This is a genomic window from Mycobacterium sp. SMC-2 (genome assembly GCF_025263485.1).
Classification (GTDB): Bacteria; Actinomycetota; Actinomycetes; order Mycobacteriales; family Mycobacteriaceae; genus Mycobacterium.
In genome coordinates this window covers 1,602,912-1,659,523 of sequence record NZ_CP079863.1, presented here as the reverse complement: position 1 = coordinate 1,659,523, position 56,612 = coordinate 1,602,912, and the positions used below count along the sequence as shown (strand labels likewise).

Genomic DNA, 56,612 nt, shown 5'->3' with positions numbered 1-56,612 from the left:
AACGCGGCGATGGCCTCGCGCAGCTCCTGCACCGCGGCCGGCGGCGACGCGGCAAGCTGAACCCGGGCGATCAGCCCGGCGACCCGCGGGTCCTCGGCCGCGCGGTGGATGGCGGCGACGGCGTCGCGCAACGCCATCGGCCTGCCCCCGGTGAAAATCGCCAGCGGGTCGAACCCGATCGCCTCCGGCGGCGCCGAACGCAGGTCGAGTTCGAGCACACAGCCGTTGGGTACGCCGTGGTGGCGGGCGGTGTCGACCCGCCCGGCCAGCGCGCGGACGTCGTCGACCCCGGGGATCGAGGGCAGGAAGGCGAACATGTCTGCAGCGTACCGACACCGCCGCCGTACGGTGGTGGGGTGAGGTTCTCCATTGCGATCCCCCAATTGGACTACGGCCGGTTCGACGCCGAAGGGCTGCGCGAATACCTGGCTCGCGCCGAGGAGCTCGGGTTCGAGGGGGGTTGGGTACTCGAGCAGATCATCGGGGACGCGCCGCTGCTGGCGCCGCTGGAGCTGCTGGCCTACTGCGCGGCCTGCACCGAGCGGCTACGCCTGGGGGTCGCCGTCCTGGTGACGTCGCTACACGATCCGCTGCAGTTGGCTTCTTCCGTCACCGCCGTCGACCGGCTCAGCCACGGCCGGCTGGACCTCGGCGTCGGAACCGGCGGGGGCTTCCGCAGATTCGCCGCGTTCGGCATCGAAAAGTCCACGTACATCTCGTACTTCACCGAGGGGCTGAAGTTGATGAAGGCGGCCTGGTCCGACGAACCCCGGGTCACCTTCCACGGCCGGTTCCGCGACGTCGACGGCCTGCCGATTGCGCCCAAGCCGGTGCAGCGCCCCCACCCGCCGATCTGGTTCGGCGGCCTGGCCCCCAAGGCGCTGGCCCGGGCCGTGCGCCACGGCGACTCGTTCCTGGGCGCCGGTTCGTCGACCACCGAGGCATTCGCCGGGGCCGTCGGCGTTGTGCGCCGCGAACTCGACGAACAGCAAAAGGACCCCGCGCATTTCACCATCGGCAAACGCGTCTACCTCGTGGTCGACGACGATGCGGCGCGGGCCCGCGAGCGTGTGCTCGCGGGGCTGCGGCGGATCTACGGCAAGATGCCCGGCGTGGAAGGCGTTCCGGTGTCGGGCACACCCGACGACGTCGTGCGCGGGCTGCGTGAGGTGATCGACGCCGGCGCCGAATACCTGTTGCTCAATCCCGTCGGCGTCGACGTCGCGGAAAACCGCGAGCAGATGGAACGCCTTGCGGCGGAGGTCATTCCGCGGTTGGGCTGATCAGAGCTCGGTGGCCGAGCCGCCCGCGGCGGTGATCTTCTCGCGGGCGCTGCCGCTGAACTTGTGCGCGGTCAGGTCGACCTTGACGGTCAGCTTGCCGTCGCCGAGGACCTTGACCAACGCGTTCTTGCGAACCGCGCCCTTGGCCACCAGCTCGTCCACGCCGATCGAACCGCCCTGCGGGAACAGCCGGTTGATGTCGCCGACGTTGACGACCTCGTATTCGGTGCGGAACCGATTCTTAAATCCCTTGAGCTTGGGCAGCCGCATGTGAATCGGCATCTGCCCACCCTCGAAGGTGGCCGGCACGTTCTTGCGGGCCTTGGTGCCCTTGGTGCCGCGGCCGGCGGTCTTGCCCTTGGAGCCCTCACCGCGACCGACGCGGGTGCGGGCGGTCTTCGACCCGGGCGCCGGCTTCAGGTCGTGCAGCTTGATGGTCACTTGGCCTCCTCCACCTCAACGAGGTGGTTCACCACCGCGATCAGGCCGCGGGTCTGTGGGTTGTCCTCACGGATCACCGACTGGCGGATCCGCCGCAGGCCCAGGGTGCGCAGGCTCTCCCGCTGCTTCCAGCGGGCCCCGATCGTGCTGCGCACCTGGGTGATCTTCAGTTGAGCGCTCACGGTTGGGTCCCCGCAATCTGGGCCTCGCGGGCCGCCGCACTGGCCAGCGCGTCACTTTCCCGGCGCGCCTTCAGCATTCCGGCGGGGGCGACATCCTCGATGGGCAGTCCGCGTCGGGCGGCCACCTCCTCGGGGCGCTGCAGCAGCTTGAGCGCGGTGACGGTGGCGTGCACCACGTTGATCGCGTTGTCGCTGCCCAGTGACTTGGCCAGGATGTCGCGCACCCCAGCGCATTCCAGCACCGCACGCGCCGCGCCGCCGGCGATCACACCGGTACCCGGGCTGGCCGGGCGCAGCAGCACCACGCCCGCGGCGGCTTCACCCTGTACCGGATGCGTGATGGTGCCGCCGATCAGCGGCACACGGAAGAAGCCCTTGCGCGCCTCTTCCACGCCCTTGGCGATGGCCGCCGGAACTTCTTTGGCCTTGCCGTAGCCGACGCCGACCATGCCATTGCCGTCGCCCACGATGACCAATGCGGTGAAGCTGAAGCGCCTACCGCCCTTGACCACCTTGGAGACGCGGTTGATGGCGACGACCCGCTCCAGGTAGTTGCTCTTGTCGCCGTCGCGGTCGCGGCCACCGCGGCCGCCGCCGTCGCGCCGACCGCGGCTGTCGCGGTCACCGCGCGAATCACGGCTGTCCGGGGCGCCTTGCCCGCCGGCCGACTGTTCCGCCATTATGCGGTCCTTCCAGTCTTGTTCCAGGTCTCGATCATCTAGAAACTCAATCCGTTCTCGCGTGCGGCATCGGCCAGCGCCGCGATGCGTCCGCCGTAGGTGTACCCGCCGCGGTCGAAGACCACGGTGTCGATGCCGGCGGCCTTGGCGCGCTCGGCGATCAATTGCCCGACCCGCACGCTGCGGGCCTTCTTGTCGCCCTGCAGGCCCCGCACGTCGTCCTCGATCGACGACGCGGCGGCCACCGTGGTGCCGTTCTCGTCGTTGACCAGTTGCACGTGAATGTGGCGCGCGGACCGGTTGACGACGAGCCGCGGACGCTCCGGGGTGCCCGTGATCTTCTTGCGCAGCCGGGCGTGCCTACGCAGCCGGGAGACCCGGCGGGTTGCGGATACGCTCTGCCCCACCGGCTTTCGCGCGGCGGTGTCAGCTTGTTTTTGCGCCATGCCTACTTACCTGTCTTTCCGACCTTGCGGCGGATCTGCTCGCCCTCGTAGCGCACGCCCTTGCCCTTGTACGGGTCGGGACGGCGCAGGCGGCGGATGTTCGCCGAGATCTGGCCGACCTTTTGCTTGTCGATGCCGGAGATCGAGAACTTCGTCGGCGACTGGACCGCGAACGTGATGCCCTCGGGCGCCTCGATCACCACCGGATGGCTGTAGCCCAGCGCGAACTCGAGGTTGGCGCCTTTGAGCTGCACGCGGTAACCGACCCCGAAGATCTCCATCTTGGTGGTGTAACCCTCGGTCACGCCGGTGACCAGGTTGGACACCAGCGTGCGCGACAGCCCGTGCAGCGAGCGGTTGCGCCGCTCGTCGTTGGGACGGGCGACCACGATCGCGCCGTCCTCGTTGCGCTCCACCGTGATCGGCTCGGCGACCGTCAGATTCAGGCTGCCCTTGGGGCCCTTCACCGAGACGTTCTGGCCCTCGATCGTTACGTCGACTCCGGCGGGAACCGGAACCGGCTGCTTACCAATGCGCGACATGCCTACTCCCTCACCACACGTACGCGAGGACTTCGCCGCCCACGCCCTGTCTGGCTGCCTGACGATCGGTCAGCAGGCCCGAGGAGGTCGAGATGATCGCCACGCCCAGGCCGCCGAGCACCCGCGGCAGGTTGGTGGATTTCGCGTACACCCGCAGACCGGGCTTGGACACGCGCCGCAATCCGGCGATGCTGCGCTCCCGGCTCGGCCCGTACTTGAGCTGGACGATCAGCGACTTGCCCACCCGAGCGTCTTCGGTCCGGTAGTCGCTGATGTAGCCCTCGTTCTTGAGGATCTGGGCGATGTTGGCCTTGATCTTGGAGTGCGGCAACGTCACCTCGTCGTGATACGCCGAATTGGCGTTGCGCAGACGTGTCAAGAAGTCTGCGATCGGGTCCGTCATCGTCATGACAGCGTTGGTACCTTCCTCGCGGTGGTTCCCGGTCCGGGCCTGTCGCGTGCCTGTTCTGGGTTGGTCCTGGGGTCCGGGCTGTTACCAGCTGCTCTTTTGCACGCCGGGCAGCTCGCCCGCGTGCGCCATCTCGCGCAGGCAGATCCTGCACAGGCCGAATTTGCGGAAGACCGCGCGCGGGCGACCGCATCTGTTGCAGCGCGTATAGCCGCGCACCGCGAACTTCGGCTTGCGTGCGGCCTTGTTGACCAGTGCCTTCTTCGCCATCTGCTCAGTTCTCCTTGAAGGGAAAGCCGAGGGCCCGCAACAGCGCTCGTCCTTCGTCGTCGTTCGTCGCCGAGGTGACGACGTTGATGTCCATACCGCGGACCCGGTCGATCTTGTCCACGTCGATCTCGTGGAACACCGACTGCTCGGCCAGGCCGAACGTGTAGTTGCCGGCACCGTCGAACTGCTTGGGCGACAGGCCGCGGAAGTCGCGGATACGCGGCAGCGCGATCGAGGTGAGCCGGTCGAGGAACTCCCACATCCGGTCCCCGCGCAGGGTGACCCGGGCGCCGATCGGCATACCCTCACGCAGCTTGAACTGCGCGATGGACTTGCGGGCCCGGCGGATCTCCGGCCGTTGCCCGGTGATCAGCGCCAGGTCGTTGACCGCGCCGTTGATCAGCTTCGCGTCCCGCGCCGCGTCGCCCACACCCATGTTGACGACGACCTTGGTCACCGTCGGGATCTGCATGACATTCCCGTAGCCGAACTGCTGCTGCAGCGAACCACGAATCTCGTTGCGGTAGCGCTCTTTCAGGCGCGGCTGCGCCTTCACATTGGCCTCTGTTGTGGTCACCTTAGATGTCCTTGCCGTTGCGCTTGGAGATACGAACCCGCTTGCCGGTCTCCTCGTCGACCCGGTAACCGACGCGGGTGGGCTTACCGTCCGAGTCGACCACCATCACGTTGGAGGCATCGATCGGGGCCTCCTGGGTGACGATTCCACCCGATTGGGCTCCGCGCTGATTGCTCGAAACCGCGGTGTGCTTCTTGATTGAGTTCACGCCCTGGACCAGGACCCGGTTGCGCTCCGGGTAAACCTTGAGGACCTTGCCTTTGGCTCCCTTGTCCTTGCCGGCGATGACCAGGACGGTGTCGTCCTTCTTGATCTTCATCTACAGCACCTCCGGGGCCAGCGAAATGATCTTCATGAACCGCTTCTCACGCAGCTCGCGGCCGACCGGCCCGAAAATGCGCGTGCCGCGCGGGTCGTTGTCGGGCTTGATGATCACCGCGGCGTTCTCGTCGAACTTGATGTAGCTGCCGTCCGGGCGGCGGCGCTCCTTGACCGTGCGCACCACGACGGCCTTGACGACGTCTCCGCGCTTGACGTTGCCGCCGGGGATGGCGTCCTTGACGGTGGCGACGATGACATCACCGATGCCGGCGTAGCGTCGCGACGAACCGCCGAGCACCCGGATGCACAAGATCTCCTTGGCGCCGGTGTTGTCGGCGACCTTCAGCCGCGATTCCTGCTGAATCACTCGATCTCCTGACCTGGTTTCGTGTGCACGGCAGGAGGCAAGCCACAGCCCACCAAAAAACCTGACATGCGCGGTCTTTGTCACCGAAGGGCACGCGGGGCCGATTCGCACCGGCCGAGGTCTGCCCAAGGCAACCCCTAGAGTCTAGGGGATGACCAGCTCAGAGCCAAATTCGCGGCCGAGGCGGGGTCAAGGCTGATTCAGGGGAGCGCTTTCCCCGATTCTCCGGATATCGCCGAGGTGGTGCACGCCCTCGTGCATCGCCTGCCGCAGGAGCCAGCGGGCGGTGCGCTGCTCACCCGGCAACCGGGTCGCGGTGCGGTCCCAGCCGTGCTCGCCGACGCGGGCGACTTCGTCGCGAAAGCCCGCCACGGCGGCCGCCAGCTCGCCGATCGTGGCCTCGATGTCGCAGTCGTTGTACCGGAAGCGGCGGGCCCGCAGATCGTTGAACATCGGTTTCAAGGAGGGCCGGTCCTCGGTGCGGACGCGGTGCAGCCGGATGGTGAAGCTGACGTAGACGTCGCGCACGTGACAGAGGTACTCCGCGACCGACCACACGTCGGGGCCGGGCCGCACCCGCCGCGCCTCGGGCGGGATCGCCGAGACTGCCTCCCGGACGGCGTCCGGCAGGCCGGCGATGACGCCGACCGCGTCGTCGAGCCGGATGTCCGAATAACTCAAGCCGCAGGCGGCGCAGACGTGGTCTTCGTCGGCCAGCGGGGGCAGCGACGCGGGCATGGAGCAATTCTCCACCTGGAAGAGTGGTGGGGCTTCGTCGCCGGTGACGTCGCGTCAGGCAGCTGCTGTTCGCTCCGGCCCCAAAGCGTTGGGGAGAAGGACCGGATTGTTTCCTAGGCTTTTTCCGCGCCCACCAACCAGGCGGTTACGTCGTAGAAAGTAGGGCCGTCAGTAGCCGTTATTCTTTTGCACGAGACAAAACTCGACGCGCCAGGCGCCAGACTGTAGACATAACGATCGTTGAATTGCTCAGCGCCCCTATTGCGTTGAACCGCAACGGTCGCCCGGATCGGAGCATCCTTCAAGTCGTTGATCACGTGCCACGAGAAAAAGCCCCCGCATGTGTTGTCCGGCCAGCTTTGCACCGACGCCAGGTGGTTTGGGCCGACATTGTCGGCCAACGCGACCTCCGGTGCGCCGACGGCCGGAGCGCAAACGGCGAGTAACACAACACCTTTAGCGACACATCTCACGATCATGCTCCCCAAGATTAGGCACATATGGTACCGCCACAGCCTCTGAAGAGCTCATCAAATTGAGCGCTTTCATTAGCGCGCCTCCACGGAATCGCCGGCGCACGACGGTACGAGCTCTTATCGCGTTCAGACCGACGGAACTAGAAGGGTGGTGGTTCGCCGTCGCCGGGGGCGTCGGCGGGTATGGCACAACGGGCTTCGTCTCCTTCACGGCGGGCCGTGCGGGCGTCGCGGTTGTGGCGGCGTTCGGTGGCGATGCGGGTGGCGCGATTCTGGTTGCGGGTGCGGCGTCGCCGGGGCATCATCGCGGTGCGCTGGGCGCAGTAGTCGGGGTCGGGGTCGGGGTCGGCTTCGGCGGCGGCGATGGCCCCGGTGGCGCGGCACAGGCTGGGGAACAGCAGGGCGCTGCCCGGGGTGGTGACATAGGTGCGCCCGGCCGGGGAGGTCAAAATCAGCGTGCCGTCGGGCAGCTGCTGTTCGCGCCAGCCCCAAAACGTTTTCACCAAATGATGGGTGCGGCAGTAGCACTTGAGGTTGGAGGCGTGGGTGGGCCCGCCGGCGCCGTAGGGGATGGTGTGGTCGATGTCGCAGGCCACCGCCGGGCAGTCACAGCCCGGCCAGCGGCAGGTCAAATCCCGGCACCGCACGAAATCGGCCAGCGCCTGGGAAGGCACATACCCGTGCTCGGGGGGCGCGTCGGCGGGGTGGACCAACGCCACCAGCTTGGCCGAGGCGGCCAACTCGGCGACCAGCTCGGGCGGGATCAGGCCGTCGCCGCAGACCTGCGAGGCCGGGGCGGCGCCGTCGCCGTCGAGGGTGGCCTGCTCGGCGATCACATGAATCACCACCGGGCCGGCCGCCGGCCGGGCGCCGGCCGCGCAATCCGGGCGCCCGCACCGGCAGCCCAGCCGATCGGCCCCGCCGGCCAGCGCCCCCAACGCGTCGGCGCGGCGCTGCGCGCGGCTACGCGGATCATCGGCGCACACCGTGGCCGCCAGCGCGTCCAGGCGCTGATCCAGGGCGTGGGCCTCCGGGCTGAACAAGACACCCTCGATGTGGGCCAGCCCATCACCCACATCGCCGATCCACACCTCGCGGCCCGCCGCGCGCTCGCGCCGCCGGCGCACCGCATCGGCATCGGCCTTGGCCACGATCTTGTCCACTTGGGCGCCCAGCCGGCCCCGGCTCAGCGACGGCCAGCGCCCCACCTGTGCGGCCAGCGTCGCGTCCACCGCCGCCAGCACCTCGGCATCGGTGATCAGATCGGTGCGAAACACCAGCGTGGCAAACGTCTGAAAATCGATGTCCCCGGCGGCGAACACCTCCCCCACCTCGGGCAGCCGCTCGCGCAGCGCCCGCGCGTAACGCACCCGGCTGGCCGCCAACCCCTGACTGATCCCCAACTCCGCGGCCACCTCGGCGGCCACCGCCGCCTCGGTATCCACCGCCCACTCCTCGGTCTCGGCGCACCGCGAGAGCCGATGACCGAACAACCGCCCGATCGCCACCAACTGCCCGGCCGCCGCCCGATTCTCCGCCCGCCAAAACGCGCCCGCCTCCGCCAGCAAGCCCGCCGACTCGACCGTCGTCGACGGATACCGCCGCTCGAACAGCTCATCGAACTCGGCGATCACCTCCGCCGACGACCCCCTGGAACCGAACATGTGTTCGAGTATAAGGGGCATCGCCGATAAAGGTTGGCCAGCTTTTCAGCCTGTGGATAGCTCCTCCGCGGCGCCAAGGGCTCAGTCCTCTTCCGGGTGATGATCACTTTTAGCGCGCCGGAAAAAGGGTCCGTCTACTGGGCGACACAGCGGAAACCGATGTGGGTGGTCGCGGTGTCCTGTGACTGCGGTGACCGGGCGGCCGGACGGTACCGGTGGCAGTACTCGGGCGCGCACAGGTGCGAACCGCCCTTCAGCGTCTGGCTGACGACCGGATTCGCCGGGCCCGCCGGGGCGCAACAGGCTTTCGGCGGCTCGTCGAGGCGGTGGTGCGCCGAGAACTCCGTGGCGGTCCACTCCCAGACGTTGCCGATCATGTCGAGCAGACCGAACCCGTTGGGCGGGAACGTGCCCACCGGCGACGTGCCCACCCAGCCGAGAGCGCCGTCGTTGCGATAGGGGAACCGGCCCTGCCAGGTATTGGCCATCAACCGACCGTCGGGATGCTCCTCGTCCCCCCACGCGTACGTCCCGGCGATTCCGCCGCGGGCCGCATACTCCCACTCGGCCTCGGTCGGCAATCGCCGGCCTGCCCAGCGCGCGTACGCGGCGGCGTCGGGATAGGCCACCTGCACCACCGGGTGATCGGCCCGGCCGGCGAGGTCACTGTCCGGCCCGAACGGGCGCCGCCAGTTCGCGCCGGGTACCCAGGTCCACCATTGCCGCCAGTCACGCAGGTCGACCGGGCCCGGCGTGGGGCGGAAGACCATGGCGCCCGGACACAGGTCCGCCGGATCCGCACCCGGGTACAGCGCCGGGTCGATCGGTTGCTCGGCGACCGTCACATAGCCTGTGGCCGAGACGAATTCGGCGAACTGGGCGTTGGTCACCGGGTGCCGCTCCACCGCGACGGCGGCAACGGTCACCGTGTGGATCGGGGCCTCTTCGGGGTAGAAGCTGGTCGATCCCATGCGGAACGATCCGCCCGGTAGGTCGACCAACTCGGTAAGCACACTTAAGAGTATGACGACGGCCCAAGGCGGTTGCCGGGCCTCTTTCGCGCTGCAGCAAGGGCTTTACGCCGCCGCCATCAGATCAGCTCGAAGGAGGCGCACAACCCGGAGTAGGAGTCAGACCTTCTTGGGCGTCTTCTTGTCCCGATGCCGCCACCACGCAACGATGAACAGGGTCATCGCGGTGACCACGCCGATCAACACCCACAGCACGATCGCCTGGTCGACCCACGAACCGTACGGTGGGCTGCCCGGCAGGATGTTGCGCAGCGGGACAATGGCGAACAGCATCGCCCCGTACCACGTGATGAACGGCGGCACGAATGACGTTCGGCCCAGCGCCATCGGAATGGCCACCCACAGCGCCAGGATGGGCAACGCGATCAGGACCAGGCAGATGCCGATATCGAAGATCAGGGGACCCTTGGACCTCTGCAACGTGATGATCACGTTGTCCTGGACATCCGGGTTGGGCTCTTCGGGGTCGTGGACGCGGGTGACGGTGGCGTCCCAGCCGTCCAGCTTTCCGGTCGCCTCGACACGGGCGGGCACCTTTTCGCGGTTTTCGCCGGTACCGGTGAACACGTCCGCGGCGATCACCTCGGTCTTGTAGGTGTCGAACGGCCAGCTGGCGGGGTCGCCCTGCGCCTGGATGGTGGTGCTGACCTGCGCCGGCGCCTTCCCTACCGGGTACTGCAGATCGCCGAGGTCGTTGTCGGGATACAGCCGCACCGCCGCATCGGTGGTGAGCACCCCAAAGTTCTTGTCGTACAACGAATCCTTGGGATAGACGGTCACGTTCACCGTCAGGCGGTTGGCGACCGTGTCCAGCTTCTCCAGGCGCACCTGAACCACGCTGTCTTCGGACTCCACCTTGCTCAGGTCAACCGAGGGCAGCGCCGGCGCCGACTTTGCCAGCAAGTGCACGGCAATCAACGACAGGACGTAGATGACGACGAGGGCGACGACGATCCCGAAAGTCATCGCGATTTGCCGGCTCCGGTGGACGGCGGGCACTGGCGGCACGGGTGGCGCCGGTGTCCCGGCGGTCATTGTGGCATCACGCGCCAGATGCTAACAGGGCCAACGACAATGTCAGGGGATAATGACGGCGATTTGCTGCATCACCGTCGATTTGGCCGCGTCGAACCCCGGCGCTTTGCCTGGACCCTCCAGATGGACTGCCACGAGGTAGGCCCGCGTGTTCGTCCAGACGTGGGTGATGCGGTCCGCGAAGTCGTTTGCTCCGGGCCCACCGCCGGTACCGCTGAGCAGCTGGCTGCTGTAGCCGCAGAACTGGGCCGCCGTGACGGTGACTTTGACTCCCGGCTTCGTTCGTAAGTCGCTGGCGTAGCGCAAGAACGCCCCGCCCGGGTCGAGGTCCGTAGGGGTGATGCTCACCAGCACCGACATGCCGTCGGGACCCGTCGACGTCAACGCGACGTCACCGGTGCCCGGGACCGAGGTCCAGCCGTCCGGCAGCGTGACCGTGAGCACGGGTGCCGCCGGATCCGCCACCGAGGCCCTGGCCATGGATCCGCTGGCGGGCGGTGGCGGGAAGCACACCAGGGCATTGGGTGGAATGTGCTCGGGCAGCGTGGTTTCGACGCCGGGCACCGGCTCGGCCGGGTCGGACAGCCGCGTCGTCGAGGTCGTCGACGATGCGGTCCCCCCGATGACCGTGCCAGCCGTGGTCTTCTCGCACGCCACCGCCGGCGCCACCAACAAGCACAGCGCCAGGACTTCAGTCGCGCGAAAAGGCAAGCGCAATTTCGGCTTCCACGTCTACATAGGGCCGGCCGGACAGGTCGACGGTGACCTGCGCGATGGTGCCGCCGGTGAACGCGAACGGCGACTTGTAGCGGCTGCATACTCCCGAGCCGCCGTTGCGGCCGACGGTGATGCCGGCGCCCGCGATCCCGAAGGTTCCCGGATGGGTTTGCACATCGGCGAGGGTGCCGACCACTTCGTCGTCGATGAACAACGTGATGTCGCCGAGCGGGGTGTGGCTGTTCGGCACGGTTCCGGTCCGCGAATAACTCACGCCGAGCAGGTGCCTGCCCAGCGGCACCGCGCCCGACGAGGAGACCGCCTGCTGCCGCTCACCCAGGAAGTTGTAGACGTAATGCAGCCGTCCGTCCTGAATGAACAGCACGTGCCCGCCGTGCGCGCCGCCCTGCTTGAACAGCACGCCTTCCACGCCGGTGGTATCCACCGTCACGTCGGCCAGCACCGAGAACGACCTACCGCGGATCTCGGCGGCAGCGCCGATGCTCACGTCCGCGCAGTCGGGATAGTAGATGTAGCTGGACCGGTCACCGACGAGGTACGGACGGGACCGCGTCATCGTCTCCAGGATGTTGAGGTCCGAGAGCGGCAGCCCGTTGTATTTGGCGGCTTCGGAGAACCACAGCGCCTTGAGCTCTTCCAGTTTGTCCGGGTGCTCGGCGGCCAGGTCATGGCACTGGCTGCGGTCCGCCTCGATGTGGAACAGCTCCCAGCGGTCGGCGTCGAAGTGCGACCAGCCAGCCGGGGTGGCCGCGTGCACGGTGTTGGCGAACCAGCCCTCATGCCAGATCCCCCGGGTGCCTAGCATGGAGTAGAACTGGGTCCGCTTCCCGGTGTCGGCGGCCGGATCGGCAAGGGCCGCTTTGAAACTCACGCCGTCCAGTGGCTTCTGCGCGATGCCCCTGACGGTATCGGGCGGCGTCATTCCCAGCAGGTCGTAGATCGTCGGCGTGATGTCGCAGACGTTGACGTAGTTGTCGCGGATTTCCCCGTGCGCGGCAACACCATTGGGCCAGGAGATGATCGCCGTGTCGGCGATGCCGCCCTCGTGCGACGCGTACCGCTTGTACAGCTTGTACGGGGCGTTAAAGGCCATCGCCCAGCCGATGGGGTAATGGTTGTAGGTTTCCGGGCCGCCGAGATGGTCGAACAGCTTCATGCTCTCTTCGACGGTGTCGATGTAGCCGTTGAAGAACTTGCCCTCGTTCACCGATCCGTTCGGGCCGCCCTCCCCGCTGGCCCCGTTGTCGGAGATCACCACGATGATCGTGTTGTCGATCTGACCGGATTCCTCCAAATAGTCCAGGATCCGGCCGATTTGGGCGTCGGTGTAGCTCAGGAAGCCGGCAAACACCTCGGCCATGCGGGAGAACAGCTTCTTCTCGTCGTCGTTCAGCGAGTCCCACGGCCGCACAGTGTCCTGCAGCGGCCAGGGCTCACCTTGCGGCCCCTTGACGTCCGAGTACGGGTTGACCGGCGACAGCTCGGTGTCCGACGGCACGAGGCCCATCGATTTCTGGTTTTCCAGCACGATCTCGCGGTACCGCTCGTAGCCCATGTCGAAGCGGCCGGCGTAGCGGTCCGCCCATTCCTTGAACACGTGGTGCGGCGCGTGCCCGGCGCCCGGGCAGACGTAGCTGAACCACGGCTTGTCCGGCGCGATCACCTTGGCGTCACGAATGAATTCGATGGTCTTGTCGGCGATGTCCTTCGAGAGGTGATAGCCGTCTTCCGGTGTGGCGGGCGGGCTGACCGGATGGTTGTCGTACACCAGGTCGGGATACCACTGATCGGTCTCGCCGCCCAGGAAACCGTAGAACCGCTCGAAGCCGCGCGAGGTCGGCCAATGTCGTTTCGTGGACGCCAGATTGGACTCTTCGAGCGGCGTCAGGTGCCACTTGCCGACGCAGTACGTGTTGTAGCCGCGCTCGGCGAGCACCTCGGAGAGCAGCGCGGTGTCGAACGGGATGCGACCGTTGGCGTTGGGGAACGCGTCGGTGAACTCTTCGATGGTGGCCATGCCGACCGTGGTGGCGTTGCGGCCGGTGAGCAACGACGCCCGGGTCGGCGAGCAGAGCGCGGTGGTGTGGAACTGCGACAGCCGGATACCCCGCTCGGCGATGCGGGTCATCGCGGGCATCTCGACCAGGCCGCCGAAACAGTCCCACGTCGCGATGCCGGTGTCGTCCCAGACCAGATACAGGATGTTCGGCGAATTCTCGGGCGCGGTCGGCGCGGCGTACGGGCCCCAGTCCGGCTCGGAGTCGCGGATATCGAGCTCGATTTTGCCTTGAAAGTCTCGTGGGTCAGAAGACATGCGCCGAGCGTAACGCCACTGCGAAAATTCCGGCCCTCTTTCGCAGTGCGGTTACGCTCGCCGAAAGCAAGCGCCCGAGACCGTGGGGTCCCGGGCGCGTTGCGTTGCCTGAGCGGCTACTTGGCCCTCTCCAGGATTTCGACGAGCCGCCACCGCTTGGTGGCCGACATCGGACGCGTCTCCATCAGCGAGACGCGGTCGCCGATGCCCGCGGTGCCGTTCTCGTCGTGCGCCTTCACCTTCGTGGTGGTGCGGATGATCTTGCCGTACAGCGGGTGACGCACACGGTCTTCCAGCTCGACCACGATGGTCTTCTGCATCTTGTCACTCACCACGTAACCGATGCGCATCTTGCGCCGGCCACGCACCTTCGGCTTGGCCGGAGTGTGCTTGGCGCCCTTCCCTTTCGAGCCTGCGTCCTTTGTGGCCGCCTTCTTCGGGGCCGCCTTCTTCGCTTCTGCCATCACGATTCCTTACCGTCGGGTCCGCTGGCCAGGCCCAGTTCTCGTTCGCGCAGCACGGTGTAGACGCGCGCGATCTCCTGACGCACCGTGCGCAGCCGGCGGTTGTTGGACAGCTGCCCCGTCGCCATCTGGAAACGCAGGTTGAACAGCTCTTCCTTGGATTCGCGCAGCCGCTCGGTCAGCTCGGAGTCGGTGAGCTCACGCAGTTCACCAGGCGAAATTCCCACTGCCATCAGAACTGATCCTCTCGAGTAACGATGCGTGCCTTGATCGGCAACTTGTGGATTGCACGGGTGAGTGCCGCCCGGGCCACCTGCTCGTTGGGGTAGCTCAGCTCGAACAGCACGCGGCCCGGCTTGACGTTGACCACCCACCATTCCGGGGAGCCCTTACCCGAACCCATCCGGGTTTCGGCGGGCTTCTTGGTCAGCGGGCGGTCCGGGAAGATGTTGATCCACACCTTGCCGCCACGCTTGATGTGGCGGTTGATGGCGATACGGGCGGACTCGATCTGCCGGTTGGTGACGTAGGCGTGCTCGAGGGCCTGGATGCCGTAGTCACCGAAGTTCACCGCCGTGCCGCCGCTGGCGATGCCGCGCTGGCGGGGGTGGTGCTGCTTGCGGTGTTTAACCTTGCGGGGAATCAACATGATTCAGCTCTCCGTGCTCTGCGGTTCTGCAGCGGGCGGGGTCTCGGCAGCGGCGGCCTGCTCCTCGGCGCCCGCCGCGGCGCGGCCGGCCTCGGTGCTGGTCGCCGTGGTACCCGACGCACCGCTGCGCCGGGGACGCGTGCCCGACGGGCGCTCGCGGCGCGGACGGTCGGCACCCGCCGGAGCGGCCACGGCCAATTCCCGCTTTCCACCGACGATGTCGCCCTTGTAGATCCACACCTTCACACCGATCCGGCCGAAGGTGGTCTTGGCCTCGTACAGGCCGTAGTCGATATCGGCGCGCAGCGTGTGCAGCGGCACCCGGCCCTCGCGGTAGAACTCCGAGCGGCTCATCTCCGCACCGCCGAGACGACCCGAGCACTGCACCCGGATGCCCTTGACGTTGGGCTGGCGCATCGCCGACTGGATGGCCTTGCGCATGGCGCGGCGGAACGCCACCCGGTTGCTCAGCTGCTCGGCGACGCCCTGGGCCACCAGTTGCGCCTGCGACTCGGGGTTTCTGACTTCGAGGATGTTGAGCTGAACCTGCTTGCCGGTCAGCTTCTCCAGGTCCGCACGGATGCGGTCGGCCTCGGTGCCGCGGCGGCCGATGACGATGCCGGGGCGCGCGGTGTGGATGTCGACCCGCACCCGGTCGCGGGTGCGCTCGATCTCCACGTCGGCGATGCCGGCGCGCTCCAGACCGGTCGACAGCAGGCGGCGGATCGCGACGTCTTCCTTGACATAGTCCGAGTACTGCTTGTCGGCGTACCAGCGGGACTTCCAGTCCGTGGTGATGCCCAGCCGGAAGCCGTGCGGATTGATCTTCTGGCCCACTAGTCTGAGCCTCCCTTCGCCTTAGCAGCCTCAGACGTAGTTTTCTTCGCCGGAGCGGTTTTCGCCGCGGCTTTCTTCGCGGGCGCCTTCTTGGCCGCAGCCTTCTTGGCGGGTGCCTTCGCGGCGGCCTTGCTGGCCTCGGCGCGGCGGGCCCTCGTCGACTTCGCCGAGCGCTGGTCCTTGGCCGGCCGGCTCTCCACCACGACGGTGATGTGGCTGGTGCGCTTGCGGATCCGGAACGCGCGACCCTGGGCGCGCGGGCGGATGCGCTTGGCGGTCGGGCCCTCGTCGGCGTAGACCGTGGCGACCACCAGGGTGGCCGGGTCCAGCCCGTTGTTGTTCTGCGCGTTCGCCGCGGCGCTGGCGATCACCTTGGCCACCGGCTCGCTGGCCGCCTGCGGCGCCCAGCGCAGGATGTCGAGCGCGTCGGCCACCGACCGTCCGCGCACCAGGTCGATCACCCGGCGCGCCTTTGTCGGTGACACCCGCACGAACCGCGCCTTGGCGACCGCCGACGGGAATTCAGTTGTGGTCATCGCCGTTTGGCCTTCCGGTCGTCCTTGATGTGTCCCTTGAAGGTGCGCGTCGGCGCGAACTCACCAAGCTTGTGACCGACCATCGCCTCGGTGACGAACACCGGGACGTGCTTGCGCCCGTCGTGGACGGCGAAGGTGTGGCCGATGAAGTCCGGAATGATCGTCGAACGCCGGGACCAGGTCTTGATGACCTGCTTGGTGTTCTTCTCGTTCTGCGCGTCCACCTTCTTGAGCAGGTGGTCGTCGACGAACGGGCCCTTCTTCAGGCTGCGTGGCATGTGCTACTCCTGAACTTCCTACCGCGAGTGCTTCTTGCCGGTGCGCCGGCGCCGGACGATGAGTTTGTTACTTGCCTTGTTCGGGTGGCGGGTGCGGCCCTCCGGCTGGCCCCACGGGCTCACCGGGTGCCGACCACCGGAGGTCTTACCCTCACCACCACCGTGCGGGTGGTCCACCGGGTTCATGACCACACCACGGACTGAAGGGCGCTTGCCCTTCCACCGCATCCGGCCGGCCTTGCCCCAGTTGATGTTCGCCTGCTCGGCGTTGCCCACCTCGCCGACCGTGGCGCGGCAGCGCACATCGACGCGGCGGATCTCACCGCTGGGCATACGCAGCGACGCGTAGGTGCCCTCCTTGCCGAGCAACTGGATGCTCGAGCCGGCGGACCGCGCCAGCTTGGCGCCACCGCCCGGCCGCAGCTCCACGGCATGGATCACGGTACCGGCCGGGATGTTGCGCAGCGGCAGGTTGTTACCCGGCTTGATGTCGGCGTTCGCGCCCGACTCCACCACGTCGCCCTGCGAAAGACCCTGCGGCGCGATGATGTAACGCTTTTCGCCATCCAGGTAGTGCAGCAGTGCGATGTTGGCGGTCCGGTTCGGGTCGTACTCGATGTGCGCGACCTTGGCGTTGACGCCGTCCTTGTCGTTGCGACGGAAGTCGATCACCCGGTAGGCGCGCTTGTGGCCGCCACCCTTGTGGCGGGTTGTGATGCGGCCGTGGGCGTTACGGCCACCGTGGCCGTGCAGCGGGCGCACCAGCGACTTCTCCGGCTCCGACCGGGTGACCTCGGCGAAGTCGGAGACGCTGGAGCCGCGGCGGCCGGGGCTCGTCGGCTTGTACTTACGAATTGCCATGTCTAATCAGGTCTTTCTCTCGCGCGCGGCTGGGTTGGATCGCCCAACTCCTCCTCATCGCTTCGCTCTGCATCGTCATCGGGCTAGGCCGGGGCCCCGAACAGGTCGATCGGCTTGCTGCCAGGCGCCAGCGTGACGATGGCCCGCTTGGTGCCCTTGCGCTTGCCGTATCCGGTCCTGGTGCGCTTGCGCTTGCCCTGCCGGTTCGCGGTGTTCACCGACGCGACCTTGACGGAGAAGATCTTCTCGATGGCGATCTTGATCTGCGTCTTGTTCGAATCGGGGTGCACCACAAAGGTGTACACGTTCTCATCCAGGAGCCCGTAGGACTTCTCCGAGATGACCGGGGCCAGGATGATGTCGCGGGGATCGGTGACGGTCGCCATCAGGCCGAAACCTCCTCGGTGCTGGCCGTGTTGCCTGCGATGTAGGCGTTGAGCGCCTCGACGCTGAACACCACGTCGTCGGAGAGCAGCACGTCGTAGGTGTTGAGCTGGTCGGGCGTCAGGATGTGCACACCGGGCAGGTTGCGCAGGCTCTTCGCGCCGGCCTCGTCGCTGCGGCCGATCACGATCAGCACCTTCTTGCGGTCGGTGAGCGTGCCCAGGAACGCCTTGGCGCTCTTTGTCGAAGGGGTTTGGCCGGCCACGATTTCGGTGACCGCGTGGATGCGGCCGTTGCGCGCCCGGTCGGACAACGCGCCGCGCAACGCCGCGACGATCATCTTCTTGGGGGTGCGCTGGGAGTAGTCGCGTGGCTTGGGGCCGTGCACGACGCCACCGCCGGTGAACTGCGGGGCCCGCGTCGAACCCTGACGGGCACGACCGGTTCCCTTCTGCCGGTACGGCTTCCGCCCACCGCCGCTGACCTCGCCGCGGGTCTTGGACGAGTGCGTGCCCTGACGCGCCGCCGCGCGCTGCGCGGTGACCACCTGGTGCATCAGCGCGATATTGGCCGGGGCGTCGAACAATTCGGCCGGTAGCTCGACGGAGCCCTCGACCTTGCCGTCCGGCGTCTTGACGTCAATCTTGAGTGTCTGGCCTTTTGCCGCCATTACTTCTCACCTCGTTTGATCGCGCTGCGGACCACCACGAGCCCACCGGTGCGGCCGGGGACCGCACCCTTGATCAGCAGCACGCCGTTCTCGGCGTCAACCTTGTGCACCACCAGGTTCTGCACAGTCACCCGGTCGTTGCCCATCCGGCCCGCCATTCGCGTGCCCTTGAAGACACGGGCGGGAGTGGCGCAGCCACCGATGGAACCCGGCCGGCGGTGCACGGCCTGGGCGCCGTGGCTGGCGCCCTGACCGCGGAAACCGTGGCGCTTCATCGTGCCGGCGAAGCCCTTGCCCTTGGAAGTTCCCGTCACGTCGACGTAGGCGCCGTCGGCGAAGATCTCCGCCGTCAGCTCCTGCCCGACCTCGTATTCGCTTGCCGCGGCCTCGTCATCCAGCCGCAACTCGGCGAGGTGCCGGCGCGGGTTCACGCCCGCGGCGCTGTACTGACCGGTCACCGGCTTGTTCACCTTGCGCGGGCTGATCTCGCCGTAGGCCAGCTGGACGGCGCTATAGCCGTCGCGCTCGGGTGTGCGGATGCGGGTGACCACGTTGGGCCCCGCTTTGACCACCGTCACCGGGACGACCCGGTTGTTCTCGTCGAACACCTGCGTCATGCCCAGCTTGGTACCCAGAATGCCTTTTCTTGCCATGAGCTCTGGATCTCCTACTGGATGTTGACGTCGACACTGGCCGGGAGGTCGATGCGCATCAGCGCGTCGACGGTCTTCGGCGTCGGGTCGAGGATGTCGATCAGCCGCTTGTGGGTGCGCATCTCGAAGTGCTCCCGCGAGTCCTTGTACTTATGCGGAGACCGGATGACGCAATACACGTTCTTCTCAGTCGGCAGCGGCACCGGACCTACGACACTGGCGCCCGTGCGGACGACGGTCTCGACGATTTTGCGCGCCGATGCGTCGATGGCCTCATGGTCGTAGGCCTTGAGCCTGATGCGGATCTTCTGTCCCGCCACGCTTCTCCTACCCTCACTCCACTTGACGTCCGTGTCCGGACCTGGTGCTCCCGGCGCGCCGACCAGAACCGGCCCATCGGGGCCGATCGAGCGTCGCGCCGGATACTGCGCCGCTGTTTACCTGTCGTGGTCCACCGGCCCCCGCGGTCGGGTGTGTCACCCTCACGCAGCCTGGACCGCGGCGAAATTGTCGCGCTCCAAGGATGGGACCGGACGCGCCCGTTTTGGGCGCTGGTCGTATGCCCGACCAGGCGCGAACCTGGCCCAAGGCAACCTGAACAGTATGCCCTAGATCATGGCTTTGGCCAAATCCCGGGCGAGGGCCGCCGACCTGCTTTTTTGGACCTCAGGCACCCGCCGGTTCGACGCTCGCCGCGCCGGCCCGGTTGTGTGCGCGCTGAACATAGAGGAAACCGTCGACCGCCGCTAGCGCGCACTCGCGGTAATCGAAGTCGGGAAGCGTGGACAGGCGGCCCAGCACCAGGGGGCCGATGAGCAGCGCGATGGCCCGGGATCGGTCGACCTCGCCCAGCTCGGCGGCCTCCGGGCTGTCGAAGATGGCGTCGAACGGGGCCGCGTACTGCTGCGCGATGCGCTCCCGCAGCGTGGTGATCGCCGCGCTGTCCGCGGTCTGGCTGTCGCGCGGTTCCGGCAAACCCTCGAGGTCCCGGCCCAGGGCCAGCCACGACATGGCCGTCATGAGCGCGGGCGCCTGGGCCACCGACTCGGCCTGAGCCAGCACCACGGCCACCAGGCGATCTCGCAGCGAACCCTCGTCCGGCGGCGTCGGGGACGGCGGGATCAGACTGTAGAAAGCCGATGCCAGCAAGTCGTTTCCGCTCGGGAAATGGCGATACAGCGTGGCCCTCGCTACGTTGGCGGTACGGGTGACCGCATCGACGGTCACCGCGCTCGGGCCCCCGGTTCGCAGCAACGCGGCGGCGGCTTCGAGCAAACGCGCCCGCGAGCGCGCAGGGCGGGGATCGGTGGTGATTGTGACCCACCTCCCTGTTTCGAAACGAGACTATCGGTCTATCTACAAGACCATTGGTCTCGAAACTTCCCAACGCCACCGTGAGGAGGCGCATCGTGGTCGAAACCCTGGCCCGGCCTGACCAGAGTACTGACGCCACCAGCATCGGCGGTAGCCCCCGCGCGCGAAACTGGACGCTGGCCGTTGCCTGCATGGGTGTCGCGCTGGTCGTCGCGTCGATGACGGCGTTGAACACCGCGCTGGGAGACCTGGCGGTGGCCACCTCGGCCACTCAGTCGCAGCTGAACTGGATCGTCGACGGGTACACCGTCGCCCTGGCGTGCCTGCTGTTGCCCGCCGGCGCGATCGGCGACCGTTACGGCAGGCGCGGCGCCCTGCTGATCGGGCTGGTGGTCTTCTCGATCGGCTCGATGGCGCCGGCGATGCTGCACAGCCCCGCGCAGATCATCGCCGGCCGCGCGGTGGCCGGGATCGGCGCCGCCTTCGTGATGCCGGCGACGCTGTCACTGCTGACCGTGGCCTACCCGAAAGACGATCGCACCAAGGCCGTCGGAATCTGGGCCGGCACGGCCGGATCCGGCGGTGTGCTGGGCATGCTCGGTTCGGGCCTGCTGCTTCGGCTTTGGGACTGGCACGCGATCTTCTGGTCGCTGGGCGCCGCCGGGCTGGTCATCTTCGCGCTGGCGTGCACCGTGGCCTCGTCGCGCGACAGCGGCGCCCCGCGGATCGATTCGCTGGGCGCGGTGCTCATCGGCGCCGCGGTGGCGATCGCCGTCGCCGCGATCCTGGAGGCGCCGACCCGGGGATGGAGCGACCCGCTGGTCTGGGGCGGGCTCATCGCGGGTGCGGCGCTCGCCGCGGCGTTCGGTGCTGTCGAGCTGCGGCTCGCCTGGCGCGGCAGGCAGACCCTCCTGGACGTCCGGCTGTTCGCCGACCCGAATTTCGCCACCGGAGTCGGCGCGATCGTCATCCTGTTCGGCGCGACGTTCGGCTTCTTCTACATCGGCATGCAATACGTGCAACAGATCATGGGCTACTCGGCCCTGGCGACGGCGATCTCCTTCGGCCCGTTCATGGTGCCGCTGGGCATTTTCTCGGCGCTGTCGTTCTGGTACGTGCCCAAACTGGGCCTGCGGCTCGTGCTGTTCATCGGCACGCTGCTGATGGCGGTCGGGTTCGCGTGCATGTATCGGCTGAACCTGCACTCCTCATACTACGAATTCGCCTGGCCCACACTGATCCTGGCCACCGGAATCGGGATCTGCACGGCACCGACGACGTCGGCGATCATGGGAGCCGTGCCCGACGAGAAGCAGGGCGTCGCCTCCGCGGTGAACGACACGTCCCGGGAGATGGGCGGCGCGCTGGGGATCGCGGTCGCCGGTTCCATTCTGGCCGGCCGCTATTCGCACGAGCTCGGCCCGAAGCTGACGGCATTTCCCGGGCCGGTCCGCGACGCGGCCACCGATTCGCTGGCCAAAGCCGTCGAGGTGGCCGGCCGGCTGGGACCCCAGGGTCGTGAGCTGGGCGACGTCAGCAAGGCCGCGTTCCTGGCGGCCCTGCACGCCTCGACGGTCACGATGGCCGTCATCGTCGCCGTCGCCGCGGTGCTGATCGGCATCTGGGCGCCCGGGCGCGACAACCGGCAGCTGCGGCCGGTGCGCGCGATGCTGTCCCCCCACCGTCGCTGACCCATTAATGCCGTTGTCCGACAGCGGCTTCAACGCGTATACAGATGTCGTGGGCGCTTGAAAACGCCGGCGGTAGCGCGCGCACTGCCACTTGTCGTGGCCATCTACGTGGACCGCATGAACATCAACCGCTCGCGGGGCGGGCCCCATGCCTCGCCATGGGGCCCGCTTCCCAATCTGCTTGTGCCATCACCGCACGAATTCCGCCGCCCGGTGCCCGATCATCACGATGGTGGCATGCGGCCCGCGGCTGGTGATGGTGGGCAGGATCGAGCCGTCGACCACCCACAGGTTGTCGATGCCGCGTACCCGGCAGCGATGATCGACGACGGCCCGCGGGTCCGAGTCGGCGCCCATCGGCGCCGTGCCGCAGAGGTGTTGCGACGTGGACCATACGGGATCACCGACATGCCTTGCCGCGCCGACCAATTCGCGGGCCATTTCGGCCCCACGGCGTAGCGACACGACGTCGTCTGGCTCGCTGTCGTAACGATGCTCGATCCGGGGCCCCGCGTCGGGGTCCGCCGACGCCAGCGTGATGCGCCCGCGCGCCAGGGGCTGCATGAGTGCCACCCCGATGTGCGGCCAGTCGGCGTGCCCGGCCGTGCCATCCCCGGTCATCGCAACGAATCCGCCGGTGTAGGGCCTGATCTCGAGGTCATCGGCCGTGCTCAGCACGACCTCGAGCACCGGCCGGCCGGGGGCCACGGTCCAGTCGGTGGGCAACACCCATTCGGGGTGATCACTGAACGAGGTGCCCACCGGCAGCGGCGCCACCACCGGTACGCCGACAGCCCGCAGCACTTCCTCTGGCCCGATACCGGAGAGCATGAGCAGCTGCGCCGTCTGAATGGCACCGGCGCACAAAACGATCCGGTCGGCGGTCATGGTCACGCGGCCCTGCGGGCCGGCCGCGTCGACACCCACGGCCGCGGTGCCGGCGAGACGCAACCGTGCCGCGCGCGTCCGCGCGTGCAGCCTCAGATTCGGCCGGCCCAGCGCCGGCAACAGAAATCCCGCGCCCGATCCGGTACGCACGCCGTCGACGATGTTGAGCGGGACGGCCCCCATCCCCGAAACGGGTTCGGGACCAACGTCGTTGAGATCATCGATCCAGTCGAACCCGGCGCGCTGTGCGGCGGTGATGAAACTTTCGGTGGTGCCTGTCATTTCGTGGGTGCGACGCACCCGGATGGGGCCGCTGCCGCCATGGGCCGGGCCGCCGAAATCCAGGTCGGTCTCGATGGCGCGGAAGCTGTCGAGTACATCGGACCAGCCCCAGCCGGGCAGCGACAGCCGATCGAAGTCGCGCGGCAGTGCGCGGCAGAAGTAGCCGCCGTTGACCGCACCCGAACCGCCGACCGTGGCCCCGCGCACCAGCGGATGCCGGCGCACGGGCCGATCGGTGAGGCTGGTCTGATAGCGCCGCACCAGTGGGCTGCCGACCCCGATCGGCAGCTGCAACCCGTTGGCGGTTTGCGCGAGCAGTCCAGGGTCATCGAGGGCCGGCCCCGCCTCGAGGATGGTCACCGAGCGGCCGGGATCGGCGGAAAGGCGTTCGGCGACAACCGATCCAGCGCTGCCGGCACCGACGATCAGCACATCGCTGTGCGGGGTGGCCGTGCTCAAGGTGGCGGCTAGCTCCGGATCTGCGGTTTCAGCGCGCGCAGGTTGCGCTCCCGCAGCACACCCCACCACAACCCCAGGCCGTACGCCAGGTCGTCGACCCGCTTGAGCAACAGATAAGTCAGCGGGCCGATCGGTTCGGCGTCGTCGCCGATCGCGTCCCGGCGGCGCAGCCAGTCGACCACGCCGTCCATGATGGCCGCGACCAGCACGACGTGCCGGAAATGCCGCGACAGCGTGGCCGCAAGCAGCGCCAGCGGCCAGTAGTGGCGGCACAGGGCCGACGCCAGCTGCAGCGCCGCCGAACCCAGGCCGCGGGCCGCGATCACCACCACGTCGGCGATCGACGTCTCGGCGTCGCGCATCGCCCTGGCGATCCGTCGGCCGGTCAGGACGGCGACGACGACGGACGCCAGCTGCGACAGGCTGGTCCCGAACGCCATCAGGATCCAGGTCATCAGCGCCCACCCGGAGATCACCACGGGCGCCGTCTTGTCCGGGTGGCGGATGGAGAGCGGGGCAGCCGAGCCACCGTAAAACGCCTTGCGTGCCAGCCAATCGCGCAGTTCGGTGCGGTGGTCGTGGGCGACCAGCGCGACGGGCTCGTAGCGCAGCCGGGCGCCGGCCTCGATGAGCCGCCAACACAGGTCGACGTCCTCCCCCGATTGCAGCGTCTCGTCGAACCCGCCGACACCGCGCAGGGCCGAGCAGCGACAGATGATCGCCGCGCTGGGCACATAGGACACCGTGCTGTGGGGCAGCACCGGCGCTTCGCGCTCGCCGAGGTCGAGCGACGAGTGCACCGCCTCGTAGCGGGCCACCACTTTCTCACTGTGCGACAGGCCGACGATGCGCGGTGCGGCCAGCGCGACGGTCGGGTCGCAGAAATGGCCGAGCAGCGCCTCCAGCCACCCGCGCCGGGGCGCGACATCGGAGTCCAGGAAGGCGACGTAGTCGGTGGTGCAGGCGGCCAGCCCGGTGTTGCGGGCGGCCGCGGGGCCCCTGCTGCGAGAGTGCCGCAACACCTCGACGTCGCAGTGCGCGCCGACGAAGTCGTCGGGCTCGATCGGCGGGAACGAGCCATCGTCCACCACCACCACCCGCAGGCCGCGCAGCGAGCTCACCAGGCGTCGCACGCCGGAAAGGTTGTCCCGCACCGGGATTACCACGGTCACGTCGCGGTGCGACGGGCCACCCGCCGGCCGCGGATGCGCCACGGTGGCGTCCAGCAGGGTGCGGGCCAACTGCGCGCTGACGTCGTCGCGAACCTTCAGCCGGCCGTCGCACAACATGTCCTGGGCGGCCGGCGCCAGCTTCAGCAGCCGGGTGGGTGAACCACCGAGCAGCGCCGAGCCGTCGCCGAGCACCCGCACGCGGCGGTCGACCTGGACGGCGAACCCGTCCGGCAGCCTAGGTTGGCTGACCGGAAAATACCGGGGGTGAGTGACGGGCGTCAGCCAGCCCCGCGCAGAGCGTGCGGAGCGCGGTTACGTTGTGGCGGTGTGAGGCGGCTCAGGCGGCGGGTTCGACGGTGACGCGGTAGCCCAGTGCGGTGAGTTGGGCGATGTGATTACGCATCCGGCGTTCGACGTTGATCCGGCTGGTGTGGTAGTCGGATCCGAGGTCGCGGAATCGGGCCGATGGGTCGGAGAGCAACTGCCAGACGATGACGAGGATGGAGCGGGCGACCGCGACCAGTGCTTTGAGCTTGCCGCGGCGTTTGACGATGCGCCGGTAGCGTTCGCCCAGGAAGGTATCGGTCTTGGCCGCCGCTGCGGCGGCCTCACCGAGTGCACCCTTGAGGTAGGGGTTGCCCTTGCCGGTTTTGCCGCCGCGTGTCACAGGTCCGGACTGGATGGTGCGCGGGCACAGTTTCGCCCACGACACCAAGTGTGCGGCAGTGGGGAATTGGGTCATATCCAGGCCGATTTCAGCCAGGATGATCTGCGCTCCGGTCGAGCCGATGCCGGGGATTTCCTCGAGGCGTTCGACGGTGGACAGCCCGCTACCAGCCGTGGTGTGGCCGGTCGGGTTCCCGCCGCTGTCGTTCTCACTGGGTTGGGCGGCCACCAACAGGTCGTCGATGCGGGTGGTCAGCGTGTCGATCTGCGCGGTGAGGGTGTCGATCTGGTCGAGCAGCATCCGCGCCAGTTCGCCGTGGTGGTCATCAAAGCGCCCGTCGAGTGCCTTGATCAGCGCTGGGCGTTTGGTCTTCATCCGAGCCCGGGCCAAGTCGGCGAGCCGGCGGGGGTCACGTTCGCCGGCGATCAATGCTTCGATGATGTCTCGCGCCGAGAGCGTGTTGAGCGTGGAGGCCACCGACGACAGCTTGATTAGGGCGTCTTCGAGCAGTTTCTCCAGCCGCTGCCAGTATCGGGACCGTTCCCGGGTCAGATCCACCCGCAGCCGGGTGTAGTCACGTAGCTGCCGGATCGGGGCCGGCGGCACGAACGACGGTCGCAGCAGCCCTTTCTCGGTCAGCTTGGCCAGCCAAACTGCATCGAGCTTGTCCGTTTTGGGCCGTCCCGGCACGTTCTTCACATCACGGGCGTTAACCAGCTGCACGTCGAGCCCGGCCGCCTCCAGCAGGTAATACCAGATCCGCCAATAGTCCGACGTCGACTCGATCGTGACCTTCTCGATACCCAGCTCGGTGAGCTGGGCGGCCAGCTCGCTGACTGCACCCGTGGTGGCCTCCACGTCCCAGACCTTGCTGACCCGCCGACGCTCCCGCGGAGTGCGCACGCACACCTTGCCGAACGCCTTGGCCACGTCGACGGCGCACACCCGCTCGATGACCAACTCGTGCTCGGCGTCGGGAATCTCCTCCGGCACCGGCGCCTGTTTCCGTTTCAATTCGCTTGCCCTCCAATCGAGTTGACGCACTCTGGCAGCGGGCTGCCCGGGGGCCTCGGTCAAAGGGAACCGAAATTCTGACCGGCGTGCTCGAAGCAACAGTGCGTGACCCTTCCAGGTCGGGCCCCGGCGCCCAGGCTCACGTGCGGGCTCACTGGTCCCAAGGAAACGTCGGCGTCGACGGGCAACCCTAGCCCATTTTCACGCCTGCGAGGCGTCCCGGGAACGGAACTTGGGGCTCATGTCAGGATCCCGTCCCGCCCGGGCGACCACCGGGCCACCCGACGGACACAGCCGTCGACCATCTCGGCGAGGATGCGCTTGCCCTCCGCAGCGGTCGCGGTCGTCGGGTCACCCAGCACGCCCACGGGGCTGACCGCCGCGACTCCCCCGCGGCGCATCGACGGGAGCAGTTCGGGCAGCGGCGCCCGGTTGCCCGCGAGCCACCGGTCGGTCAGCACGTCGCCGGGCGAGATGTGCAGCAACAGCGAGGTTTCGGTGTGCCCGGCGTGGGCGTCGCCCCCGCCGGCCAGGCATGGGCACCAGCCGGCATCGCGGCCCTCGGCGCGCAGCCGCGTCACCGCGGCGGTCAGAGCGGCGGTGTTGCCGCCGTGGCCGTTGACGAAGACGAGGCGCTGGGCCCAGCCGGTGGCCGACCGGCCGTACTCGACCAGCAGCATCGTCAGGGCCTCGGTACCGATGGATATCGTTCCGGCGAAGCTCTGGTGCTCGCCGCTGGCGCCGTAGGCGATGGCCGGCGCCACCAACCAGTCGTGGTCGAGACCGGCCCGCGCCCCGCGGGCGACAGCGGTTGCGATCCGGGTGTCGGTGTCCAACGGCAGGTGCGGACCGTGCTGTTCGGTCGAGCCCAGCGGGATCATTATCGACGGCGAGGTGCCCGATAGCTGGCTTGAGGTCGCCACCGCTAATTCGCCGAGTACGGGCACTCGGTGATGGTAGGACGAATTCACCTGGCGTGCACCGATTGTTGTCCGGTGAAAACAACTTTTTTCGGGCTGGTTCGTCGAGCGTTCAAAATCTGTGCTCGTTCGTCACGAATACCACGCGCGTACCACGGTTTGCGGGCGCCGATCATTCCGATTAAATCTGCCCCGGATATCGGTATTTAGCTGCTCAGGGCGTCCCGGCGGGCGGCACACCCAGCGCCCGGGTGAAGCCGGGCGGCACCAGGATGTCGTCCGGCCCGAGGTCGTGGACGCCGGCACGGCCCAGCCCCATGAGGGCCGAGTCGATGCCCCCGCGCAGGATGTCGAGCACGTTCTCCACGCCCGCCTGCCCGGCCGCGGCCAGGCCCCACAGGTACGCGCGGCCGATCATCACCGCGCGCGCGCCCAGCGCCACGGCCTTGACGACGTCGCTCCCGCGGCGGATGCCACCGTCGAGCAGCACCTCGACCTGATCGCCGACCGCGGCGGCCACCGCGGGCAATGCGCGGATCGAGGCCGGCGTGCCGTCGAGGTTGTTGCCGCCGTGGTTGGACACCGAGATCGCCGAAACCCCGGCATCGACAGCCCTTTTCGCGTCATCGACGCGCATCACGCCCTTGAGCATGAACGGCCCGCCCCACAGTTCACGTAGCCAGGCGATGTCTTCCCACGTCGGGGGCGGCGTACCCATCCATTCCCCGTAGGCGGCGAAGAAGGGCGGCCCCGGCTCACCGCGGCGCCCCTGGTTGGGGACCCGCAAGTCCGGCGGGCGCAGGGTCTTGCCGTACTTCCACAGCCAGCGGGGCTTGAAGACGGCCTCCGGCGACTGCCGCAGGACGGTCCGCAGGTTCATCTCCTCGGGTATCTTGGGACTGCCCCAGTCGCGACCGTGGGAGAACGACCAGTCGGTGGTGACGATCAGGCCGACCGCACCCGCTTGGCGGGCACGCTCCACCCGTTCGGCGATCGCGTCTCGCCCGCCCAGCCAGTACACCTGAAAGAAGACCTTGGGGTTGGCGGCGATGACCTCCTCGATCGGTTTGCTCGCGAACGAGGACAGGCCCATCGCCGTTCCCCGCGCCGCCGCCGCCCGCGCGACGGCCACTTCGCCGTCGGGATCGACCGCCTGCACCCCGGTGGGCGAAATGATCACCGGCAGTGAAATGTCCTGTCCCATAACGGTGGTCGATTGGTCGCGCTTTTCCTGCGCGCCGACGACGTGGGGCGCGAATCCGAGTTCGCTGAACGCCTCAACGTTGTTGGAGACGGTGATTCCCTTTTCACTCCCCGCCACCAGCGCTGAATAAACGGATTTCGGCAGCCGTCGTTTCGCGCGTTCCTGCGCGATGGCGACGGTTTCGAACCATTGTCCGGCCATGATCTAGACGGGGCTTTCGTTGCACAGGCGGGCGGGCGGTCGCGACAGTTTCAGGGGTATCGGTCCGCTGGTCTTGCGGGAGTGGTCGGCCCGGGGGCGCGGCGTCTCACGCCGGCTGGCCAGCGCCGAGACGCTGTGCCCCTGGACGCACTCGGGATCCGGCCCGTCCATCGGCAGGCCGGTGAAGAACTTGGCCGCCATGCAGCCGCCCCGGCAGGCATCGTAGTGTCCGCAGCTGCCACAGGCGCCCGCCGACTGCGGTTCGCGCAGCTCACGGAACAGCGGTGCGTTCTTCCAGACGTTGTCGAATCCGCCGTCGGACAACACGTTCCCGGCCAGGAAGCGGTCGTGGATGGCGAACGGGCAGGCGTATACGTCACCCACCGGGTCGATCAGGCACACCACCCGCCCGGCGCCGCACATGTTCAGGCCGGCCAGCGCGCCGGAGGAGCCCAGCGGCGAAAGGTGGAAGAAGGAGTCGCCGGTGAGCACCCGCTCACCCTTGGCCACCAGCCACTCGTAGAGCTGGACCTGCTGGTCGGCGGTGGGGTGCAGGTCCTCCCACACGTCGGCGCCCCGCCCCGAGGGACGCAGCCGGGTGATCCGCAGGGTGGCCCCGTAACGCCTTGCCAGCGCGGCGAATTCGTCGAGCTGGTCGACGTTGTGCCGGGTGACCACGACGGAGATCTTGGCGTCCTTGAAGCCCGCGCTCGCAAGGTTCTCCAGCGCCCGCACGGCCATGGCGAAGGACCCCGGACCGCGCACGGTGTCGTTGACCTCCGCGGTGGCGCCGTCCAGCGAGATCTGGACGTCGACGTAGTCACTGGCGGCCAGCCGGGCGGCGACCTCTTCGGTGATGCGGACGCCGTTGGTGGAGAACTTCACCCCGACGTGGTGCGCGGTTGCGTAGTCGACCAGCTCCCAGAAGTCCGGCCGCACGGTGGGCTCCCCGCCGCCGATGTTGACGTAGAACACCTGCATGCGTTCCAGCTCGTCGATGATGTCCATGCACTGACGGGTGGACAGTTCCCGCGGATCCCGTTTGCCCGAGGACGAAAGGCAGTGCACGCAAGCCAGGTTGCAGGCATACGTCAGCTCCCACGTCAGGCAGATGGGGGCATCCAGCCCGCTCTCGAACTGCTCGATGAGCCGGGGCACGGTGGCTGTCATCAGACCTCCTGAGGTACCAACATCTTCGAGTCGGCCAACACGCCGAGCGCGTGCAAGTACAACGCCTCTCCCGCGTCGTCCACGCCCGCCGCGCGGCAGGCGGAATGAACATCGGGATGGTCGGCCAGCGACCGCACCACCGTGAGAATGGTGCGGTTCTTCAGAAAGGACAGCTTGCGGGTGCCGAAGTGGTAGAGCAGCGCACCGAACGGTTCGGGTCGAACCGCCACCTGCGGGTGCAACCGCCAGCCGCGGTCGGGGTCGAACACGCGGGTCAGTACACCCCGCACATGCCGTCGATGGACACCTCTTCGACCAGAGTCTCGGTGACGAGCTGGGTCTCGGTCTCGGTTTCGTGGTCCACGGGTCATTGCCTTTCGTCGGTTCTTGACAACGATGGGGATCGAGTCACAAGCTTCGTCAGAATATGGCATCGAGTGCCGAAATGGAAGGGCGGGTCTCATGGTGCCGCAGCCGCGGGTGGGCCGTCGCCGCTCGACAACGCCGCACCACATCACCGACGTCGCCATCGAGCTGTTCAGCGCCCGCGGTTTCGCCGACGTCAGCGTCGACGACGTCGCGCGAGCCGCCGGCATCTCCAGGCGAACGCTGTTCCGCTACTACGCGTCCAAGAACGCCATCCCGTGGGGTGACTTCGACACCCACCTCGCGCACCTGCGCGACCTGCTCGACAACGTCGATCCGAGAGTCTCGCTGGGCCAGGCTCTGCGCGATGCGCTGTTGGCGTTCAACACCTTTGACGAGTCCGAGACCGCGCGGCACCGTCAGCGCATGCGGGTCATCCTGGAAACCGCGGAGCTGCAGGCCTATTCGATGACGATGTACGCGGGCTGGCGCGAGGTGATCGCCGGATTCGTTGCCCGCCGGTCGGACCGCAAGACGACCGACCTGCTGCCCCAGACCGTCGCCTGGACGATGCTCGGGGTGGCGCTGGCGGCCTACGAGCACTGGCTCGGCGACGAGTCCGTCCCGCTGCCGACCGCACTCGGCAACGCGTTCGACGTTGTCGGCGCCGGGCTGAACAGGCTTCAGCGGTGACCGCCGACCACCTGCTGCACACCCTGCGCGCGCAGGGACGGTTCTGCGCCCGCTCGGGCTCACCCATGTACGGCGAGCTTTTCGAACGGGTGGCCGTCGACGTCGCGGCCGGCGGCGTCTTCGCGGCCATCTTGGCCGGGCACGAGGACGACCCCTCGCGCCTCGCGGTGCCGCTGCGGCTGCTCGGTGGGCTGCACCGGCTGGTGCTCGACGGCCGGGCGGCGCAATTGCGCCGCTGGTATCCCAGCACCGGGGGCAGCTGGGACGCCGCGCCGGCGTGGCCCGAAATCGAGGCCGTCGCGGCCGAGCACTCGGAAGCCTTGCGGGCGGCGCTGCGGCAACCGCCGCAGACCAACGAGGTCGGCCGGTCCGCCGCGCTGATCGGTGCGTTGTTGCGCGTCAATCGTGAATCCGGCTTGCCGGTAAGGCTTTTCGAGATAGGCACGAGCGCGGGCCTGAACCTGCGCCCCGACCAATATCGTTACCGGTTCGCCGGCGGCCAGTGGGGTCCCGCCGATTCACCGGTGACCATCTCCGACGCGTGGCGCGGCGCGCTGCCGCCCGGCAACGGGGTGCGCATCGTCGAGCGGCACGGCTACGACATCGCACCCATCGACGTCACCGCGGCCGACGGGGAGTTCACCGTGTTGAGCTACGTCTGGCCCGACCAGACGGCCCGGCTCGAGCGGCTGCGCGGCGCCATCGAGGTCGCCCGGCGGGCGCCGGCCCCGCTGCACCGTCAGACGGCGGCCGACGCGGTCGCCGGACTGACGCCGGCCGCCGGCGCGCTGACGGTGCTGTGGCACTCGATCACCTGGCAGTACCTGTCCGAAGAGGAGCGGGACAGGGTCCGCGCCCGGGTTCGCGCACTGGGCGAGCAGGCGGACGAGCGGTCGCCGTTCGTCCACCTCACGCTGGAGCCCGCGCGCGACCGGCCGGACTCACCGATCCGGTTCTTGGTAAGGGCGCGTCGCTGGCCGGGCGGCGAACTCGAGATTTTCGGCGAATGCCATCCGCACGGCCCGCCGGTGCACTGGCGGTAGGGTCCTCAGCCCAGCACGTCCGAGATGGGCGCGCCGGCGGCGATCTTGGCGCGGACCTTCATCACCTTGCCGGGCATCCCGCCGCCGACCACCCCGGCGAGCACCCCGTCGCGCTCGTAGTAGGCCAGGAACTTGCGGCCGTCGTCTTCGACGAGGTGGACGGTGTCGGTGGCTTCGGGCTCGCCGAGGCACTGGATCTTCACGTCGTACTGATCGCTCCAGAAGTACGGGACGACCACGGCCGACGACACGTCCTGCCCCAGCATCGCGGGCACCACGACGCGGGTCTGGTCGGCGACGTTGCTCCAATGTTCCACGCGCGCTTGGTGTCCCGTCGCGTCTCGCCAGGAGGCGACGTCACCGAGCGCCCACACGTGCGGGGCGCTGGTCCGCCCGGCCTCGTCGCACAGCACGCCGTTGTCGACCTTGATGCCGCTGCCCTGAAGCCAGCCGGTCGCCGGGTGTGAGCCGATGCCGATGACCACCAGGTCGGCCGCCAGCTCGGTGCCGTCGGTCAGCACCACGGTGTCCACCCGCCCGTCGCCGCGCACCTCGGCCACCCCGACACCGAGGCGAACGTCGACCCCCTCCGCGCGGTGCAGGCGCGCCACCAGCTCGCCGATCCGCTCGCCGAGCACCGACGCCAGCGGTGTCGGCTGCGGCTCGACCAGCACGACATCCACCCCGAGGCTGCGCAGGCTGGCCGCCACCTCGCAGCCGATGAAGCCGGCGCCGACGACGACGGCGCGCTGCGCGGAGGAGGCGTGCTCGCGCAGCGCCATGCTCTCGTCGAACGTGCGCAGCACCCGGATGCCGTCGAGGTCCGGCAGCGTCGGGATGCGCCGCGGCACCAAGCCGGTCGCGATGACGAGTTCGTCGTAGCCGAGCACGGACCCGTCGGCCAGCGTCACCGTCTGCGCCGCGGTGTCCAGGGCGGTGGCCGCCGCACCCAGCCGCAGGGTGATGCCGTTCTCGTCGTACCACTCCCGGGGTTTGAGCGCGGTGTCGTCGACCTCTTTGCGCAGCACCTCTTTTGACAACGGCGGGCGATCGTAGGGCAGGTGCACCTCGTCGCTGACGATCGTGACGGGGCCGGCGTACTCCGACCGGCGAAGCTGCTCGGCGGTCCGGGCGGCGGCCAGACCGCCGCCGACGATCAAAATTCCTTTGCTCGCGGTCACGTGGAGTTCATACCACGATCGCCGATCAGTACTTCAAGGCGCCCTTGTCCACGGGTATCTGCATGCCGGTGACTGTGCCAGACCCGTCACCAACTAGCCACGCCACGACATCGGCCACCTCGTCGGGTGTCATGAAGCCGTTGGGCTGCAAGGGCATCGGCGGGAAGCTGTGCACGAAGCTGGGATGGCGGGCAAATATCTCCATCATCGCCTCCGGCTCGATCATCGGGGTGTCGACGGAGTACGGGTGGATGGAGTTGACGCGGATGTTGTATTCGCCGAGTTCGATGGCCAGCGTGTTGGTCAGCGCGGTGAGCCCGTGCTTGCTGGCCGAGTAATGTCCGTTGCCCGGAGTGGCTTTCAGCCCCGCCGAGGAGCTGACCACCACGATCGAGCCCCCATTGCCGGCCTCGATCATCGCGGGCACGGTGGCGCGCAGCGTGCGCCAGGTGCCGGTCAGGTTGACCCCGATCACCGTGTCCCACTGCTCGTCGGTGAGCTCCCAAACCCGGCCCCAGCTCAGGACCCCGGCGTTGGCCACGACGATGTCCAGCCTGCCGAATTGCTCGACGCCGTCGGCCACGAGTTGGCGCAGCGCGGCGTCGTCGCGGACGTCCGCCTCGCGGGCCAAGACCTTTCGGCCTTCGGCTTCCACCAGGCGAACGGTCTCGCTGAGGTCCTCCGGCGTGGCCGGCGGGTAGGTCAGGCTCTCCGACGCCGGCCCGCAGATGTCGAGCGCGATGATGTCGGCACCTTCGGCCGCCAGCCGGACCGCGTGCGAACGGCCCTGGGCGCGGGCGGCTCCGGTGATGAATGCCACCCGCCCCTGCAGTGCTCCAGTCACGAGGCAAGGCTAGCAGCGAAACTGAAACCTGTTCTAACGCGCCCGGCGATCAGATCTCGGAGATGATCTGGGCGCGCCGGCTGTTGTACTCCTCGTCGGTCAACGCACCGGTGGCGCGCAGCGTCTCGAGCTCCTCGAGCCGCTGAGCGATCGAGGGCTGTGGGGGCGTGCCCGCGGGTGCCGGTCCCCCGGCGGTGGCCGGCTGGGCGGCCGGTGCCTGTTGTTCGGCCGCCCGGCGCACCACGGCCTGGACCTGCTGGCGCAGCACCGGGTTCGACCTGATGTCGACCATCCGGTTGAGCGGAACGTTGTTGGCCTTGAGGATCTGCAGGATCTCCATCAACGGGCCGGCCTGCCCGCTCAGGTCGTAGGTCTTGTTGTCTTCGGCCACGGTGAACTGCGCGGGCACCAGGCCGTTGACCAAAGCGCTTCGCTCCCAGTCGATTTGGTATTCGTTGGTGGTGGGGTTGACCAGCACCACCAGCTTGCGGGCGTTGAGGTTGCCGAGCCGGGTGACGCTTGCGATCACCCGGTCCTCGCTGTCGAACGGCACGAAACCCGGCCCGGAGATGTGCAGGTGCACCTTGACCACCTGCTGGTTGTTGATCCAGGTCCCCGTCTCGGTGATGCCGGTGATCTGAGCCAGCGCCAGCACGCCGTTCTGCTCGAGCGCCGCGGTCTTGGCCGACGACTTCGCGCCGTAGTTGGCCAACGCGAGCGCGATCAGCACGTCGGCCACGGTGACCAGCAGACCGACGTAGAACATCCACTGCAGGAGGCTGCCCAGCCCGAGGGCGAAGTAGACGACCAGGAAAATCGGCCCGACCAGGCCACCGCACAGCAAAACCACCAACTGTGCCTTCAGATAGCGCGCCAACACGAATGTCTCCTTGCCCTTGCTGGGGATTTTCGTGTCAGGTTAGCTGCCGCGGTGCCCGGCCGCGCGCCATACACGCAAACCGGCCGGGCGTCAGTCGACCTTGGGTATCACCGTCGGGGCGGGGCGCGCCGACGACCCCGCGGGCGACGCCGTGGTGGGCGAATGTGCCGACACCATCTTCGCCGGTGTGCCGGTCGACACCGGCATCGCCGGCGTGGCGGCGGCTTGCGGTGTCTCGACCTGCGCCGGCGCCGCCGCGAGCGGATTGACCGGTGCCGGTGCCGGTGCCGCGGGCTGCGCGGCGGCCGCGGCGTAGGCGGGGGTCACCATCCGCACCGACGTCGCCGGTGTGGTGGCCGGACCCACCGCGGCCGGCCCCGTGGTGACCGCCGCCACCGTCGGGCTGGCCGGTGCCGGCGCGCCCGCGATCGCCGAAGCCGGCGCGACCGCCGACATCAGGGGCGCCGCCGGCACGCCCGGCGCCGAGCCGCCCGTGGCCGTCGCCGCCGGCAGCTGCGCCGCCATCGACGCGGGTGCCGCGGCGCTCTGCAGGGGCGTGGTGTTGGCGGCCTCGGCGGCGAGATACTGCGCCGTGCCGCCGTTCATCAGCTGCACGAACTGGGCGTGAAACGCCGCCGCTTGGGCGCTGAGCGCCTGATACACCTGCGAATGCGCGTCGAACAGCGCCGCGACGCTGGCCGACACCTCGTCGGCACCCGGGGCCAGCACGTTCGACGTCGGGCCCAGCGCCATTGTGTTGGCCGACGTGATCGTCCAACCGATCCTGGCCAAGTCCGACGCAGCTGCGGCGACGTACTCAGGCGTCGTGAATACGAAGGACATCCGAACCTCCCGGCCATCTTCCCCGGACTCCCTTATCAGGGAATCCTAGCGGAGCCGTCCGCATCGGGCCCGGTAAAGCGCATAAAGCCCGGATTGCCGAATCGGCAATCCGGGCTTTATGGCCGGCTGTACTACTTGATGATCTTGACGACCCGGCCGGCGCCGACGGTGCGGCCACCCTCGCGGATCGCGAACCGCAGCCCCTCGTCCATGGCGACGGGCTGGATCAGCTTGACCGAGATGTTGGTGTTGTCGCCGGGCATCACCATCTCGGTGCCCTCCGGCAGCGTCACCACACCGGTCACGTCGGTGGTGCGGAAGTAGAACTGCGGACGGTAGTTGTTGAAGAACGGCGTGTGCCGGCCGCCCTCGTCCTTGGACAGGATGTACACCTGGCCCTCGAACTCGGTGTGCGGCGTGGTGGTGCCGGGCTTCGTGACGACCTGGCCGCGCTCGACGTCCTCGCGCTTGATACCGCGGAGCAGCAGACCGACGTTGTCACCGGCCTGGCCCTGGTCGAGCAGCTTGCGGAACATCTCCACACCGGTGACCGTGGTCTTGGTGCTGGCCGGGCGGATGCCGACGATCTCGACTTCCTCGTTCACGTTGATCACGCCGCGCTCGACACGACCGGTGACCACCGTGCCACGACCGGTGATGGTGAAGACGTCCTCCACCGGCATCAGGAACGGCTTGTCGGTCTCGCGGACCGGGTCCGGGATGGACTCGTCGACGGCCTCCATCAGCTGCTCGACGGATTCCACCCACTTGGCGTCGCCCTCGAGCGCCTTGAGCGCCGAGACCCGCACCACCGGGGCGTCCTCGTCGAACTCCTGGGCGGCCAGCAGCTCGCGGACCTCCATCTCGACGAGCTCCAGCAGCTCCTCGTCATCGACCATGTCGGCCTTGTTCAGCGCCACCAGGATGTACGGCACGCCGACCTGACGCGCCAGCAGCACGTGCTCACGGGTCTGCGGCATCGGGCCGTCGGTGGCGGCGACCACCAGGATCGCGCCGTCCATCTGGGCGGCGCCGGTGATCATGTTCTTGATGTAGTCGGCGTGACCCGGGGCGTCGACGTGGGCGTAGTGCCGCTTGTCGGTCTGGTACTCCACGTGGGAGATGTTGATGGTGATACCGCGCTGACGCTCCTCGGGAGCGTTGTCGATCTGGTCGAACGCGCGGGACTCGTTCAGGTCCGGGTACTTGTCGTGCAGAACCTTGGTGATAGCCGCGGTCAGCGTCGTCTTGCCGTGGTCAACGTGACCGATGGTCCCAATGTTGACGTGCGGCTTCGTCCGCTCGAACTTCGCCTTCGCCACTTCGTTGTCCTCCTGGACTGTTGGTGCTTGTTAAAGCAGTGTTGGTGTTTTCAGTTGTGCCGCGCCCAAGGCTTTGCAATGACCCGGCAAGATTACTCCGAGGGGATTTTTACTGCCCCGTCGCCTTCGCGATGATCTCCTTCGACACGTTGGCCGGCACTTCGGCGTACGAGTCGAAAACCATGGAGTAGTTCGCCCGGCCTTGGGTCTTGGACCTCAGGTCGCCGACGTAGCCGAACATCTCCGACAGCGGCACGTGCGCCTTCACGACGCGCGCACCGGCCCGCTCCTCCATGGCCTGAATCTGGCCACGGCGGGAGTTCAGGTCGCCGATCACGTCGCCCATGTAGTCCTCGGGCGTGGTGACCTCGACGGCCATGATCGGTTCCAGGATGACCGGCTGTGCTTGCTGCGCAGCCTTTTTCAGCACCTGCGAACCGGCGATCTTGAACGCCATCTCCGACGAGTCGACCTCGTGGAAGGCGCCGTCGAGCAGGGTGACCTTGAGGTTCACCAGCGGGTAGCCGGCCAGCACGCCGTACTGCATCGCGTCCTGCGCCCCGGCGTCCACCGACGGGATGTACTCCCGCGGGATGCGGCCACCGGTGACCTTGTTCTCGAACTCGTAGGTCGCACCGTCCTCGCCGGTGAACGGTTCGAGGTTGATGATCACCTTCGCGAACTGGCCCGAGCCACCCGTCTGCTTCTTGTGGGTGAACTCGACGTTGTTCGCGACCCGCTTGATGGTCTCCTTGTAGGCGACCTGCGGCTTACCGACGTTGGCCTCGACCTTGAACTCGCGGCGCATGCGGTCCACCAGGATGTCCAGGTGCAGCTCGCCCATGCCGCCGATGACGGTCTGGCCGGTCTCCTGGTCGAGGTGCACCTTGAACGTCGGGTCCTCCTCGGCGAGCTTCTGGATCGACAGCGACAGCTTCTCCTGGTCGCTCTTCGTCTTGGGCTCGATGGCCACCTCGATGACCGGGTCGGGGAAGGTCATGGACTCGAGCACGACCTGGTCGTTCGGGTCGCACAGGGTGTCGCCGGTGGTGGTGTCCTTCAGCCCGATCACCGCGTAGATGTGACCCGCCGACGCGGTCTCCACCGGGTTCTCCTTGTTGGAGTGCATCTGGAACAGCTTGCCCAGCCGTTCCTTCTTGCCCTTGGTGGCGTTGATGACCTGGCTGCCGGAATCGACCTTGCCCGAGTACACCCGGACGTAGGTCAGCTTCCCGAAGAACGGGTGCGTGGCCACCTTGAAGGCCAGCGCGGCGAACGGCTCGTCGGTCGACGGCTTGCGGATGACCTCGACGTCCTCCTTGCCCGGCGCGTGGCCGACAGCCGGCGGTACGTCCAGCGGCGAGGGCAGGTAGTCGATGACCGCGTCCAGCATCGGCTGCACGCCCTTGTTCTTGAAGGCGCTGCCGCACAGCACCGGGTAAGCCTCCGAGCTGATGGTCAGCTTGCGGATCGCGCCCTTGATCTCCTCGACGGTGAGTTCCTCGCCGCCCAGGTACTTGTCCAGCAGCGCCTCATCGGTCTCGGCGACGGCCTCGAGCAGCTTGGTGCGGTACTCGTCGGCCTTCTCCTGCAGCTCGGCCGGGATGTCGACGACGTCGTACTTCTCGCCGAGCTTCGCCTCGGCGCTCCACACCTTGGCCTTCATCTCGACCAGGTCGACGACGCCGGAGAAGTCGCCCTCGGAGCCGACGGGCAGCTGGATCGGGATGACGTTGGCACCCAGCCGCTCTTCCATGGTCTTGACCGAGAAGTAGAAGTCGGCGCCGATCTTGTCCATCTTGTTGACGAAGCAGATCCGCGGGACGTCGTACTTGTCGGCCTGCCGCCACACCTGCTCGGACTGCGGCTCGACACCCTCCTTGCCGTCGAAGACGGCGACGGCACCGTCGAGCACGCGCAGGCTGCGCTCGACTTCGACGGTGAAATCGACGTGACCGGGGGTGTCGATGATGTTGATCTGGTTGTCGTTCCAGAAGCAGGTCGTGGCCGCGGAGGTGATGGTGATCCCCCGCTCCTGCTCCTGCTCCATCCAGTCCATGGTGGCGGCGCCGTCGTGCACCTCACCGATCTTGTAGCTGATACCGGTGTAGTAGAGGATGCGTTCCGTCGTCGTCGTCTTGCCGGCGTCGATGTGCGCCATGATGCCGATGTTGCGGACCTTCGTGAGGTCGGTCAGCACGTCCTTCTGTGCCACAGAAGTCTTCCCACTCTTTCGATTGCTTGATTAGTTCGCTGTCTCGTTGCGCCCGGCGACTCCGCCCGTCGGCGGCCGGTGCCGCCGCTACCAGCGATAGTGCGCGAAGGCGCGGTTGGCCTCGGCCATCTTGTGGGTGTCCTCGCGTCGCTTGACGGCGGCACCCAGACCGTTGCTGGCGTCGAGGATCTCGTTCGCCAGTCGCTCGACCATGGTCTTCTCCCGGCGTTGCTTGGAGAAGCTGACCAGCCATCGCAGTGCCAGCGTCACCGAGCGGTCCGGCCGGACCTCGACCGGGACCTGATACGTCGCACCACCGACGCGGCGGCTGCGCACCTCGAGGGAGGGCTTGACGTTGTCCATGGCGCGCTTGAGAGTGACCACCGGGTCGGTGCCGGTCTTGTCACGGGCTTGTTCGAGCGCACCATAAACAATGCGTTCGGCGAGCGATTTCTTCCCGTCCAGCAGCACCTTGTTGACCAGCTGGGTGACCAGCTGCGACCCGTAGACGGGATCGTTGACCAACGGACGCTTCGGCGCGGGCCCCTTGCGCGGCATCAGCTCTTCTCCTTCTTGGCGCCGTAACGGCTGCGAGCCTGCTTGCGGTTCTTGACCCCCTGGGTGTCGAGCGAACCGCGGATGATCTTGTACCGGACGCCGGGCAGGTCCTTGACTCGGCCACCGCGCACCAGCACCATCGAGTGCTCCTGCAGGTTGTGGCCCTCGCCCGGGATGTAGGCGGTGACCTCGACCTGGCTCGTCAGCTTCACGCGCGCGACCTTCCGAAGCGCCGAGTTCGGCTTCTTCGGGGTGGTGGTGTACACGCGAGTGCATACGCCACGGCGCTGCGGGCTGCCCTTCAGGGCCGCGGTCTTGACCTTGGCGATCTTGTCGCGGCGACCCTTGCGGACCAGCTGCTGAATCGTTGGCATCTAGGAGGCTTTCTGTGTTCGTGTTGGGCGTCGTCGGCGGTTCTCAAGTCTTCGTACTGCAGTTATGCCCGGTCGCACTACCCCGCGGCCGGGTGTGTCGCACGCGCCGCGCACCGGTGAAAGATCCGATGCATCGTGGACATGCGAATTTGCCCGGCATCCACTTCCTTACGGTTAGGCGCCGTAAGCCGCCAGGCACGAGCCTCCACAATACCCGCCGCCGGTCTCGCAGGTCAAAGCGGCGGACCGGTGGCGATCGCAAGCGCGGCGTAGCCGGGCGCCGCGGGTCGCCACCATCAGGTCGAGCCCCCGCGAAGGTGGTGCGGGACGCGCCGCTCCAGACCCGCCGCCAGCCGCAACACCATGTCGGAGAACAGCGCGTCGGTGTCGATGTCGTCCATGACGCCGGTCATCTCCAGCAGCACGAAGCCGTGCAGCGCGGACCAGAACTCCAGCGCCGCGTGGAACGCCGCGTCGCCGTCGAGGCCGTAGGAGGCCAGCACCGCGATCACCGGCGCCGCCGCGGCCCGGGTCGCCGCCGTGTACTCCGGGTCGTCGCCGCCCAACGGCATCCGGGTGAACGCCGAGTACCGGCCGGGGTGGTGATGGGCGTAGCTGCGGTAGGCGCCCGCCATGACCAGCACCGCGTCGTCACGTTCGCGGCCCTGGCCGACCCTGTTCAGCATCGTGATGATGTCGTCGATGACGCGGATCCGCACCGCGCGGCGCAGGTCCTCGAGGCTGTCCACATGGTTGTAGAGCGACGGCCCCTTGGTGCCCAGCTGCGTCGCCAGCGCGTTGATGGTGAGGGCGTCCCAGCCCTCGCGGTCCAGGAAGGTCAGCGCGCCGTCGATGATGCCCTCGCGGCTCAGCTTGGCCGGGCGAGACCCGGCTCTGCCCGCGCGCGGGCGACCGGCCCCCGCCGGCGTTTCCGGCTGAGCTGCCATGGCGGGGCCCTTCGCTTGGAATGATCGAAATGCTTAACTAATGACTCTAGTTGACGCAGGGCGGAAACTATTTCAGCCGCGGCCGGATGGACGTAACCTCAATCGAGCAGATCCACCTGTCGCAGAGGGGGGCGCGCAGTGCACTGGACGACCGTCGCCGGGTCGCTGGCCACCTGTGTCATCACCATCGCCGCGACCCCGGCCCCCGCGGCGCACGCCAAGAATGGCGACACCCACGTCATCGGGCAGGGGATCGAGCAGACGCTGGACTGCAACGACGCCACGCTGCTGGTCAACGGCTCCTTCAACAATGTCACCGCGCTGGGCAACTGCTATGCGGTGACGGTGATGGGCTCGTCCAACACCGTCGTGGCCGATTCGGTCTCGCACGACATCACCGTCTACGGCTACGACCAGACGGTGTTGTTCCACAACGGCGCGCCGATCCTGTGGGACCGCGGCCGCGAACTGGGCATGACCAACCGGCTCCAGCAGGTACCCGGCTGACCCCGACACCGCATCGCCGTCCGAATCGAGGGGAATCGAGGAACATTGTCCGCCCACATTTTTGACCGGCCCGCGGGGCTGACCGCGCTCGCCGTCGCGCCGGCCGTCGCTGCCGCCTTGGTGGCCGGCTGCAGTTCGACGGCCAACCCGCCCGCGGGTTCCACCACGACGACCAAGAGCAGCACGACGGCGACCACGAGCGCCGCGGCTTCGCCCACGACCGGGTCGAGCGGGGCGAGCACCACCGCGTCGGTCGAGATCGGCAACACGCTCAACTACGGGTCGATGGGCACCACCGCGACGCTCGACTGCGCCAGCGGCAAGTCGCTGAACGTGGGCGGCTCGGACAACACCCTCACCGTCACCGGCACCTGCGCGACGGTGACGGTCGGCGGCGCGGACAACAAGATCACCCTGGACAAGGTCGACACCCGGATCAGCGTGGTGGGGTTCAACAACACCGTCACATACAAAGACGGTGAGCCCAAGGTCGACAACCTCGGCTCGGGCAACACCATCACCAAGGGCGACTGACCGGCTGTCGTTCGCCGTTGCGCCACAGCCATTTTCATACCCAGGCGGGCTTTCGCGCCGCCGAGGTGCTCCGAGCGGAGCTGGGGCATATGATGATGGCGGCAGAACGGAATCCAGCCATGTTCACCCGTACCACCAACCTGCCCGGCGCACTGGTCACGGCCATCGTGGTACTGACCGGCGTCGTGCTGCTCCCCCGCGGCGCGGCGGCGGCCGACCCCAACGCCGACGACCATTTTCTGGCGCTGCTCGACCAAAAAGGGATCCCTGCCCTCGACAACGCGCCAAGCCTCATCGCCATAGCCCATAGAGTCTGCGGCCAGCTCGATGGCGGAATGGGGGCGGACGCCGTGGTCGACGACATGAGGGAACGGGCGTTCAAAGCCAACCCGGCCGGCGGCCAATATCCCGCCGACCGCGTCACGCGCACCATTGCCCGATTCATCTCCGCCGCGGTCGAGGCCTACTGTCCGAACAATCAAGCGAAGGTAGCTTCCCTGGAAGCCATGGCAAATCCCGTGCCCGGCGCGAACACGTACAAAGCCGCCAGCTCGAGAAGCGAGCTCTGGGAATCGCGATCGGCCTTGCACATGATCCCCCTGGGCGAGACCGGCCTGCCCGAACCACCGCAACTTCCGCCACCACCACCGCCGCCGACGGCCCAGATCATGACGCCGCCCCTGCCGGTCGCGACACCGTCTCCGCGGCAACAACCGCCGCCCACGCCGCAGCAGCCTTTGCCGGGACCGCAACAGGAGCCGCCCGCCGGTCCTGCGCCGGCGAGCCCCCCCGGCACTGGCGGCGGCGCTGGTGCCGATTCGCCGGCCACGCCGCCCGGCAGGGTGCAGCTCGCACCGTAAGGCAGAGCGTCGGCTAGCTGTGATGTCCAGGGAGGTTGGTCAGTCGTGTCACGGGTGGCTGGCCTCCGATGGCGGAGTGGGCTCGGTGATGATTGTAGAAATGCAGCCAGCCGGGCAGTGCGGTGTCGCGCTGTTCGGTTGACTCGTAGAGCTGGGCGTAGGCCCAGCCGTCGGCGAGGGTGCGGTGGAATCGCTCAATCTTGCCGTTGGTCTGAGGTCGGTAGGGACGGGTCCGCTTAGGGGTGATGCGCAGTTCGGCGCAAGCGTCGCGCCATGCGCTGGACCTGTAGGCAGACCCGTTGTCGGACAGCACTCGTTCAACGGTCACGCCGCGCTCGGCGAACCAGGCCACCGCGCGCTGCAGCACGCCGATCGCGGTGGCAGCTTTCTCATTGGTGCAAATCTCGGCGTAGGCCATGCGGGAGTGGTCGTCAATGACGGTGTGTACGAATGCCGTTCCGATCCTGGGACGCCAATTCTTGGCGGAGTCGCCGCGATTACCGGTGCGGTGGGCCGTCTGTATCGCGTTGTGCTTACTTTGTTGTCGGCTCACGAACTTGTGGCCGCCGCCGTCGGGAATGTTGCCGAACTTGGTGACATCGACGTGAATCAGCGCGCCGGGATGAGCGTGCTCGTAGCGGCGCAGTGGCTCACCGGTAGCGCGATCGATGGCCGACAGGCGGTTGATCCGACAACGGGTCAGCACTGCGTGCACAGTCGATGCCGGCATGCCCAAGCGTCCGGCGATCTGCACGGGCCCGAGCCGGTGACGCCACCGCACGCCGACTATCTGTCGCACGAGCTCAGGCGCAGTGCGGGTGGGGCTGATCCGCGGCCGGGAGCTGCGGTCAATCATCCCGAGCGCACCTTCGGCGCGGAAGCGGTCGGCCCACTTCTTGGCAGTTCGCGGTGCGACCATGAACATCTTGGCGGCCTCGGCGTAGGTCCAGCCACCCTCGACGATCAGCTCAGCGAGCCTCAACCGAGCACGCGGGGTCAAAGCAGCATTAGCGTGGGACACGAAGGCCTCCTGGTTTGTGAAGCGGTTCCTAGACAGCTCCACTTCACAACGGGAGGCCTTCACCTGTCACACAGGCTCACCGATACCAAACAGGACAACGTCCCTGGACATCACAGCTAGCCCGCGGGCGCGCCGTGACGGCCGGCGCCGGCGGCGAACCGCCCGGCCCCCTCGTTCGCCTCGGCGGCGACGCGGGAGATGCTGGCGAACTCGAAGTCGAGCGCCTCGGATTCCGTTGTCCCCCATTGGTGTAGCGCCGAGAGGCGATCCGACCGCAGGCACTGCTGCGGCAGCGCGGCCAGTTGCGCCGCCAGTTCCTCCGCCGCCCGCCGCGCCTGGCCATTGGGCACGACGCGGTTGGCCAACCCCATCGCGAGCGCTTCGTCGGCCTTCACACCGCGGCCGGTGAGGATCATGTCCATCGCGCGGCTGTGTCCGATCAGCCGAGGCAGTCGCACGGTGCCGCCGTCGATCAGCGGCACGCCCCACCGCCGGCAGAACACCCCGAACACGGCGTCCTGCTCGGCCACACGCAGGTCGCACCAGATGGCCAACTCCAGTCCCCCGGCGACGGCGTAGCCGCTCACCGCCGCGATCACGGGCTTGGACAACACCATTCGCGTCGGCCCCATCGGGCCCGGGCCCGTCCGGTGCACGGCGTTGGCGTCGGGTGTGCCGAAGGCCTTCAAATCGGCTCCGGCGCAGAAGGTTCCACCGTCACCCCACAACACGGCGACCGACGCCGTATCGTCGCGGTCGAAGTCGTCGAATGCCGCGTACAGCGCGGCGGCCGTGGGGCCGTTGACCGCGTTGCGGGCGGCCGGCCGGTTCAGGATCACCGTCGTCACCGGGCCGTTGCGCTCGATACGCACCGGATCGCTCATTTCGCCTCCGCAAATAGTGGTTCGCGCCGCTGGAGCAGCTCAGCGGCGAAGTCGTGGTACGCCGCACGCAGCCGCGTACCGGGCCAGTCGGGCAGCAGCAGTTCGTCGGGCAGCACCGGGTCGGTGAGCAGGTGCCGCACCGTCGCCGCCGCGACCACGAACCGGCCGGGAATGTCCGGCGCGGCGGCCATTTCGTCGAGCAATCGGTTACCGGCCCGAGCCCAGGCGGGCAGGTCCCACAGCCGGGCGGCCAGCCCGGCCGCGTCGTCGTCGCGCGCGCGCAAGACCCGCACCCGGGCGTCGATCTCGGGGTCCAGGTCTAGCTCAAGGTTGTCGGGTCGCATCCAGACACCCTCGCGCAGTTCGCCGAAGCGCTTGCCGTGCATGGCGGTCCGCAGCGCCGCGCGGGTACGCGCGTCGCCGCCCACGCTGGTCACGATGAGCGTGACCCACTCCCCGCTCCACGGGCGGACCCGTGGGTCGATGACATCGTCCTGGCGTCGCTGGCGGGCCAGCAGGCGATCGGAGAGCCGATAGCCGTCGGCCGAGCGGATCAGGTCGCCGGCACCGACCATGCGCGTCAGCGCCACTCGCAGTGCTGACTCCTTGATCCCGAAATCCGAAGTGAGCCTGATCAACTCGCTGGCACGAGCGTGCGCCGGGTGGGCGCCGAGCAGCACGCTGAGCACCACCGACCGGGCCGTCATGGTGGCCATGGGTTACACCTGCGACGCGCGGCGGCCGTAGTCACCGAAGGGCTCGTCGCGATGCCGCACCGCGTCCCGGAAGCCGTGCTCGGTGGCGTCGGCGACAAAGGCGTGGCCCTCCGGGGTATGCCGGGCGACACCGTCGAACACGGTGCTGACCATCCTGCTGGTGGCCACACCCTGCTGCAGCAGAGCCGAATTCAACGCGAGCTTGACCATGATCAGCTGGTTGACGGGCACGGCGGCGATCCGTTGCACGAGCCGCTCGGTGCGCTCGTCAAGGTCTTCGGGCTCCGGCGCCTCGACCGCCAAGCCCCACTCGGCGGCTTGCGCGCCGGTGATGCAATCGCCGGTGAACAGCAGCCGCTTGGCGCGCTGATCGCCGAGCCGGTGCGCCCACAGCCCCGCCGCCGGGACGCCCCACACCCGCGTGGGTGGGTAGCCGATCTTGGCGTCGGCGGCGGCGATCACCTGATCGGCGTGCAGCGCGATGTCGGTGCCCCCGGCCACGCAGTAGCCGTGGATCTTGACCACCGTCGGCTTGTCGGCGTGCATCAGGCTGGAGAAGCCGCGCACGAATCGGCTCATCATCTGGTAGTCGATCATCGGATCCCATGGGCGGTCCGGTAAGTGGTTGAGCGCCTGGGTTTTTCCGCTGAGCACCGTGCCCTGGTAGGCGCCGGTCCCGCCGGCCGAGCCGGTGCGGTCGGCGTAGGCGCTCAGGTCGAACCCCGCGCAGAAGCCCTCGCCGCGGCCGGACACCAGGATGACGTGCACATTGGGGTCGAGGTCGGCGCGCTCGACCAGTGCCGAGAGCTCCAGCGGGGTGTCCGCGACGATCGCATTGCCCTTTTCCGGCCGGTTGAAGGTGATCCGGGCAACCCGATCGGTGACCTCGTAGGTCATCGTCTTCAGGTTGTCGAAGTCGACCGGCCTGATCGCGTGGGTCACGTTGGGGCTTAGCCCTTGACCAGGGCGCGCTCGAGGATGGGGGCCAGATCCAGGCCGGTGGGCATGGTGCCGTACGCCCCGCCCCACTGGCCGTCGAGCCGGGTGGTCAGGAAGGCCTCGGCGACCGCCGGGTGACCGTGGCGCACCAGCAGCGACCCCTGCAGCGCCAGGCAGATGTCCTCGGCGACCTTGCGGGCCCGGTGCGCGATGCTGTCCAAATCGGAGAGGTCTCGGCGCAGCCGCTCGACGTGTGCGCCCAGTCGCCGGTCCGCGCCGGTGCCTTCGGCCAGTTCGGTGAACAGCACGTCGACGCATTCCGGGCGAGTTGCCATGGCGCGCAACGTGTCCAGCGCGCTGACGTTGCCCGAGCCCTCCCAGATGCCCATCAGCGGGGCCTCGCGGAACAGCCGTGGCATGCCCGAGTCCTCGACGTAGCCGTTGCCGCCCAGGCATTCCAGCGCCTCGGCCGCGTGCGGCGTGGCGCGCTTGCACACCCAGTACTTGCTGGCCGCCAGGCCGATGCGACGCAGCAGCGCCTCCCGCTCGTCGCCGCGCAACGCCTCGTCGGTGGCGCCGGCCATCCGCATCGCGACGATGGTGGCGGCCTCCGCCTCCACGGCCAGGTCGGCCAGCACGTTGCGCATCAGCGGCTGGTCGATCAGGTAGGCGCCGAACGCCTTTCGGTGCTGGGCGTGGTGGATGGCGCGGGTCAGGCCGGTGCGCATGCTGGTGGCGCTGCCCAGGGTGCAGTCCAGCCGGGTGAGGTTGACCATCTCGATGATGGTCGGGACGCCGCGGCCCTCCTCGCCCACCAGCCACGCGATGGCGCCATCGTATTCGACCTCGCTGGACGCGTTGGCGTGGTTGCCGAGCTTGTCCTTGAGCCGTTGCAGGAACATTCGATTGCGGGTGCCGTCGGGCAGCACCCGCGGCAGCAGGAAGCAGGACAGTCCGCCCGGGGCCTGCGCGAGGACCAAAAAGATGTCGCACATCGGCGCCGAGGTGAACCACTTGTGGCCGGTCAGGCGGTAGCTGCCATCGCCGTTCGGTGTCGCCTGCGTGGTTCCGGCGCGCACGTCGGACCCGCCCTGCTTCTCGGTCATCGACATGCCGGCGGTGATGCCGCGCTTGGTGGTGGCCAGTTTCAGCTCGGGATCGTATTCGCGGCTGGTCAGCAGGGGCTCGTACACCGCCGCCAGCTCGGGGTTGTAGCGCAGCGCGGGGACGACGGCATACGTCATCGAGATCGGACAGGTGTGGCCGGGTTCGACGTTCCAGACCGACATCTTGGCGGCCCGCACCACGTGCGCGCCCGGGCGCTCGTCGGCCCACGGCGCCGCATGGATGCCGTTGGCGATGGCCGTGCGCATCAGCTCGTGGTAGGCCGGGTCGTACTCGACCTCGTCGACCCGGTGGCCGTACCTGTCGTGGGTGTGCAGGATGGGCCGGTTGCGGTCGGCGAGCTCACCCCATCGCTGGGCTTCGCGGCCACCCGCGATCGCGCCCACCTGGTTCACCTCGTCCAGCCCCCATTCCCCGCCCTCGCGGATCAGGGCCTCGACGAGCACCGCGGACGTCGCGGGGTTGTAGTTCTCCAGCGGAGGAACCTGGTTGGTGACGACATGCGTATCCGACATGCCCCTCATATTACATTTTTTCGACACTCGCACAAGAGGTGTAATAGAGGTCAGCGTGGGTGCGAAGCGAAGAATTTCCACAGCGTCTGGGTGGCGAACGGGGGCCATTCGTGGCCGCCCGCCTCGATCGTGATGAGCGTGACGCCCCGGTCGCCCGCGCATCCGGCCGTCGCCGTGGTGACCGGCCCGGCGGTGGTGGTGGCCGGGTTTGCACAATGATCGACGTTGCGCCAGAACGCGTTCACGTCGGGCACCGACGGACCGTTGATGACGCTGAAACCCTGCCCGCCGCCATAGGGCACCAGCCGGTCCGCCGTGCCGTGAATGTGCATGACGGACGCCGGATGCGGGCTCGGGCATCGGTTCAGCTGCGTGCCGGCGACCGGACCGACGGCGGCGAAGATGTCGGTGCTGCACGCCAGGGTGTAGCTCATGATGCCGCCGTTACTCATGCCGCTGACGTAGACCCTTGCCGGGTCGGTGCCCACGTTCTTGGCGACGTCGGCGACGACCGCGCGGATGAACGCGACGTCGTCGACACCCTGCCGCCCCGGCCGGCCGCAGCAGCTTTCCCCGTCGACGTTCCAGGCCCGGTCCACGCCGTCCGGGTAGGCGACGACGAACTTGTCCGAATTGGCCAATTCGTCCCAGCCATAGTCCCTTTCGGCCTGCTGAGCGCTGCCGGCATAGCCGTGCAAGACGACTACGAGCGGAGAAGAAGCGGGCCTGTCCACGGCCAAGTAGAGCCGATAGCTGCGATCAAGGCCGCCCACGTTGATGTGGTGCAAGCTGGTGCCGGTGACGAAACCCGAGGGCGGCGTCGGCGCACAACCCGCGACCAGGAGGACCATCCCGAGAAGCGTTGCGAGCCGACCGAGCACGGGCTGTATCTCAGCCGCTTGTCTTTTCCCGCAGGAACGCGATGTCGTCCTTGCGTCCCTCGTCGGCGGTCTCGCAGACGACCGGCGCATCGGCCGCCTTGACCACCGCGACGAGCAGCTCGGGATCGATCTGGCCGGTGCCGAAGTTGGCGTGCCGGTCGGCGCCCGAGCCCGCCGCATCCCTCGAGTCGTTGCAGTGCACCAGGTCGATGCGTCCCGTCAGCGCCCTGATCCTGTCGACCGCATCGATCAGCGCCTCACCGGCGGCCCAGGCGTGACAGGTGTCCAGGCAGAAGCCAATTCCCTTGTCGCCGATGTGATCCCAGAGCCTGCCGATGGTGTCGAAGTGGCGGGCCATCGCGTGGTCGCCGCCGGCGGTGTTCTCCAGGTACACCGGCACGTCCGTTTCCAGGTAGTCCAGTGCCTTGACCCACCGCTCGAAGCCGGCCTCCATGTCGTCATCGTCGGCGTGTCCGCCGTGCACGATGACGGCCGTCGCGTCGATTTCGGCCGCAGCATCGCAGGTGTCCTGCAGGATCTTGCGCGACGGGATGCGGATGCGGTTGTTCGCCGACGCCACGTTGATAAGGTAGGGCGCATGGACGTAGAGCGGCACGTTCGACGCCTTGAGCGCTTCGGCGTCGTCGCGCGGCTTCGGCTTCTTCCAGCTCTGCGGGTTGCTGAGGAAGAACTGCACCACGTCTGCTCCGTCCGCCTGCGCGGCGGCCAGCGGGTCGTCGTTGCGGACGTGTGAACCGATCAGCACGGTGGACAGTGTAGTTGGGGAGCCGGATGCAGCGAGAGCGCCGAGACCAATAGGCACGTTCAAATTCGATATCACCCGCGATATCAACTCCGAGGATCTGGTACTGGTCCGCGACGGGTACAGATGTGGCGAATGAGACGTTCGGGACAACGAAAAAGCCCCGGGGTGAGCCCGGGGCTTTTTCGTTGCGGACTAGCGGTAGTCGCTGTAGCCGTAGTCGTCCAGCGGAACCGCGGCACCGGTCGCCTGGCCGAAGTCCGGGCTGTAGTACTGATCCTCGTAGGACGGGATCGTGTACGCCGCGGCCCGGGCCTCCTCGGTGGGCTGCACCTGGATGTTGCGGTACCGGTTGATGCCGGTACCGGCCGGGATCAGCTTTCCGATGATCACGTTCTCCTTCAGACCGTTGAGCTTGTCGCTGCGGCAGTTGATCGCCGCATCGGTCAGGACTCGCGTGGTCTCCTGGAACGACGCCGCCGACAGCCACGAGTCGGTGGCCAGCGACGCCTTCGTGATACCCATCAGCACCGGCCGGCCGGCGGCGGGCTCGCCGCCCTCGGCCACCACCCGGCGGTTCTCCGCCTCGAACTCCGCGCGGTCGATCAGCGAGCCGGGCAAAAACTCCGTCGAGCCCGAGTCGATGATGGTGACGCGGCGCAGCATCTGGCGAACGATCACCTCGATGTGCTTGTCGTGGATCGACACACCCTGGGCACGGTAGACCTCCTGGACTTCGCGGACCAGGTGGATCTGCACCTCGCGGGGGCCCTGCACGCGCAGCACCTCGTGCGGGTCGGCCGAGCCTTCCATCAGCTGCTGGCCCACCTCGACGTGGTCGCCGTCGGACAGCACCCGCTCGGAACCGTCCTCGTGCTTGAAGACACGCAGACGCTGCCGCTTGGAGAGCTTGTCGTAGACGACTTCCTCGCTGCCGTCGTCGGGGACGATGGTGATCTTGTAGAACCGCTCACCGTCCTCGAGCTGTACCCGCCCGGTGACGTCGGCGATCGGCGCCTTGCCGCGCGGGACGCGGGCCTCGAACAGCTCCTGCACGCGGGGCAGACCGCCGGTGATGTCCTCACCCACACCACCCTGGTGGAAGGTGCGCATGGTCAGCTGCGTGCCGGGCTCACCGATCGACTGGGCCGCGACGATACCGACGGCCTCGCCGATGTCGACGAGCTTTCCGGTCGCCATGGACCGCCCGTAGCAGGTCGCGCACACGCCGGTGCCGGTGGTGCAGGTCAGCACCGAGCGCACCTTGACCTGCGTGATGCCGGCCGCCAGCAGGGCGTCGATCTCCGGGTCACCCAGGTCCTCGCCGCGTGCAACCACCACGTTGCCGGCCTCGTCGACCGCGTCGGTGCCCAAAGTCCGCGCGTACGCCGAGGTTTCGATGTACGGGTCGCGGATCAGGGTGCCGTCCGCCTGACGCTCGGCGAGCTCGACGATGATGCCGCGCTCGGTCTCGCAGTCGTGCTCGCGGACGATGACGTCCTGGCTCACGTCCACCAGACGACGGGTCAAATAACCCGAGTCGGCGGTACGCAACGCGGTGTCCGCCAGGCCCTTTCGGGCGCCGTGCGTGTTGATGAAGTACTCCAGCACGGTCAGGCCCTCGCGGAACGACGACTTGACCGGACGCGGGATGAACTCACCCTTGGGGTTGGTCACCAGACCCTTCATGCCGGCCAGCGTCCGGGTCTGGGTGAAGTTACCCGTGGCACCCGAGTCGACGATCGTGATGATCGGGTTGTCGCTGGGGTAGTGCTCCCGCAGCGCCTGACCGACCTCGTCGGTCGCTTCCTTCCAGATCTCCACCAGCGCCTCGTTGCGCTCGTCGTGGTTCAAAGCGCCGCGCTGGAACTGCTTTTCGACCTTTTCGGCCCGCTCCTCGTACTGGTCGAGGATCTCCTTCTTGCGCGGCGGAACCAGCACGTCGGCCATCGACACGGTGACACCACTACGGGTGGCCCAGTAGAAACCGGCGTCCTTGAGCTTGTCCACGGTCTGCGCGACCACGATCATCGGGTAGCGCTCGGCCAGGTCGTTGATGATGGCGGCCTGCACCTTCTTGTGCATCTGTTTGTTCACGAACGGGTAGCCATGCGGCAGCAGCTCGTTGAACAGCACCCGGCCCAGCGTCGTCTCGGCCATCCAGGCGTCGCCCGGCTGCCAGCCGTTGGCACCGAACAGCTCCGCCTCGAGCTCGGCGGGCGGACGCAGCTGGGTCAGCCGCACCTTGATCTTGGCCCGCACCGAGAGCACGCCGCGGTCGGCGGCCATGATCGCCTCGGCCGGCGAGGAGTACACACCGACCTCGGGCTGATCCTTGGCGGCCGCTTGGAATTCGCCCTTGTCGCCGTCGACCTCGGTGGTCAGGTAGTACAGCCCGGTCACCATGTCCAGCCGCGGCATGGCCAGCGGGCGGCCGGACGCGGGCGACAGGATGTTGTTGGAAGACAGCATCAGGATGCGCGCCTCGGCCTGCGCCTCGGCGCTCAGCGGCAGGTGCACGGCCATCTGGTCGCCGTCGAAGTCGGCGTTGAAGGCCTCACACACCAGCGGGTGCAACTGAATTGCCTTGCCTTCCACCAGCATCGGCTCGAAGGCCTGAATGCCCAGCCGGTGCAGGGTCGGCGCGCGGTTCAGCAGCACCGGGTGCTCGGCAATGACCTCTTCGAGGACGTCCCACACCTGGGGACGCTGCCGCTCCACCATTCGCTTGGCGCTCTTGATGTTCTGCGCGTGGTTGAGGTCGACGAGCCGCTTCATCACGAACGGCTTGAACAGCTCCAGCGCCATCAGCTTGGGCAGGCCGCACTGGTGCAGCTTGAGCTGCGGGCCGACCACGATGACGCTGCGGCCCGAGTAGTCGACGCGCTTACCGAGCAGGTTCTGGCGGAACCGGCCCTGCTTGCCCTTGAGCAGGTCGGAGAGCGACTTCAGCGGACGGTTGCCCGGACCGGTGACCGGACGCCCGCGGCGGCCGTTGTCGAACAGCGCGTCCACGGACTCCTGCAGCATCCGCTTCTCGTTGTTGACGATGATCTCGGGCGCGCCGAGGTCGATCAGCCTCTTGAGGCGGTTGTTGCGGTTGATGACCCGGCGGTACAGGTCGTTGAGGTCGCTGGTGGCGAACCGGCCACCGTCCAGCTGCACCATCGGGCGCAGCTCCGGCGGGATCACCGGGACGGCGTCGAGCACCATGCCCATCGGCGAGTTGCCCGACTGCTGGAAGGCGGCGACCACCTTCAACCGCTTGAGGGCGCGAAGCTTCTTCTGCCCCTTGCCGTTTCGGATGACGTCCCGCAGCATGTCGGCCTCGGCATCGATGTCGAAGTTCTCGATGAGCTTCTGGATCGACTCCGCGCCCATGGCGCCGGTGAAGTACTCGCCGTAGCGGTCGACGAGCTCGCGGTAGAGGTTCTCGTCGACGATCAGCTGCTTGGGGGCCAGCTTGGTGAAGGTGTTCCAGATGTCCTCCAGCCGGTCCAGCTCGCGCTGGGCCCGGTCGCGGATCTGGCGCATCTCCCGCTCGCCGCCGTCGCGCACCTTACGGCGGGCGTCGGCCTTGGCGCCCTCGGCCTCCAGCTCGGCCAGGTCGGCCTCCAGCTTCTGCGCGCGGGCCTCCAGGTCGGCGTCGCGCTGGTCCTCAACGGCCTTGCGCTCCACCGTCATTTCGGCCTCGAGCGTGGACAGCTCGTTGTGCCGCATCTCGTCGTCGACCGACGTGATCACGTATGCCGCGAAGTAGATGATCTTCTCGAGATCCTTCGGGGCGAGGTCGAGCAGGTAGCCGAGCCGGCTCGGCACACCCTTGAAGTACCAGATGTGCGTGACGGGCGCGGCCAGCTCGATGTGGCCCATCCGCTCGCGGCGCACCTTGGCGCGGGTCACCTCGACGCCGCAGCGCTCACAGATGATGCCCTTGAAGCGGACGCGCTTGTACTTGCCGCAGTAGCACTCCCAGTCGCGAGTCGGTCCGAAGATCTTCTCGCAGAAGAGGCCGTCCTTCTCCGGCTTCAGCGTGCGGTAGTTGATCGTCTCCGGCTTCTTGACCTCGCCGTAAGACCATTGCCTGATGTCCTCCGCGGTGGCCAGACCGATACGGAGTTCATCGAAGAAGTTGACGTCGAGCACGTAACTCCCTTTCCCCTTGCGGGATTGGTTTCTTGATTAAGCCAAATCCTCAACGGACGCGGATTCGTTGCGGGACAGGTTGATTCCCAAGTTGGCCGCGGCCCGCTCGAGGTCCTCGTCCTCGCCTTCGCGCAATTCGATCGCCGCGCCGTCCGACGAGAGCACCTCGACGTTCAGACACAGCGACTGCAGCTCCTTGAGCAACACCTTGAACGACTCGGGGATGCCCGGCTCCGGGATGTTCTCACCCTTGACGATCGCCTCGTACACCTTGACCCGGCCGACGGTGTCGTCGGACTTGATGGTCAACAGCTCCTGCAGCGTGTACGCGGCGCCGTAGGCCTGCATGGCCCAGCACTCCATCTCACCGAACCGCTGACCACCGAACTGCGCCTTACCACCCAGCGGCTGCTGGGTGATCATCGAGTACGGACCGGTGGAGCGGGCGTGGATCTTGTCGTCCACCAGGTGGTGCAGCTTCATGATGTACATGTAGCCGACCGTCACCGGGTACGGGAACGGCTCACCGGACCGGCCGTCGAAGAGCACCGCCTTGCCGTCGCCGTCCACCATCACCTCGTTGTCCCGGTTGGGCAGCGTGGCCGACAGCAGCCCCTGCAGCTCGGCCTCCCGCGCGCCGTCGAACACCGGCGTGGAGACGATGGCGTTCGGCTCGGCCTGGAGCAATTCCTTCGGCAGGTTGGCGGCCCACTCCGGCTTGCCGTCGACCTTCCAGCCGCTGTGGGCACACCAGCCGAGGTGGGTCTCCAGGATCTGGCCGATGTTCATCCGTCGCGGCACGCCGTGCGTGTTCAGGATGATGTCCACCGGGGTGCCGTCCGGCAGGAACGGCATGTCCTCTTGCGGCAGGATCTTGCCGATCACGCCCTTGTTGCCGTGCCGGCCGGCGAGCTTGTCGCCGTCGGAGATCTTGCGCTTCTGGGCCACGTAGACGCGGACCAGCTCGTTGACACCGGCCGGCAGCTCGTCGTCGTCCTCACGGGAGAACACCCGGATGCCGATGACCTTGCCGGACTCGCCGTGCGGCACCTTCAGCGAGGTGTCGCGGACCTCGCGGGCCTTCTCACCGAAGATCGCCCGCAGCAGCCGCTCCTCCGGCGTCAGCTCGGTCTCACCCTTCGGGGTGACCTTGCCGACCAGGATGTCGCCGTCGCGCACCTCGGCGCCGATGCGGACGATGCCGCGCTCGTCGAGGTCGGCGAGCACCTCGTCGGAGACGTTCGGGATGTCCCGGGTGATCTCCTCGGCGCCCAGCTTGGTGTCGCGGGCGTCGATCTCGTGCTCCTCGATGTGGATCGAGGTGAGCACGTCCTCCTCAACCAGTCGGTTGGACAGGATGATCGCGTCCTCGTAGTTGTGGCCCTCCCACGGCATGATCGCCACCAGCAGGTTCTTGCCCAGCGCCATCTCACCGTTCTCGGTGCACGGACCGTCGGCGATGACCTGGCCGGCCTCGACCCGGTCCCCCGCGTCCACGATCGGCGACTGGTTGGCGCACGTGCCGTGGTTGGACCGCTCGAACTTGCGCATCCGGTAGGTGTGCCGGGTGCCGTCGTCGGCCATCACGGTGATGTAGTCGGCGGAGACCTCCTCGATCACCCCGGCCTTGTCCGCGACGACGACGTCGCCGGCGTCGATCGCGGCGCGCAACTCCATGCCGGTGCCCACCAGCGGCGCCTCGCTGCGCACCAGCGGGACCGCCTGGCGCTGCATGTTGGCGCCCATCAGGGCACGGTTGGCGTCGTCGTGCTCGAGGAAGGGGATCATGGCGGTGGCCACCGACACCATCTGGCGCGGCGAAACGTCCATGTAGTCCACCTCGGACGACGGCACGTACTCGACCTCGCCCGCCTTGCGGCGGACCAGCACGCGCGACTCCTCGAACCGGCCCTTGCCGTCGATCGGCGAGTTGGCCTGCGCCACGACGTGGCGGTCCTCCTCGTCGGCGGTCAGGTAGTGGATCTCGTCGGTGACCACACCGTCGACCACCTTGCGGTACGGCGTCTCGATGAACCCGAACGGGTTGACCCGCGCGTACACCGACAGCGAGCCGATCAGACCGATGTTCGGACCCTCCGGGGTCTCGATCGGGCACATCCGGCCGTAGTGGCTGGGGTGCACGTCACGGACCTCCAGCCCGGCCCGCTCGCGGGACAGACCACCCGGGCCCAGCGCCGAGAGCCGGCGCTTGTGGGTCAGACCCGACAGCGGGTTGTTCTGGTCCATGAACTGGGAGAGCTGGCTGGTGCCGAAGAACTCCTTGATCGCGGCGACCACCGGCCGGATGTTGATCAGCGTCTGCGGCGTGATCGCCTCCACGTCCTGGGTGGTCATCCGCTCGCGGACGACCCGCTCCATCCGGGACATGCCGACCCGGATCTGGTTCTGGATCAACTCGCCGACGGTGCGCAGCCGGCGGTTGCCGAAGTGGTCGATGTCGTCGGTTTCCACCGGCACCTCGACGCCGCCGGGGACCGTCATGACGGCGGGCTGGCCATCCGTACGGGCATGGTGCAGACGCACCAGGTACTCGATGGTGGCGACGACGTCTTCCTCGGTCAGCGTCGACGACGTGATCGGCTCGCCGGCGTGCAGGCCCAGCTTCT

63 protein-coding genes (2 of these 63 cut by a window edge) are annotated in these 56,612 nt (G+C 67.9%); 7 read left to right on the top strand and 56 right to left on the bottom strand.

Translation table 11 applies throughout. The annotated features are described in order from the left end of the window. On the bottom strand, nt 1-317 hold the beginning of the coding sequence (sppA, locus tag KXD96_RS07875; RefSeq protein WP_260744024.1) for a signal peptide peptidase SppA. It extends 1,456 nt beyond the left edge of the window; only the first 317 of its 1,773 coding nucleotides appear in the window; the start codon lies at nt 315-317; the stop codon falls past the left edge of the window. A 39-nt stretch (nt 318-356) separates the two neighbouring features. On the opposite strand from sppA, the gene KXD96_RS07870 reads away from it, so the two are divergent. Beyond that, complete coding sequence (locus tag KXD96_RS07870; RefSeq protein ID WP_260744023.1) at nt 357-1,283, top strand: LLM class flavin-dependent oxidoreductase; 927 nt, start codon at nt 357-359, stop codon at nt 1,281-1,283. On the opposite strand, the gene rplO is transcribed toward KXD96_RS07870, so the two are convergent. The 29 genes from rplO to KXD96_RS07725 all read right to left on the bottom strand — a co-directional run bounded on the left by rplO (nt 1,284) and on the right by KXD96_RS07725 (nt 20,073). Beyond that, nucleotides 1,284-1,724: a 50S ribosomal protein L15 gene (gene rplO / locus KXD96_RS07865; protein WP_260744022.1), complete on the bottom strand. Its 441-nt coding sequence runs from the start codon at nt 1,722-1,724 to the stop codon at nt 1,284-1,286. It abuts the gene before it with no gap. Continuing rightward, on the bottom strand, nt 1,721-1,906 hold the full coding sequence (gene rpmD, locus KXD96_RS07860) for a 50S ribosomal protein L30 (RefSeq protein WP_260744021.1): 186 nt from the start codon (nt 1,904-1,906) through the stop codon (nt 1,721-1,723). Before rpmD ends, rplO begins: the two co-directional genes overlap by 4 nt. Then, nucleotides 1,903-2,586, bottom strand: coding sequence for a 30S ribosomal protein S5 (gene rpsE, locus KXD96_RS07855; RefSeq protein ID WP_260744020.1), 684 nt, complete (start codon nt 2,584-2,586; stop codon nt 1,903-1,905). The genes rpmD and rpsE overlap by 4 nt, the downstream gene beginning before the upstream one ends. 38 nt (nt 2,587-2,624) lie before the next feature. Beyond that, the gene (rplR, locus tag KXD96_RS07850; RefSeq protein ID WP_260745268.1) at nt 2,625-2,993 is read right to left on the bottom strand and encodes a 50S ribosomal protein L18; all 369 of its coding nucleotides are present in this window, start codon (nt 2,991-2,993) and stop codon (nt 2,625-2,627) included. Nucleotides 2,994-3,034: 41 nt separating this feature from the next. Then, the gene (gene rplF, locus KXD96_RS07845) at nt 3,035-3,574 is read right to left on the bottom strand and encodes a 50S ribosomal protein L6 (protein WP_083179192.1); all 540 of its coding nucleotides are present in this window, start codon (nt 3,572-3,574) and stop codon (nt 3,035-3,037) included. Nucleotides 3,575-3,584: 10 nt separating this feature from the next. After that, nucleotides 3,585-3,983, bottom strand: a complete 399-nt coding sequence (gene rpsH, locus KXD96_RS07840) for a 30S ribosomal protein S8 (protein ID WP_260744019.1) — start codon at nt 3,981-3,983, stop codon at nt 3,585-3,587. Between the two features lie 84 nt (nt 3,984-4,067). After that, nucleotides 4,068-4,253, bottom strand: a complete 186-nt coding sequence (locus tag KXD96_RS07835) for a type Z 30S ribosomal protein S14 (protein ID WP_007167851.1) — start codon at nt 4,251-4,253, stop codon at nt 4,068-4,070. A 4-nt stretch (nt 4,254-4,257) separates the two neighbouring features. Further along, on the bottom strand, nt 4,258-4,830 hold the full coding sequence (gene rplE / locus KXD96_RS07830) for a 50S ribosomal protein L5 (protein WP_260744018.1): 573 nt from the start codon (nt 4,828-4,830) through the stop codon (nt 4,258-4,260). 1 nt (nt 4,831) lies between these two features. Next, nucleotides 4,832-5,149, bottom strand: coding sequence for a 50S ribosomal protein L24 (gene rplX, locus KXD96_RS07825; RefSeq protein WP_066945894.1), 318 nt, complete (start codon nt 5,147-5,149; stop codon nt 4,832-4,834). Then, nucleotides 5,150-5,518, bottom strand: coding sequence for a 50S ribosomal protein L14 (gene rplN, locus KXD96_RS07820; protein WP_003403649.1), 369 nt, complete (start codon nt 5,516-5,518; stop codon nt 5,150-5,152). A 189-nt stretch (nt 5,519-5,707) separates the two neighbouring features. After that, nucleotides 5,708-6,256, bottom strand: coding sequence for a DinB family protein (locus KXD96_RS07815; protein WP_260743973.1), 549 nt, complete (start codon nt 6,254-6,256; stop codon nt 5,708-5,710). A gap of 113 nt (nt 6,257-6,369) precedes the next feature. Continuing rightward, nucleotides 6,370-6,657, bottom strand: a complete 288-nt coding sequence (locus KXD96_RS07810; RefSeq protein WP_260743972.1) for a hypothetical protein — start codon at nt 6,655-6,657, stop codon at nt 6,370-6,372. 215 nt (nt 6,658-6,872) lie between these two features. Further along, nucleotides 6,873-8,396, bottom strand: coding sequence for an HNH endonuclease signature motif containing protein (locus KXD96_RS07805; RefSeq protein WP_260743971.1), 1,524 nt, complete (start codon nt 8,394-8,396; stop codon nt 6,873-6,875). A 134-nt stretch (nt 8,397-8,530) separates the two neighbouring features. Next, entirely contained in the window at nt 8,531-9,409 is an 879-nt protein-coding gene (locus tag KXD96_RS07800) for a formylglycine-generating enzyme family protein (RefSeq protein WP_260743970.1), read from the bottom strand. Nucleotides 9,410-9,526: 117 nt separating this feature from the next. Next, complete coding sequence (locus KXD96_RS07795; protein WP_260743969.1) at nt 9,527-10,462, bottom strand: DUF4436 domain-containing protein; 936 nt, start codon at nt 10,460-10,462, stop codon at nt 9,527-9,529. A gap of 42 nt (nt 10,463-10,504) precedes the next feature. Further along, a complete protein-coding gene (locus KXD96_RS07790; protein WP_260743968.1) occupies nt 10,505-11,179 on the bottom strand; it encodes a hypothetical protein in 675 nt (224 codons plus the stop codon). After that, entirely contained in the window at nt 11,154-13,514 is a 2,361-nt protein-coding gene (locus KXD96_RS07785; RefSeq protein WP_260743967.1) for an arylsulfatase, read from the bottom strand. Before KXD96_RS07785 ends, KXD96_RS07790 begins: the two co-directional genes overlap by 26 nt. A 116-nt stretch (nt 13,515-13,630) precedes the next feature. Then, nucleotides 13,631-13,978, bottom strand: a complete 348-nt coding sequence (gene rpsQ, locus KXD96_RS07780; RefSeq protein WP_260743966.1) for a 30S ribosomal protein S17 — start codon at nt 13,976-13,978, stop codon at nt 13,631-13,633. Beyond that, on the bottom strand, nt 13,978-14,211 hold the full coding sequence (gene rpmC / locus KXD96_RS07775; protein WP_260743965.1) for a 50S ribosomal protein L29: 234 nt from the start codon (nt 14,209-14,211) through the stop codon (nt 13,978-13,980). Before rpmC ends, rpsQ begins: the two co-directional genes overlap by 1 nt. Beyond that, the gene (gene rplP / locus KXD96_RS07770; protein WP_260743964.1) at nt 14,211-14,627 is read right to left on the bottom strand and encodes a 50S ribosomal protein L16; all 417 of its coding nucleotides are present in this window, start codon (nt 14,625-14,627) and stop codon (nt 14,211-14,213) included. Before rplP ends, rpmC begins: the two co-directional genes overlap by 1 nt. A 3-nt stretch (nt 14,628-14,630) precedes the next feature. Next, nucleotides 14,631-15,464 (bottom strand): 30S ribosomal protein S3, encoded by an 834-nt coding sequence (rpsC, locus tag KXD96_RS07765; RefSeq protein WP_260743963.1) that lies wholly within the window; start codon nt 15,462-15,464, stop codon nt 14,631-14,633. Further along, nucleotides 15,464-16,000: a 50S ribosomal protein L22 gene (gene rplV / locus KXD96_RS07760; protein WP_260743962.1), complete on the bottom strand. Its 537-nt coding sequence runs from the start codon at nt 15,998-16,000 to the stop codon at nt 15,464-15,466. The genes rpsC and rplV overlap by 1 nt, the downstream gene beginning before the upstream one ends. Next, nucleotides 15,997-16,278, bottom strand: a complete 282-nt coding sequence (rpsS, locus tag KXD96_RS07755) for a 30S ribosomal protein S19 (RefSeq protein WP_007167837.1) — start codon at nt 16,276-16,278, stop codon at nt 15,997-15,999. Before rpsS ends, rplV begins: the two co-directional genes overlap by 4 nt. 18 nt (nt 16,279-16,296) lie before the next feature. After that, the gene (gene rplB / locus KXD96_RS07750) at nt 16,297-17,139 is read right to left on the bottom strand and encodes a 50S ribosomal protein L2 (protein ID WP_260743961.1); all 843 of its coding nucleotides are present in this window, start codon (nt 17,137-17,139) and stop codon (nt 16,297-16,299) included. Between the two features lie 83 nt (nt 17,140-17,222). Further along, nucleotides 17,223-17,525, bottom strand: coding sequence for a 50S ribosomal protein L23 (rplW, locus tag KXD96_RS07745; RefSeq protein ID WP_068045582.1), 303 nt, complete (start codon nt 17,523-17,525; stop codon nt 17,223-17,225). After that, complete coding sequence (rplD, locus tag KXD96_RS07740) at nt 17,525-18,193, bottom strand: 50S ribosomal protein L4 (RefSeq protein ID WP_260743960.1); 669 nt, start codon at nt 18,191-18,193, stop codon at nt 17,525-17,527. Before rplD ends, rplW begins: the two co-directional genes overlap by 1 nt. After that, entirely contained in the window at nt 18,193-18,846 is a 654-nt protein-coding gene (gene rplC / locus KXD96_RS07735) for a 50S ribosomal protein L3 (protein WP_067274868.1), read from the bottom strand. The genes rplD and rplC overlap by 1 nt, the downstream gene beginning before the upstream one ends. Nucleotides 18,847-18,860: 14 nt before the next feature. Continuing rightward, the gene (gene rpsJ, locus KXD96_RS07730; protein WP_003873519.1) at nt 18,861-19,166 is read right to left on the bottom strand and encodes a 30S ribosomal protein S10; all 306 of its coding nucleotides are present in this window, start codon (nt 19,164-19,166) and stop codon (nt 18,861-18,863) included. A 346-nt stretch (nt 19,167-19,512) separates the two neighbouring features. After that, entirely contained in the window at nt 19,513-20,073 is a 561-nt protein-coding gene (locus KXD96_RS07725) for a TetR/AcrR family transcriptional regulator (RefSeq protein ID WP_260745267.1), read from the bottom strand. Nucleotides 20,074-20,255: 182 nt separating this feature from the next. Here KXD96_RS07725 and KXD96_RS07720 point away from each other — a divergent pair, with 182 nt between their 5' ends. Continuing rightward, complete coding sequence (locus KXD96_RS07720) at nt 20,256-21,851, top strand: MFS transporter (RefSeq protein WP_260743953.1); 1,596 nt, start codon at nt 20,256-20,258, stop codon at nt 21,849-21,851. Nucleotides 21,852-22,040: 189 nt separating this feature from the next. Here the strand turns inward: KXD96_RS07720 and mftG are convergent, their stop codons facing one another. From mftG to mftA, 8 genes are all read right to left on the bottom strand, one after another. Then, nucleotides 22,041-23,480, bottom strand: coding sequence for a mycofactocin system GMC family oxidoreductase MftG (mftG, locus tag KXD96_RS07715; protein WP_260743952.1), 1,440 nt, complete (start codon nt 23,478-23,480; stop codon nt 22,041-22,043). An 8-nt stretch (nt 23,481-23,488) separates the two neighbouring features. Next, on the bottom strand, nt 23,489-24,934 hold the full coding sequence (gene mftF / locus KXD96_RS07710) for a mycofactocin biosynthesis glycosyltransferase MftF (protein ID WP_260745266.1): 1,446 nt from the start codon (nt 24,932-24,934) through the stop codon (nt 23,489-23,491). Between the two features lie 55 nt (nt 24,935-24,989). Then, entirely contained in the window at nt 24,990-26,333 is a 1,344-nt protein-coding gene (locus KXD96_RS07705; protein ID WP_225601042.1) for an IS110 family transposase, read from the bottom strand. A 239-nt stretch (nt 26,334-26,572) separates the two neighbouring features. After that, nucleotides 26,573-27,304, bottom strand: a complete 732-nt coding sequence (gene mftE, locus KXD96_RS07700; RefSeq protein ID WP_260743951.1) for a mycofactocin biosynthesis peptidyl-dipeptidase MftE — start codon at nt 27,302-27,304, stop codon at nt 26,573-26,575. Between the two features lie 163 nt (nt 27,305-27,467). Further along, a complete protein-coding gene (gene mftD / locus KXD96_RS07695; RefSeq protein ID WP_260743950.1) occupies nt 27,468-28,658 on the bottom strand; it encodes a pre-mycofactocin synthase MftD in 1,191 nt (396 codons plus the stop codon). A 3-nt stretch (nt 28,659-28,661) separates the two neighbouring features. Next, nucleotides 28,662-29,828, bottom strand: a complete 1,167-nt coding sequence (mftC, locus tag KXD96_RS07690) for a mycofactocin radical SAM maturase (protein WP_260743949.1) — start codon at nt 29,826-29,828, stop codon at nt 28,662-28,664. Continuing rightward, nucleotides 29,828-30,097: a mycofactocin biosynthesis chaperone MftB gene (gene mftB, locus KXD96_RS07685; RefSeq protein WP_313901626.1), complete on the bottom strand. Its 270-nt coding sequence runs from the start codon at nt 30,095-30,097 to the stop codon at nt 29,828-29,830. Before mftB ends, mftC begins: the two co-directional genes overlap by 1 nt. Nucleotides 30,098-30,102: 5 nt before the next feature. Then, nucleotides 30,103-30,192 (bottom strand): mycofactocin precursor MftA, encoded by a 90-nt coding sequence (gene mftA, locus KXD96_RS07680; RefSeq protein WP_046186817.1) that lies wholly within the window; start codon nt 30,190-30,192, stop codon nt 30,103-30,105. Nucleotides 30,193-30,290: 98 nt separating this feature from the next. Between mftA and mftR the strand changes: the two genes are divergently transcribed. After that, a complete protein-coding gene (mftR, locus tag KXD96_RS07675; protein WP_260743947.1) occupies nt 30,291-30,887 on the top strand; it encodes a mycofactocin system transcriptional regulator in 597 nt (198 codons plus the stop codon). Further along, nucleotides 30,884-31,930 (top strand): DUF2332 domain-containing protein, encoded by a 1,047-nt coding sequence (locus KXD96_RS07670; protein ID WP_260743946.1) that lies wholly within the window; start codon nt 30,884-30,886, stop codon nt 31,928-31,930. Before mftR ends, KXD96_RS07670 begins: the two co-directional genes overlap by 4 nt. A 5-nt stretch (nt 31,931-31,935) precedes the next feature. Here KXD96_RS07670 and KXD96_RS07665 read toward each other — a convergent pair whose 3' ends face one another. The 9 genes from KXD96_RS07665 to KXD96_RS07625 form a co-directional block, all read right to left on the bottom strand. Continuing rightward, on the bottom strand, nt 31,936-33,111 hold the full coding sequence (locus KXD96_RS07665; protein WP_260743945.1) for an NAD(P)/FAD-dependent oxidoreductase: 1,176 nt from the start codon (nt 33,109-33,111) through the stop codon (nt 31,936-31,938). 25 nt (nt 33,112-33,136) lie between these two features. After that, nucleotides 33,137-33,955, bottom strand: a complete 819-nt coding sequence (locus tag KXD96_RS07660) for a mycofactocin-coupled SDR family oxidoreductase (protein ID WP_260743944.1) — start codon at nt 33,953-33,955, stop codon at nt 33,137-33,139. A 49-nt stretch (nt 33,956-34,004) separates the two neighbouring features. Further along, nucleotides 34,005-34,835 (bottom strand): SHOCT domain-containing protein, encoded by an 831-nt coding sequence (locus tag KXD96_RS07655; RefSeq protein WP_260743943.1) that lies wholly within the window; start codon nt 34,833-34,835, stop codon nt 34,005-34,007. A gap of 90 nt (nt 34,836-34,925) precedes the next feature. Continuing rightward, nucleotides 34,926-35,678, bottom strand: coding sequence for a PE family protein (locus KXD96_RS07650; RefSeq protein ID WP_260743942.1), 753 nt, complete (start codon nt 35,676-35,678; stop codon nt 34,926-34,928). Nucleotides 35,679-35,809: 131 nt separating this feature from the next. Then, nucleotides 35,810-37,000, bottom strand: coding sequence for an elongation factor Tu (gene tuf, locus KXD96_RS07645; protein WP_007167815.1), 1,191 nt, complete (start codon nt 36,998-37,000; stop codon nt 35,810-35,812). A 109-nt stretch (nt 37,001-37,109) separates the two neighbouring features. Next, nucleotides 37,110-39,215: an elongation factor G gene (gene fusA, locus KXD96_RS07640; RefSeq protein WP_260743941.1), complete on the bottom strand. Its 2,106-nt coding sequence runs from the start codon at nt 39,213-39,215 to the stop codon at nt 37,110-37,112. A gap of 87 nt (nt 39,216-39,302) precedes the next feature. Then, nucleotides 39,303-39,773, bottom strand: a complete 471-nt coding sequence (rpsG, locus tag KXD96_RS07635; RefSeq protein ID WP_043405699.1) for a 30S ribosomal protein S7 — start codon at nt 39,771-39,773, stop codon at nt 39,303-39,305. Then, a complete protein-coding gene (gene rpsL / locus KXD96_RS07630) occupies nt 39,773-40,147 on the bottom strand; it encodes a 30S ribosomal protein S12 (RefSeq protein WP_007167812.1) in 375 nt (124 codons plus the stop codon). Before rpsL ends, rpsG begins: the two co-directional genes overlap by 1 nt. A 296-nt stretch (nt 40,148-40,443) precedes the next feature. Continuing rightward, the gene (locus KXD96_RS07625; protein WP_260743940.1) at nt 40,444-41,094 is read right to left on the bottom strand and encodes a TetR/AcrR family transcriptional regulator; all 651 of its coding nucleotides are present in this window, start codon (nt 41,092-41,094) and stop codon (nt 40,444-40,446) included. 138 nt (nt 41,095-41,232) lie between these two features. Between KXD96_RS07625 and KXD96_RS07620 the strand changes: the two genes are divergently transcribed. The 3 genes from KXD96_RS07620 (at nt 41,233) to KXD96_RS07610 (ending at nt 42,995) form a co-directional block, all read left to right on the top strand. After that, on the top strand, nt 41,233-41,601 hold the full coding sequence (locus KXD96_RS07620; protein WP_260743939.1) for a DUF3060 domain-containing protein: 369 nt from the start codon (nt 41,233-41,235) through the stop codon (nt 41,599-41,601). A 45-nt stretch (nt 41,602-41,646) separates the two neighbouring features. Next, nucleotides 41,647-42,135 carry a DUF3060 domain-containing protein gene (locus KXD96_RS07615; protein WP_396878189.1) on the top strand — a complete coding sequence of 163 codons (489 nt, stop codon included), beginning with the start codon at nt 41,647-41,649 and terminating at the stop codon, nt 42,133-42,135. A 119-nt stretch (nt 42,136-42,254) separates the two neighbouring features. Next, entirely contained in the window at nt 42,255-42,995 is a 741-nt protein-coding gene (locus tag KXD96_RS07610; protein ID WP_260743938.1) for a DUF732 domain-containing protein, read from the top strand. 13 nt (nt 42,996-43,008) lie between these two features. Here KXD96_RS07610 and KXD96_RS07605 read toward each other — a convergent pair whose 3' ends face one another. From KXD96_RS07605 to KXD96_RS07565, 9 genes are all read right to left on the bottom strand, one after another. Beyond that, entirely contained in the window at nt 43,009-44,016 is a 1,008-nt protein-coding gene (locus KXD96_RS07605) for an IS481 family transposase (RefSeq protein WP_260743936.1), read from the bottom strand. 116 nt (nt 44,017-44,132) lie between these two features. Beyond that, nucleotides 44,133-44,900: a crotonase/enoyl-CoA hydratase family protein gene (locus KXD96_RS07600; protein ID WP_260743935.1), complete on the bottom strand. Its 768-nt coding sequence runs from the start codon at nt 44,898-44,900 to the stop codon at nt 44,133-44,135. Next, the gene (locus KXD96_RS07595; RefSeq protein ID WP_260743934.1) at nt 44,897-45,616 is read right to left on the bottom strand and encodes a PaaX family transcriptional regulator C-terminal domain-containing protein; all 720 of its coding nucleotides are present in this window, start codon (nt 45,614-45,616) and stop codon (nt 44,897-44,899) included. Before KXD96_RS07595 ends, KXD96_RS07600 begins: the two co-directional genes overlap by 4 nt. Before the next feature lie 3 nt (nt 45,617-45,619). Next, complete coding sequence (locus tag KXD96_RS07590; protein WP_260743933.1) at nt 45,620-46,558, bottom strand: crotonase/enoyl-CoA hydratase family protein; 939 nt, start codon at nt 46,556-46,558, stop codon at nt 45,620-45,622. Between the two features lie 8 nt (nt 46,559-46,566). After that, a complete protein-coding gene (locus KXD96_RS07585) occupies nt 46,567-48,195 on the bottom strand; it encodes an acyl-CoA dehydrogenase family protein (RefSeq protein ID WP_260743932.1) in 1,629 nt (542 codons plus the stop codon). Between the two features lie 50 nt (nt 48,196-48,245). Continuing rightward, nucleotides 48,246-49,076 carry a PHB depolymerase family esterase gene (locus KXD96_RS07580; RefSeq protein WP_260743931.1) on the bottom strand — a complete coding sequence of 277 codons (831 nt, stop codon included), beginning with the start codon at nt 49,074-49,076 and terminating at the stop codon, nt 48,246-48,248. Between the two features lie 10 nt (nt 49,077-49,086). After that, nucleotides 49,087-49,842, bottom strand: coding sequence for a deoxyribonuclease IV (locus KXD96_RS07575; protein WP_260743930.1), 756 nt, complete (start codon nt 49,840-49,842; stop codon nt 49,087-49,089). Between the two features lie 192 nt (nt 49,843-50,034). Next, nucleotides 50,035-53,985, bottom strand: coding sequence for a DNA-directed RNA polymerase subunit beta' (locus KXD96_RS07570; protein ID WP_260743929.1), 3,951 nt, complete (start codon nt 53,983-53,985; stop codon nt 50,035-50,037). A gap of 36 nt (nt 53,986-54,021) precedes the next feature. After that, a protein-coding gene (locus KXD96_RS07565; RefSeq protein ID WP_260743928.1) for a DNA-directed RNA polymerase subunit beta crosses the window boundary here: on the bottom strand, nt 54,022-56,612 show its 3' portion. It continues 931 nt past the right edge of the window; 2,591 of the gene's 3,522 nt are visible here — the last part of the coding sequence; its start codon lies off the right edge, out of view; the stop codon is at nt 54,022-54,024.

Excerpts from the sequence above, each read along its gene's own strand:
- KXD96_RS07815 (WP_260743973.1), bottom strand. The coding sequence starts at position 6,256 with ATGCCCGCGTCGCTGCCCCCGCTGGCCGACGAAGACCACGTCTGCGCC.
- KXD96_RS07785 (WP_260743967.1), bottom strand. The coding sequence starts at position 13,514 with ATGTCTTCTGACCCACGAGACTTTCAAGGCAAAATCGAGCTCGATATC.
- KXD96_RS07795 (WP_260743969.1), bottom strand. The coding sequence starts at position 10,462 with ATGACCGCCGGGACACCGGCGCCACCCGTGCCGCCAGTGCCCGCCGTC.
- rplV (WP_260743962.1), bottom strand. The coding sequence starts at position 16,000 with ATGACCACAACTGAATTCCCGTCGGCGGTCGCCAAGGCGCGGTTCGTG.
- KXD96_RS07595 (WP_260743934.1), bottom strand. The coding sequence starts at position 45,616 with ATGGCCACCATGACGGCCCGGTCGGTGGTGCTCAGCGTGCTGCTCGGC.
- KXD96_RS07650 (WP_260743942.1), bottom strand. The coding sequence starts at position 35,678 with ATGTCCTTCGTATTCACGACGCCTGAGTACGTCGCCGCAGCTGCGTCG.
- rplF (WP_083179192.1), bottom strand. The coding sequence starts at position 3,574 with ATGTCGCGCATTGGTAAGCAGCCGGTTCCGGTTCCCGCCGGAGTCGAC.
- mftC (WP_260743949.1), bottom strand. The coding sequence starts at position 29,828 with ATGACAGCCACCGTGCCCCGGCTCATCGAGCAGTTCGAGAGCGGGCTG.
- rplD (WP_260743960.1), bottom strand. The coding sequence starts at position 18,193 with ATGGCGGCAAAAGGCCAGACACTCAAGATTGACGTCAAGACGCCGGAC.
- rpsE (WP_260744020.1), bottom strand. The coding sequence starts at position 2,586 with ATGGCGGAACAGTCGGCCGGCGGGCAAGGCGCCCCGGACAGCCGTGAT.
- rplC (WP_067274868.1), bottom strand. The coding sequence starts at position 18,846 with ATGGCAAGAAAAGGCATTCTGGGTACCAAGCTGGGCATGACGCAGGTG.
- rpsL (WP_007167812.1), bottom strand. The coding sequence starts at position 40,147 with ATGCCAACGATTCAGCAGCTGGTCCGCAAGGGTCGCCGCGACAAGATC.
- KXD96_RS07585 (WP_260743932.1), bottom strand. The coding sequence starts at position 48,195 with ATGTCGGATACGCATGTCGTCACCAACCAGGTTCCTCCGCTGGAGAAC.
- rpsH (WP_260744019.1), bottom strand. The coding sequence starts at position 3,983 with ATGACGATGACGGACCCGATCGCAGACTTCTTGACACGTCTGCGCAAC.
- rplX (WP_066945894.1), bottom strand. The coding sequence starts at position 5,149 with ATGAAGATCAAGAAGGACGACACCGTCCTGGTCATCGCCGGCAAGGAC.
- rplW (WP_068045582.1), bottom strand. The coding sequence starts at position 17,525 with ATGGCGACCGTCACCGATCCCCGCGACATCATCCTGGCCCCGGTCATC.
- rpmC (WP_260743965.1), bottom strand. The coding sequence starts at position 14,211 with ATGGCAGTGGGAATTTCGCCTGGTGAACTGCGTGAGCTCACCGACTCC.
- KXD96_RS07600 (WP_260743935.1), bottom strand. The coding sequence starts at position 44,900 with ATGAGCGATCCGGTGCGTATCGAGCGCAACGGCCCGGTGACGACGGTG.
- rpsQ (WP_260743966.1), bottom strand. The coding sequence starts at position 13,978 with ATGGCAGAAGCGAAGAAGGCGGCCCCGAAGAAGGCGGCCACAAAGGAC.
- rpsG (WP_043405699.1), bottom strand. The coding sequence starts at position 39,773 with ATGCCGCGCAAGGGGCCCGCGCCGAAGCGTCCGTTGGTCAACGATCCC.
- mftR (WP_260743947.1), top strand. The coding sequence starts at position 30,291 with ATGGTGCCGCAGCCGCGGGTGGGCCGTCGCCGCTCGACAACGCCGCAC.
- KXD96_RS07610 (WP_260743938.1), top strand. The coding sequence starts at position 42,255 with ATGTTCACCCGTACCACCAACCTGCCCGGCGCACTGGTCACGGCCATC.
- mftD (WP_260743950.1), bottom strand. The coding sequence starts at position 28,658 with ATGGCCGGACAATGGTTCGAAACCGTCGCCATCGCGCAGGAACGCGCG.
- rpsS (WP_007167837.1), bottom strand. The coding sequence starts at position 16,278 with ATGCCACGCAGCCTGAAGAAGGGCCCGTTCGTCGACGACCACCTGCTC.
- rplP (WP_260743964.1), bottom strand. The coding sequence starts at position 14,627 with ATGTTGATTCCCCGCAAGGTTAAACACCGCAAGCAGCACCACCCCCGC.
- rplB (WP_260743961.1), bottom strand. The coding sequence starts at position 17,139 with ATGGCAATTCGTAAGTACAAGCCGACGAGCCCCGGCCGCCGCGGCTCC.
- KXD96_RS07625 (WP_260743940.1), bottom strand. The coding sequence starts at position 41,094 with ATGGCAGCTCAGCCGGAAACGCCGGCGGGGGCCGGTCGCCCGCGCGCG.
- KXD96_RS07805 (WP_260743971.1), bottom strand. The coding sequence starts at position 8,396 with ATGTTCGGTTCCAGGGGGTCGTCGGCGGAGGTGATCGCCGAGTTCGAT.
- KXD96_RS07835 (WP_007167851.1), bottom strand. The coding sequence starts at position 4,253 with ATGGCGAAGAAGGCACTGGTCAACAAGGCCGCACGCAAGCCGAAGTTC.